This is a genomic window from Pseudomonas sp. R15(2017), from assembly GCF_002112685.1.
GTDB classification, from domain to species: domain Bacteria; phylum Pseudomonadota; class Gammaproteobacteria; order Pseudomonadales; family Pseudomonadaceae; genus Aquipseudomonas; species Aquipseudomonas glycinae.
In genome coordinates, this window is the sequence record NZ_NEII01000013.1 from 112,593 (window position 1) to 169,625 (window position 57,033).

Here is a 57,033-nt window from a genome sequence, read left to right on the forward strand (position 1 = left end):
GCAATCGCCGATTCCAGCGCATCGACGGCAAAGTTGCCCTTGCCGTGCAACTGATCGAGCAAGGCTTCGAATTCGTCGTCGGTGATGTCCGAGCTGTCGCCCGCTGCCGGAGCAGCAGGTGCAGCGGCCGCCGGTGCCACGGCGTCCGCCGCGAACTGGCCCTTGCCGTGCAACTGATCGAGCAACGACTCGAACTCGGCGTCGGTGATTTCATCGCTGGCCGCTTCGGTGGAAGCAGGTGCAGCGGCAGCCGCCGGGGCTTCGGCTTCGGCCTTGACGGCGTTCAGCGAGTCCAGCAACTGTTCAAATTCGTTATCGGTGATGTCACCCGAATCGCCTTCGACGACCAGTTCTTCGATCATCTCGGCAACGGGCGAAGCCGGAACTTCATCCGCCGATTGCGGTTCGGCCAGACGCGCCAGGGCGGCCAGCAGTTCCGGGGTGGCGGCAGTGATCGGGCTGCGATCGCGGACTTCGCTGAACATGCTGTTCACCGCGTCCAGCGCTTCGAGCACCACGTCCATCAGTTCTGCATCTACGCGTCGTTCGCCCTTGCGCAGGATGTCGAACACGTTTTCGGCGATGTGACAGCACTCCACCAGCTCGTTGAGCTGAAGGAAGCCGGCGCCCCCTTTTACAGTGTGGAAACCGCGAAAAATTGCGTTGAGCAGATCTGCGTCATCCGGGCGGCTTTCCAGCTCGACCAGTTGTTCGGACAGTTGCTCAAGAATCTCGCCGGCCTCAACCAGGAAATCCTGAAGGATCTCTTCATCGGCGCCGAAGCTCATTAATGGGGTGCTCCTACAGGTCTAAAAACCCAAAAAACCTATAATTCCAAAACTCTAGAATCCAAGGCTGGATAACAAATCGTCCACATCGTCCTGACCGGACACAACGTCTTCTCGTTTATCGGCATGAATCTGCGGACCTTCACCCTGCGAGAGATGTTTTTGTGGATCTTTTTCAGCAAGCATCGCCGCACGGTCATGTTCGATGCCCGCAAAGCGGTCCACCTGGCTGGCCATGAGCACGAGCTTGAGCAGGTTGCTTTCGACTTCGGTGACCAACTGGGTCACGCGTTTGATCACCTGGCCGGTGAGATCCTGGTAATCCTGGGCGAGCAGAATGTCGTTCAGATTGCTCGACACCGCGCGGTTGTCCGCGCTGCTGCGTGCCAGAAAACCGTCGACCCGGCGCGCCAGCTCACGGAACTCCTCAGCCCCGACCTCACGGCGCATGAAGCGGCTCCAATCGGCGCTCAAGGCCTGGGCTTCGTCAGCCAGGCCATTGACCACGGGGGTCGCGCTTTCCACCAGATCCATGGTGCGGTTGGCGGCAGCTTCGGTCAGTTTGACCACGTAGCCCAGGCGCTCGGTAGCGTCGGTGATTTGCGACACTTCCTCAGCCTGCGGCATGTGCGGATCGATCTGGAAGTTGACGATCGCACTGTGCAGTTCACGCGTGAGCTTGCCCACTTCCTGGTACAGGCCACGGTCACGGGTCTGATTGAGCTCATGGATCAGTTGCACGGCGTCGCCGAACTTGCCTTTTTCAAGGCTTTCGACCAGTTCGACTGCGTGTTTTTTCAGGGTCGACTCGAAATCGCCCAATGAAGATTCGTTATGCTCCATAGCTCCCCCGCGCGTCATCAGCCGATGCGTTCGAAAATCTTCTCGATTTTTTCTTTCAGCGCCTGAGCCGTGAAAGGTTTGACCACGTAGCCGTTAACGCCGGCCTGGGCCGCTTCGATGATCTGCTCGCGCTTGGCTTCAGCAGTCACCATCAGCACCGGCAGGTGCTTGAGCTTTTCATCGGCGCGCACGTGGCGCAGCAGATCGATGCCGGTCATGCCGGGCATGTTCCAGTCGGTCACCAGAAAGTCGATGCTGCCGCTGTTGAGCACCGGAATGGCAGTGACGCCATCGTCGGCTTCAACGGTGTTGGTGAACCCGAGATCACGCAACAGGTTCTTGATGATCCGCCGCATCGTTGAGAAGTCATCAACGATGAGGATTTTCATGTCTTTGTTCAATTCGACCTCCAAGCAGTCTTAAACGCGCCCAGCACCTGGACGCGCCATTTCAATCAATCCGGCAAAACACTCGATGACTGTCTGGAGCACAACAGAGCAAGACCGGTGCCGTTCACCACCGCACCAGCCTCGTTCGCAGTGTCCCCACACTGCCTTCAGCGCGCTCGCCACTCCCCCAAACGCCCCCGCAAGCGGGCCGCGCACTGGCTGTGTAACTGACTGACCCGCGATTCACTGACGCCAAGGACTTCACCGATCTCCTTGAGGTTCAGCTCTTCGTCGTAGTACAGCGCCAACACCAGTCGCTCACGCTCCGGCAAATTGGCAATCGCGTCCGCCAGCGCGGCCTGGAAACGTTCGTCTTCCAGATCGCGCGACGGCTCCAGATGAGCACTGGCGCCATCCTCGTGCAGCCCTTCGTGTTCGCCGTCCTGCAACAGGTCGTCGAAACTGAACAGGCGGCTGCCCAGGGTGTCGTTCAAAATCCCGTAGTAATCGTCGAGACTCAATTGGAGTTCGGCCGCAACCTCATGATCTTTAGCGTCACGGCCGGTTTTAGCTTCAATCGAGCGAATCGCGTCGCTGACCATACGGGTATTGCGGTGAACCGAGCGCGGAGCCCAGTCCCCTTTTCGGACTTCATCGAGCATCGCGCCGCGGATCCGGATGCCCGCGTACGTTTCAAAACTGGCACCCTTGCTGGCGTCGTATTTGGTCGAGACTTCGAGCAAACCGATCATCCCGGCCTGGATCAAGTCTTCGACCTGCACACTGGCCGGCAACCGCGCCAGCAAGTGGTAGGCGATGCGTTTGACCAGTGGCGCGTAACGCTCGATCAACTCGTACTGCGCGTCACGCGCCGACTTTTTGTAAAGGTTCATACCGCTGGCGGTCATAGCACAGGTCCTGCCGTTTGCTGCACGAGGCGCTCGACGAAAAATTCGAGGTGGCCGCGCGGGTTGGCGGGCAGCGGCCAGGTGTCGACCTTCTGTGCGATCGCCTTGAACGCCAGTGCGCACTTGGAACGCGGGAAGGCTTCATAGACCGCACGCTGCTTCTGCACCGCCTTGCGCACGCTTTCGTCGTAGGGCACCGCGCCGACGTATTGTAGGGCGACGTCGAGGAAGCGATCCGTGACCTTGGTCAACTTGGCGAACAGATTGCGACCTTCCTGCGGGCTCTGAGCCATGTTGGCCAGGACGCGGAAGCGGTTCATGCCGTAATCGCGGTTGAGCAGCTTGATCAGCGCGTAGGCGTCGGTGATCGAGGTCGGCTCGTCGCAGACCACCAGCAACACTTCCTGCGCTGCGCGAACAAAACTGACTACCGAGTCACCAATACCCGCAGCGGTGTCGATCACCAGCACGTCGAGATTGTCGCCGATGTCGCTGAACGCCTGAATCAGGCCGGCATGCTGGGCCGGGCTCAGGTGAACCATGCTCTGGGTGCCGGAAGCGGCCGGCACGATGCGGATCCCGCCGGGGCCCTGCAACAGCACGTCGCGCAGCTCGCAGCGGCCTTCGATCACGTCGGCCAGGGTGCGTTTGGGTGTGAGGCCCAGCAGAACGTCGACGTTCGCCAGCCCCAGGTCGGCGTCCAGCAGCATGACCCGACGGCCAAGCTCTGCCAGGGCCAGGGACAAGTTCACTGACACATTAGTCTTGCCGACGCCACCTTTGCCGCCGGTCACCGCGATCACCTGTACGGGATGCATGCTGCCCATGTTATTTCTTTACCTTGTCTTGCATAGACGGAGGCCACATTACTGGCTGCGCGTTCACAACCGGAACAATGCGTGGCAGGCCATCGATGTAGGTACGAAAACTGTTCATTACCTCAGCCAACCTGCTTGGTCGGACTGTGGTAGATATCAGCGAACATGTCAGCCATGGCTTCTTCGCTGGGTTCTTCCTGCATTTGCACGCTGACGGCGCGACTGACCAGTTGATGACGCCGCGGCAGATGCAGATCATCCGGAATCCGTGGGCCATCGGTCAGGTAGGCAACCGGCAGTTCGTGACTGATCGCCAGGCTCAACACTTCGCCCAGACTGGCCGTCTCATCCAGTTTAGTCAGGATGCAGCCGGCAAGCCCGCAACGCTTGTAACTGTGATAAGCGGCGGTTAGAACCTGTTTTTGGCTGGTGGTTGCCAGAACCAGATAATTTTTTGACCGAATGCCACGACCGGCCAGACTTTCCAGCTGCATGCGCAGGGCCGGATCGCTGGCTTGCAGGCCGGCGGTGTCAATCAGCACCACGCGTTTGCGCAGCAGTGGATCCAGCGCCTGCACCAGGGACTGGCCCGGATCGACGTGGGTCACCGACACATTGAGGATGCGGCCCAGCGTCTTGAGTTGCTCCTGAGCACCGATACGGAAACTGTCCATGCTCACCAGCGCGATGTTCTGCGCGCCGTACTTGAGCACGTAGCGGGCGGCCAGTTTGGCCAGGGTGGTGGTCTTGCCCATGCCGGCCGGGCCGACCATCGCAATCACCCCGCCCTCTTCCAGCGGCTCGACTTCCGGCACGGTAATCATCCGCGCCAGGTGCGCCAGCAGCATGCGCCAGGCCTGACGCGGTTCGTCGATCTCGGTGATCATCGACAGCAGATCACGGGACAGCGGGCCGGACAGACCGATGCGTTGCAGACGACGGTACAGATTGGCCTGGGCCGGACGGCTGCCTTGCAGCTGGTTCCAGGCCAGGGTGCCGAGTTGCACTTCCATCAGTTCGCGCAGGCTGTTGAGTTCGAAACGCATCGAGTCCAGTGCACGCGGATCGACGCCAGCGGAAACCGCTGCAGGCGCTGGTGCCGGACGAGCCGGCGCTTCGTAGGTCGGTTCGGTCAGCGGTTCGGCAGCGGTCAGCGGCAGGCCCGCCGTCAACGGCAGCCCGGCGAACAACTGGCGATTGGTGTTGCCGTCGGCTTCGCCACGCAGGCTCAGCTCGGCCTGGGCGGTGACGATGCGCGACTGGGTCTTGCGCAGCTCATCCTCGAGTTCCATGTTCGGAACACGCGGGGCCAGCGCAGACAGTTTGTAATCGAGCGCCGCGGTCAGCTCGACGCCGCCGGCGATGCGGCGGTTGCCAATGATGGCGGCATCAGCACCCAGCTCATCACGAACCAGCTTCATGGCCTGACGCATATCGGCGGCGAAAAAACGCTTAACTTGCATAAACCACTACCTCAGCCGTTGGGCCCTACTGTCGCAACGATGGTCACTTGCTTGTTGTCCGGAATTTCCTGGTAGGCCAGCACATGCAGTCCGGGAACTGCCAGGCGACCAAAGCGCGAGAGCATCGCGCGAACCGGGCCTGCTACCAACAGGATCACCGGCTGACCTTGCATTTCCTGGCGCTGCGCCGCTTCGATCAGCGAACGCTGCAGCTTCTCGGCCATGCTCGGCTCCAGCAGAACGCCCTCTTCCGAGCCTTGTCCTGCCTTCTGCAGACTATTGAGCAATATTTGTTCCAACCTTGGCTCCAGCGTGATAACTGGCAGCTCCGACTCAGTCCCTACAATGCTTTGGACGATGGCGCGGGATACGCCGACCCGCACAGCGGCCACCAAAGCGGCGGTATCTTGACTCTTGGCGGCATTGTTGGCGATGGCTTCGGCAATGCTGCGGATATCGCGCACCGGCACGTGTTCGGCCAGCAACGCCTGCAGCACTTTGAGCAACTGCGACAGCGTGACCACGCCCGGCACCAGCTCTTCGGCCAGTTTCGGCGAGCTCTTGGCCAGCAATTGCATCAATTGCTGCACTTCTTCGTGACCGATCAGCTCGCTGGAGTGCTTGTACAGAATCTGGTTCAAGTGGGTCGCAACCACGGTGCTGGCGTCCACCACGGTGTAACCGAGCGATTGCGCCTGGGCGCGCTGGCTGACTTCGATCCACACCGCCTCCAGGCCGAAAGCCGGATCTTTGGCGGTAATACCGTTGAGCGAGCCATAGACCTGCCCCGGGTTGATCGCCAGTTCGCGATCCGGGTAAATCTCGGCTTCGGCCAGGATCACGCCCATCAGGGTCAGGCGATAGGCGCTTGGCGCCAGATCGAGGTTGTCGCGGATGTGCACGGTCGGCATCAGAAAGCCCAGATCCTGCGAGAGCTTCTTGCGCACGCCCTTGATCCGCGCCAGCAATTGCCCGCCCTGATTGCGGTCCACCAGCGGAATCAGGCGGTAGCCGACTTCCAGGCCGATCATGTCGATCGGGGTCACGTCGTCCCAGCCCAGCTCCTTGGTTTCCATGGCGCGGGCCGGCGACGGCAGCAGCTCCTGTTGACGTTTGACCTCTTCCAGCGCGATGACCTTGGCCACGTTCTGCTTCTTCCAGAACAGGTAAGCGCCACCGGCCGCCAGGGCAGCCATGGTCAGGAACGAGAAGTGCGGCATGCCCGGCACCAGGCCCATGACCGCCATCAGACCGGCGGCGACGGCCAGCGCTTTCGGCGAGGCGAACATCTGCCGATTGATCTGCTTGCCCATGTCTTCCGAGCCGGAAGCACGGGTCACCATGATCGCCGCCGCTGTAGATAACAACAGTGATGGCAATTGCGCCACTAAACCGTCACCGATGGTCAGCAAGGCGTAAACCTTGCCCGCGTCGGCGAAAGTCATGTTGTGCTGGAAGATACCGACAGCCATGCCGCCGATCAGGTTGATGAACAGAATCAGCAGGCCGGCGATGGCGTCACCACGGACGAACTTGCTGGCACCGTCCATCGAGCCGTAGAACTCTGCCTCCTGGGCCACTTCCTGACGACGGGCCTTGGCCTGCGCCTGGTCGATCAGACCGGCGTTGAGGTCGGCGTCGATTGCCATTTGCTTGCCGGGCATCGCGTCGAGGGTGAAACGCGCGCTCACCTCGGAGATCCGGCCAGCACCCTTGGTCACCACGACGAAGTTGATGATCATCAGGATCGCGAAGACCACGATACCGACCACGTAGTTACCGCCGATCACCACCTCACCGAAGGCCTGGATTACCTTACCGGCGGCGGCGTGGCCGTCCTGACCGTGGAGCATCACCACCCGCGTCGACGCCACGTTCAGCGCCAGTCGCAACAGCGTCGCCACCAGCAGGATCGTCGGGAACACCGCAAAATCCAGCGGCCGCAAGGCGTACACGCAGACCAGCAGCACGACGATCGACAGGGCAATGTTGAAGGTGAAGAACACGTCGAGCAGGAACGGCGGTACCGGCAACATCATCATCGCCAGCATGACCAGCAGCAACAGCGGCACACCCAGATTGCCTCGACTGAGGTCGGCAACATTCGAGCGAGCAGTGTTGAATAACTGAGAGCGATCCACCGGTTTTCCCCGTTCCTTTAAAGCAAACTTTTGACGCCCGAAGCGGGCGCAGGGCGGCTACTGCAAGAAGCCTTCCAACTTTTGCCAAGGCGTGAAACAGAGGGGTGATGAATGCACAAAGGGGCGGCACGCACGTCGTACGCCCGCCCCTGTTCAGCGATGTTCACTGAGATGAAACCCCGATAGTCAACTGGCTACCAGAATGTGCGCCGAAGTGATCGGACCGAAAGAGAGGGCTGCATTATCCAGATAGCGCGTGCCCCTGAACACGCCGTGACCACCGACATCGACAACATCCTCCTCCGTATACATCAGCACCGCCATGGTGACAGGCGCGACATCAGTGGACTTCACATGACCTTCCATCAGATTCAAGGCCCATCCGAAAAGTATGATTGGCAGGTCGCTGATTTCAATCGGAAGAGCCCCCGCATCCAGCCGAAAGTACTGCCGCGTTGTGATGCGCAATTGGTTGCCGACTACCGTGAACGAGGGTTTTCCATATCGTTGCTCTACAGGCCCGCCATCACTCGCCCACTGGTCCATGTAATAAATGGGGTCGGTAAATAGAGCGAACAACGACGGGTTATCGCGGATATTACCGGCTGCGCCAAAGAAGTAGTTGTAGGAGTAGTGATACGCAAACCCGGCCAGTTCAGGCCGGATCGCATTGATGGGATTATCCAGATAACTCGGAATGAACTGATTGGCCATGACCAGAAAGTTGAGAAAGTCCAGTTTCAGGTTGAACGTCACCTCATAGAAGATGGCGCGCTCGCCTGCGTCCCTTTCCAGCTTCCCCGAAACGAACTCCATCTCCATGCCCGGCAGTTTTCGGTAAACGCGCCTTGTCATGTTCTACCCCGAATTTCCAGTGAATGAGTTATCAACCACTGCGCTCGCAGAGTGCGAATAGGCAACGGCGTGAATTGCGGGTTTATGAGGCGCCAGGAAACAACACGCGTCTACTGTCAGAACTAACAGGTGGAGGGTCTTTTCAGACCGGCGGCACCAAGCGCCCCTTAAACTGCGGTGTTTAAAAGACACCTTCAGACACGCCTTACAGGCTACGAATCCTTGCGCCGTTGCCTACGGCTACGCCAGAATCCGCCGGCTTGTGCGCTGTGGGGTCGGGTTCTATTGTGGATCGGTCGCTGACGAATCAGCGATCGGGTTTAGCGATCCGGCACTTTACAGACACAACATGCCCAGTCTCGATTGCAGGTTTTTCCTTCCTACAATTGGCGTCATGGTGGCTGTGCGCGGGAGACCTTAGGGTCTACCCGGGGTTCCTGTGGCCCGGATCGCTAACCTGCGTACAGCCGCCACCTTTACTTGTTTAGCGATGAGCCGTGGCGGCTAAATCAACCACGGAGCTTCACCATGATCAAACCAACACCCAATCCACCCGAAACCGACCCCGCCTCGCCCTACGAATCCGCCGATTCCAGAAAGCTTCACGAAGCCGCCGACCGCGCCCTGGATCACTATCTCTGCCCGCCCGGCTCCACGCCACCACCGCGCAAAAACCGCAGAATGTATGCCGTCACCGCGGACTTCAAAAACGAAGAGCTGCTGGCCGATGCCTGCGAAACCCTGGCCTCAGCCAGAACCATCGTCAATGACTTCACCCACCTCATGCCTGCCTCGCAGCGCGGGACATTGGTGGGGATTACGCAACTGATCATGCTCGGCGAACTGGCGGTGAATCGGGTGCTGGACAATCTGGAAATACCGAATTAACACGTAGCCACTGATGCCCCCCTGTGGGAGTGAGCTTGCTCACGAAGGCTGACTTACAGGCAACACATCTTTCCAGACAAAAAGAACCGCCGTTCCGAATCAACCGGGACGGCGGTTTTTTCATACAGTACACGACCACTAGTCGTTAAACCGTCGACACCTGCCAGATCTGACAGGTGCGCAATCTGCAATTAAGCGCTCTGATAACCCTGCCCGTTCCCGCCGCGCAGGAGCCTCATCCATGACCACCTCAACCCCACCGGACAACACCGTTCTCGTCCTTAGCCCGCCAATAGTCAACGGCCAGACCACGCCCGTGGCAGGTGCACATATCGGCGTGCCCCTGGTGGCCTATGATCTGGTCACCGACGGTGAAGGCGCCGTTGTCCTCGTCGACCCACCGTTGGCGGGCAACATGGATCCCGACGACGTCATGGAGCTTTGGCTTGAGAATGAAACGGCCGCACTGGACAGCGAAACCATTGTCGATCCGGACGTGCGCACCACGTTGCGCATTCCCAAGGGTCGCCTGCATCCGGACAAGGTCAACATGTTGTACTACACCGTCAGGCGCGGCAGCGCCAATCGAGGCACATCCACACCACCGCTGGAAATCCTCTACAACCGCATCCGTCCCGGCCTGAAGGATCGCCTGACCGATCCCGGTGGCCACTCTGAACTCAAGCTCCTTCTGCCTGACGCGATCAAGAACGGCGTCGGCCCGGATTTCGTCAGCGCCGAAGTGTGTGTGGCCTATCCATATTGCCGGGCGTATGACCTCATCACCCTCAAGTGCAATGGCGAACTGCTGGAGCCCAAGCCCAAGGTCGATCCGAATCAGGCGCCGCAACCGCCGAATCCCGGTGACGAAATCCCCATTACCATTTGCTTCACCATCACCCGGGCCTATCTGGACAAGGCGAAACGTCAGGACAAAAAACTGCATTTCTCCTACACCATCACCGATCAGCTCGGCAACAGCCCGGACACCGATGCACCGTGGTCGCCGGTGCAGACGGTAGATGAGGACCTGGATGGTACGCGTCTGCCAATGGCGATCCTGTTGGAGCGGATGGAGGATTATCCCGGCGACGACGCCGAGGAAATCGATCTGGTGAAACTGGCGGGCAAGCCATTGCTGCTGGTGGTCCTGACGATAGACCCGCGCTTTGTCGCGGGCTATGAAGTCATCGCGACGTACACAGCGAAAAACACGGGGCAACCCGCTGATGTGGTGGTTACCGTCAGCGGCAAAGTCGAAGCGGATCCGTTCGGGCAGAAAAAACCCTGCATCCTTGAAGTGCCGAACAACAAGATCTTTGCCGGTAGCAACGTCATCGTGACTTACGAACTGCGCAAGCCGAACGGTGATCTGGTGGGCACTTCCAAACTGGCGAATGCCACAGTAACAGGGACAGCCCCGGTCAATCTGAAGCCGCCAACACTGGTGGCACCGGCGACCAACCCCATTGATGTGCTGTCCTACGAAAACGGAGTCACCGTGCGCGTCGAACACCTGTCAGCGTTGCCGGGTGACCAGGCTCGGTTGCTGGAAGTTAACTCGTTACCCGGCACAGAACCCTTTCCATTACTGACACTCAACGAGAACAAACGCGCCAACTTCAAACTTGACCCAGCGTTTCTCGTGGCACGGCGCGGGTCAACCATGAAGTTGCGCTGGGAACTGGTTCGCGGAGGAAAACCCGAAGACGAATCTACTGATTTGGCGCTGACCATCCGACCTGTCGCCGAGAATGATCCGCGCTTGCCGACACCCAATATCGCCGGCAATACGAGTTCAGAGCTGAAGGTTCAAGAACTCACAACAGATGCGCGGATTCACGCAGCGAAGTGGCCGCTGTTCGAGCCTGGGCAGCCGATCTGGGTGAAGTGTTCAGGCTTTGACAAGAACGGCAATCCAGTCAGCAAGGAGGTCAGGTCGGGAGAGCTTAATGATTCAGTGGATGGTTTGTCGGTAGAGGCGCCGGTTGAATGGCTTAAGGGCCTCAAAGACGGGACTGAACTGACGACCAAGGTAGAAGTAAATCTGGATAGGATCGTCGATGCCGACACGGCGGTGGCGTTGCCATTGCGCACTTATACCGTCAAGGCATTGCATCCTTTCACCATAGAACCCACCCTCATGGAGCTTAATGGCCTGAACGTCAACGCGGACTTTCTTGCCCTGACCGGAACCCCTGCACCCGGCACGACACAAACACGGGTTCCAACTTCTGGAGATGGCGGCTACTACTATTTTTCCAACGCTACCGATGTCGCGACAGTTAATGGTGTCGGGCTGGTCAGCGGTCTCAAAAACGGCGATGCGACTATTACCGTGCGAGAAAACAGCACTCAACGTGAAGTTTCGTTCCCCGTCAAAGTACAAAATGTTGTACGCCTTGTCATGACCCCTACACATACCTACAGCATCAGCGCAGCTATCAACTGGATGAATTCAATCGGCGGATCACCTGTTTCAAATGCAGCAATCGATGTGCTGAAAATCAAATACAGACCACTGGTATCCAGCGCAGGCGGCTGGCTATGTCGTAATGATGGATGTGGCGCCGGACAATACCTTGCGGTCGCAACCAATAACCCGAACGCATGGTCCATCGTCTGTTTCACTGGCAATAACTCACAGGCACATGGCTGGTGTCTCCTGCCTGGCTGAGCTTGACGTGCAACAAACGGCACGCGCGCTCGACGCAAAGGAAATAAGAAAGAAGGGGACATATTTATTTACCAGCAAAGTCGCTTCCACAGGGAAATGCATTCCAAAGGTGGGAGCGAGTTTGCTCGCGAAGGCGCCCGAGAAATCAGCACAAAATGTCTTTTAAACTCGTACGTTTAAAAGACACCTTCAGACACGCCTTACAGGCCACGAATCCTTGCGCCATTGCCTACAGCTACGCCAGAATCCGCCGGCTTGTGCGCCTTGGGGTCGGGTTCTATTGTGGTTCGGTCGCTGACGAATCAGCGATCGGGTTTAGCGACTCGAATCATAAATAGGTGCACCAGCGCTCGATGCCTTGTCGCAGGTTCAATGTCTGCAACTCCGCTATGGTGGCTGTATGCGGGAGACCCTCGGGTCTGCCGGGTGCCTATAACCGGTTCGCTAACCTGCGTACAGCCGCCACCTTACTGTTTAGCGACAGTTCTGGGCGGCTCCACTTTATAGGAGCTTCACCATGATCAAACCCACACCCAACCCACCCGTAACTGACCCCGCCTCGCCCTACGAATCCGCCGATTCCAGAAAGCTTCACGAAGCCGCCGACCGCGCCCTCGATCACTATCTCTGCCCGCCCGGCTCCACGCCACCACCGCGCAAAAACCGCAGAATGTACGCCGTCACCGCGGACTTCAAAAACGAAGAGCTGCTGGCCGATGCCTGCGAAACCCTGGCCTCAGCCAGAACCATCGTCAATGACTTCACCCACCTCATGCCCGCCTCGCAGCGCAGGACGCTGGTGGGGATTGCGCAACTGATCATGCTCGGCGAACTGGCGGTGAATCGGGTGCTGGATAATCTGGAAATACCGCCGTCGCAGGTCTCCGTGTAAAGGCTTGATAGATGTGTCGTGGCGACTGACGCCTTCGCGGGCAAGCCCGCTCCCACAGTGATTTGTGGTGTGCTCATATTTTCCGAGCGACGCTAAACCTGTGGGAGCGGCGGTGCGACGATTCGACTTGCCCGCGAAGGCGGCCTCACAAGCACCACAGATCATCGGGTATGAAAAAACCGCCATCAGGTTCAACCGGATGGCGGTTTTTTTTGTTTGATCACAAATCAGGAATCGCGCCGCAGATCCGGCGGGATCGGCAGGTCGTCCTTGAGCGGTTCCGGGAATTTGCCCTTGCCCGCGCGGTGCTGACGGATCTGGTAGACGTAGGCCAGTACCTGGGCGACCGCCAGGTACAGCCCGCCGGGGATTTCTTCTTCCAGCTCTGTGGAGTAGTAGATCGAACGCGCCAGCGCTGGCGATTCCAGGAGCATGACGTTGTTGGCCACGGCGATTTCGCGGATCTTCAGCGCCAGGAAGTCGCTGCCCTTGGCCAGCAGCATCGGCGCCCCGCCCTTCTCGGCGTCGTACTTGAGTGCCACGGCGTAGTGGGTCGGGTTGGTGATAACCACGTCGGCATCCGGAATCGCCGCCATCATCCGCCGCTGCGACATCTCGCGCTGGAGCTGGCGAATGCGCTGCTTGACCTCCGGCCGACCTTCCTGATCCTTGTGCTCGTCGCGCACTTCCTGCTTGGTCATCTTGAGCTTCTTGATGCTTTCCCAGATCTGCACGGGCACGTCGACGGCGGCGATGATGATCAACCCGCAGGCCAGCCACAGCGAACTCCAGCCCACCAGTTGCAAGCTGTGAATGATCGCCCGATCCAGCGGCTCGTGGGCGATGCGCAGCAGGTCGTCGATGTCCGAATTGAGCACCACCAGCGCCACACCCAGCGTGATGAGAAACTTGGCCAGCGCCTTGAGCAGTTCGACCACGGCCTTCATCGAGAACATCCGCTTGAGGCCTGCCGCCGGGTTCATCCGGCTGAACTTGGGCGCCAGCGAACCGGCGGCAAACAACCAGCCGCCCAGCGCAATCGGCCCGAGGAATGCCGCCAGCAACAGAGTAATCATGATCGGCTGGATCGCCAGCAATGCCTGCAATCCGGAGTTCATCAGGAACGTCGCCATCGAGCGCTCGTCCATGATCACTTCCCGCGACAGCGTGAAGTTCTGGCGCATCAGATCCATCAATTCCTGCGCCAGCATCCCGCCAAAAATCAGCAGTGCGGCAGAGCCGGCGAGCATGATCGCCAGCGTGTTGAGCTCCTTGGAACGGGCAATCTCACCCTTTTCCCGGGAGTCCTTTTTGCGCTTCTCCGTGGGGTCTTCTGTTTTGTCCTGACCGCTTTCGCTCTCAGCCATGACTCAGCGCGCCTGTGCCAGTTCGCGTAAAAACTGCAGGGCCTCGGTGGCCAGCGGTTGATACTGATTGAGTATGTCCGCCAACCCGACCCAGACAATAAACAGGCCGAGTACGAGGGTCAGCGGAAAGCCGATGGAGAAAATGTTGAGCTGTGGCGCAGCGCGGGTCATCACGCCAAAGGCGATGTTGACCACCAGCAGCGCGGTGACCGCCGGCAGCACCAGCAACAACGCGGCGCCCAGCACCCAGCCGAGTTTGCCGGCCAGTTCCCAGTAATGCGTGGTCATCAACCCGCCGCCGACCGGCAGCGTGGTGAAGCTCTCGGTGAGCACTTCGAAGACCACCAGGTGCCCGTTCATCGACAGGAACAGCAAGGTCACCAGCATCGTGAAGAACTGCCCGATCACCGCCACCGACACGCCGTTGGTAGGGTCAATCATCGAAGCGAAGCCCATGCCCATCTGGATCGCGACGATCTGCCCGGCCACCACGAAAGCTTGAAAGAACAATTGCAGCGAGAAACCCAGCACCGCGCCAACGAGAATCTGTTCGGCGATCAGCAGCAGACCGCTGAGGTCCAGAGGGCTGACCGCCGGCATCGGCGGCAGGTTGGGCGTAATCACCACGGTGATCGCGAAGGCGAAGTACAGACGGATCCGCCGGGGCACCAGCGTGGTTCCGAAGACCGGCATCACCATCAACATCGAGGCGACGCGAAACAGCGGCAGCATGAACGTCGCCACCCAGGTACTGATCTGGGTATCGGTCAGCTGAAGCAGCGATTGCATGGCTTAGCCGATGACCATCGGAATGTTTTTGTACAACTGCGTGATGTATTCCATGAACGTCTGCACCAGCCACGGGCCGGCGACGATCAGCGTCACCAGCATCACCAGCAGACGCGGCAGGAAGCTCAGGGTCTGTTCGTTGATCTGGGTCGCGGCCTGGAACATCGACACCAGCAGGCCCACCAACAGACTCGGCACCACCAGAATCGCCACCATCATGGTGGTCAGCCACAGGGCCTCGCGAAAGATGTCGACCGCTACTTCTGGCGTCATGGCGATACACCTCCGAAACTGCTGGCCAGTGTCCCGATGATCAGCGCCCAGCCATCCACCAGCACGAACAGCATGATTTTGAACGGCAGGGAAATGATCAGCGGCGAGAGCATCATCATACCCATCGCCATCAGCACGCTCGCCACCACCAGGTCGATGATCAGGAACGGGATGAAGATCATGAAGCCGATCTGGAACGCGGTCTTCAGTTCAGACGTCACGAACGCCGGCACCAGAATCGTCAGCGGCGCAGCATCCGGCGTCGCGATGTCGGTGCGTTTGGACAGGCGCATGAACAGCTCCAGATCGCTGGAGCGGGTCTGGGCGAGCATGAAGTCCTTGATCGGCACCTGAGCCTTTTCCACTGCCTGCTGGGCCGTCAGCTTTTCCGCGAGGTACGGCTGCAAGGCATCGTTGTTCACGCGATCGAACACTGGCGCCATGATGAACAGCGTCAGGAACAGCGCCATGCCGGTGAGAATCTGGTTCGACGGGGTCTGCTGCAGGCCCAGGGCCTGACGCAGGATCGAGAAGACGATGATGATCCGGGTGAAACTGGTCATCAGGATGACGGCGGCCGGAATGAAGCTCAGTGCCGTCATGATCAGCAGGATCTGCAGGCTGACCGAATATTCCTGCGCGCCCTCGGCGTTGGTGCCCAGGGTGATCGCCGGGATCGACAACGGATCGGCGGCGAATGCCAGCGGCGCGGCCAACATCAACGCCAGGGTCAAGACGATGCGCAACGCACCCATTACTTCTTATCCTTCTGATCCTTGCCGAGGATCTTCAACAGATGCTGGGCAAATTCCGGAGTCGCTTTGTCGGCGGTGCTCGGCACCTCGACCGGCTCTTTGAGCACGTGCAGCGCAGTGATGGTTCCGGGGCTGAGGCCGAGCAGGATCTGCTCGTTGCCGACCTGCACCAGCATCAGACGGTCACGCGGCCCGAGCGCGCGGGAACCGATCAACTCAATCACCTGGCCCTTGCCGGCGGGGCCTGCCTGCTGCACCCGGCGCAACAACCAGGCGAGGAAGAAGATCAACCCCAGCACCAGTAACAGACCCAGCACCAATTGCGTCAGCTGTCCTGCCACGCCGCTGTTGACGGCCGGCGCAGCCGCCGCTGCCGTGGTCGCCACCGGCTCGGCCGCCAGCACGCTGAAAGGCAACGCCAGCGACAGGCCGAACAAAGCTCCCAGAACCTTTTTCACTCAGCGCAGCTTCTTGATGCGTTCGCTCGGGCTGATCACGTCGGTCAGACGGATGCCGAACTTTTCGTTGACCACCACCACTTCACCGTGAGCGATCAGGGTGCCGTTGACCAGCACGTCCAGCGGCTCGCCGGCCAGACGATCAAGCTCGATCACCGAACCCTGGTTGAGTTGCAGCAGGTTGCGGATGTTGATGTCGGTGCTGCCCACTTCCATCGAGATCGACACCGGGATGTCGAGAATCACGTCCAGGTTCGGACCGTCGAGGGTCACCGGGTCGTTGTTCTTCGGCACGCTGCCGAACTCTTCCATCGGCAGACGGTTGGAGCTCGAAGCACCTGCATCGGCGGCCAGCAGCGCGTCGATGTCGGCCTGCCCGGCTTCACCGGTTTCTTCCAGGGCGGCAGCCCATTCATCGGCCAATGCCTGATCGTCCTGGGTGTTCATATCGTCGTTCATCATTTGTCCTCGGCGGGCAAAAAACCGGTAAAAAAATCAGGGAGTGAAAGCGCCGCTTCAGCGGCGCTCGATCGGCTCGATAACCTGCAACGCGAGGTTGCCTTTGTGCGAGCCCATCTTGACCTTGAAGGCCGGCACGCCGTTGGCGCGCATGATCATGTCTTCCGGCATCTCGACCGGAATCACATCACCCGGCTGCATGTGCAGGATGTCGCGCAACTTCAACTGGCGGCGAGCCACGGTGGCACCGATCGGCACGTCGACATCCAGCACGTCCTGGCGCAGGGCGTTGACCCAGCGTTCGTCCTGGTCGTCGAGGTCCGACTGGAAACCGGCGTCGAGCATTTCGCGCACCGGCTCGATCATCGAGTACGGCATGGTCACGTGCAGGTCGCCGCCACCGCCGTCGAGTTCGATGTGGAACGTGGAGACCACGATCGCTTCGCTCGGGCCGACGATGTTGGCCATGGCCGGGTTCACTTCCGAGTTGATGTACTCGAAGTTGACTTCCATGATCGCCTGCCAGGCTTCCTTCAAATCGACGAACGCCTGCTCCAGCACCATGCGCACCACGCGCAGTTCGGTCGGGGTGAATTCACGCCCTTCGATCTTGGCGTGACGGCCGTCGCCGCCGAAGAAGTTGTCCACCAGCTTGAACACCAGTTTGGCGTCGAGGATGAACAGCGCGGTGCCGCGCAGGGGTTTGATCTTGACCAGGTTGAGGCTGGTCGGCACGTACAGCGAGTGCACGTATTCGCCGAACTTCATCACCTGTACGCCACCGACGGCAACGTCCGCCGAGCGGCGCAGCATGTTGAACATGCTGATGCGGGTGTAGCGGGCAAAACGCTCGTTGATCATTTCCAGAGTCGGCATGCGTCCACGGACGATGCGATCCTGGCTGGTCAGGTCGTAGCTTTTGACACTGCCGGGTTCGGCAGCGTTATCGGTCTGTACCAGACCATCGTCGACGCCATGCAACAGCGCGTCGATTTCATCCTGGGACAGCAGATCCTGCACGGCCATGTCGTGTTCCTACTGCAGTACGAAATTAGTGAAAAGCAACTGTTCGATCACCACTTTGCCCAGCTCTTTCTGCGCCACTTCCTGGACGCTGGCTGTGGCCTTCTGGCGCAACATCTCTTGACCGACCGGGGTCGCCAGCGTGGCGAAATCCTGACCGGAGAAGAGCATCACCAGGTTGTTGCGGATCACCGGCATGTGCACTTTGAGCGCTTCCAGATCAGCCTGGTTGCGCGCCAGCATGGTGATGCTCACCTGCATGTAGCGCTGACGGCCGTTCTGGTTGTAGTTGGCCACGAAGGCTGGCGCCATCGGCTCGAAAATCGCCGGTTGCTTGCCGACCGGGGCCGCTTCGGCGGTCGCCGCTGGCTTGCTCTGGGCACTGTGCATGAAGAACCAGGTCGCCCCCACGGACGTGCCGATCGCCAGCAACAGACCCAGCACGATCACGATGATCAGTTTGAGTTTGCCTTTGGTTGCGGGGTCTTTTACTGCTGCAGCTTCGCTCTTCGCCATGCCAATAATCCGTCACTAATCGGGTTTTCACAGTCGCACGGCAAGGCAAGAGCAAGTGTTATGCCAGAAGTGTCGGAGGGGAGAACCAGAGAGAATGGTGAGTCGATGCGAGTCCCTGTGGGAGCTGGCTTGCCAGCGATGGCTGCGGCACATTCAAAACTAATGTGTCAGACAAATCGCTATCGCTGCGATGCGGCGTACCGACAAGCCAGCTCCCACAGGTTTTGAGGAAGCGCTTTAAATCAGGCGTAGTAGTCGACGGCGCTGGAGCCGATCACGTGAGTGGCGGTGGCCGCGGCTTCAGCGACAGCCGTCGGGGTCAACTCTTCTTCAGCCGAATCCAGGCGACCACCGGCGGCGCTGGTGCGACCGCTCTGCCCCTGCTGCGCCTGTTCCTGGCCCTGGCCCTGCCAGCCACGGTTCTGGTCGGAAACGTTGACGTCGACCTGCCCCATGCCTTGCTGGTTGAACATGTCGCGCAGGCGGTGCATCTGACCGTCGAGGGCTTCACGCACGCTCGGATGCGCGCTCATGAAGGTCACCTGGGTCTGCTGGTCCGGGACCATGTTCACCCGGATATCCAGACGCCCAAGCTCCGCTGGCTGCAACTGGATGTCAGCCGCCTTCAGGTTGTTGCTCGACAGGTACATGACCCGGTTGACCACTTCTTCGGTCCAGCCGTTCTGGTGCATGGCAATCGGTTGGTTCACCGGCACCGCGTTGGCGGTTTTCGGCGTGGCAGCCTGGGTCAGCGCCGCCAGACGGTTGGCGAAATCATCCACGCGGGTGTCGCTGGTGGCGGTTTTCAGGTCCTTCAGGCCGTCATCGATCAAACCGCTGAACGCCTTTTCACCGCCCTGACTGGTGCTGTCCTTGTCAGCCTGCACATCGAGCATGCTGGCCATGCCGGCAGCGAAGTTCTGCGCCGAGGTCAATTCGCCGTCAGCCTGAGCCTGGGCCGGGGTGGCCTTGGGCTGGGACTGGCTGGAAGCAGAAATGTGACCACTCTGCTCCATGGCCATGCGCACGGCGGGCAGTGAATCGAGCGGATCCGCCTCGGGGTCGAAAGCCGGGTCGGTGGCCGGCGCCGGATCCTTGACCATACCCGGCAATGCCGCCACCGCGGGTTTGTCGGTTTCAGGCTTCGCGGCAGTATCGACGACTGGAGTGGCGACTACCGGCGCCGTGACGACCGGCTCTACCGACGCCACTAACGCCGGGTCCACCGGCGCCGTATCGACAACGGGAGCCGGCGCGGTGTCGGCCGAGTCATCATCAGTAGCGGTCTTGTCGTCCGTTGCCGCCGTCGCCGGTTTGTCGGCGGGCAAGGCTTTGCCGCTATCGGCAACCGCCGGCTCCGGGGCGGCAGACTGATCCTTGCCGAGGTCTTTCTTGCCGCTGTTGTCGGCCACCTTGTCACGGGCAGGTTTTGCCGAATTGTCGACGGTCACCGAGGGCTTGTTCGGGCCTTGATCGGCGAACACCTGAGCGAAGCTGGAGGCCTTGTCCCCGGGCTCTGCGGCCACTGCCGATGATTTGGTCGAGGCAGCTTGCGCCTTGGCCTGGGCGGCGGTCTGAAGAAAAATGTTGGGGCTTGCAGGCATGGCACGGTCTCCGCTGCACTGGGATCGTAGGTACAGTTGGGATAGATGACTGCAAGTGCCGGGCCAGTTTCGTCAGAAATCCGACAAAACCGCCCGACGGCAGGATCAGTGCGTCAGCGAGCGCTGCCGCTCGGCGACATAAACGGGCCGCACATCGGCGAATTCGCTATGAATATCGGCGACCAGTTTGATGATCTCGGAAGGGCTTTTGTCTTTGGCATGCTGTTCCAGCTCCTGGCACAGCACGGCAAGACGGGTCGCGCCCATGTTGCTGCTGCTGCCCTTGAAGCTGTGCGCAACGGAAGACAATGCGTCGGCATCGGCAGTCTGCTGCAACTCCCGCAGGCGGTTTTCGGAATCGGCGAGGAAGGTATCCAGCAGTTCCGGATAGCTGTCTTCCATCACTTCCCGCAGCGCGCTCAGCGCCTCGTGGTCCACATGTGTATCAGCCACTTGTTCACTCCCTGATCAAGAATGCGCGGATTATGCCAGAGCCTCCCAGAAAAACTCCACGCGAGCACTGCGACCATCGTCTGACCAGCTGGCATTTCGGGCCAATTGCCGGATCAGGCTGACTCCGCGTCCCGACAGACGGACACCGTCCAGCGGCCGCTCCATCACGCGCGAGACATCGAATCCCTGGCCGCTGTCTTCGACCCGCACCACCAGACAACCGCCCTCGCCTTCCGGCCGCACCTGCAAATGCACGCGCACATAACCGTCCTGCAAGGCTTCGAGACGGGCATTGCGCTGCTCGTAATATCGGGCGAAACCCGACGCATCGCGCTTGAGGCTCGAATCCAGGCCAAGCACGCCATGCTCCAGCGCGTTGGAATAAAGCTCGGCCAGCACGCTGTACAGTGCGCCACTCTGCGCCCGCAATCCATGCACCTCAAGCAGTAACTGCAACAGGTAAGGCAGCGGATTGAAGCGCTTGAGCGTGGCACCGCGAAATTCGAAGCTCACCGACCAGTCCAGCGGACAGGACTGACCACTGTCCGAATACACCGGCGCCGGCGGGTTGACCTGCTCGGCTTCCAGCAGGCTGACCTCGACCATGCTCACATCGTCCCGGGCCTCTCCGCGAAAGTCCTGCAGCGCCTGCTCGATGTCCTCGAACAGCCGATCCGGCTGGCGATTGGCGGCGAACACCTTGTGCAAGCGCTCGACACCGAACAGCTGGTCGTTGGCATCGCAGGTGTCGATGACCCCGTCGGAGAGCAGAAACACCCGATCGCCCACCGCCATCGAGTGAACCTCGGTGCGGTCATCGAAGGTCTGCGGGCTGAGCACACCCAGCGGCAAGTGGCGCGCCGCCAGTGGCTTGCGCTCCCCGGTGGCGAGGCAATGCAGGTAACCGTCGGGCATGCCGCCGTTCCAGACTTCCACCGAGCGCCGCTGAAAACTCAGGCACAACAGCGTCGCGCAGCAGAACATGTCCACCGGCAGGATGCGCTTGAGCTTGGCGTTCATTTCCCGCAGGGTTTCGGCCAGGCCGTAACCCTTGGCAGTCATGCCGTAGAACACCTCGGCCAACGGCATCGCGCCGACCGCCGCCGGCAAGCCGTGACCGGTGAAGTCACCGAGCAACACATGCATGTCGCCGGCCGGAGTGTATGCAGCCAACAACAGATCGCCATTGAACAGCGCATAGGGCGATTGCAGGTAACGGATATTCGGCGCGCTCAGGCAGCCGGAATGCGCCACCTTGTCGAATACGGCCTTGGCGACCCGCTGCTCGTTGAGCAGATAGTCGTGGTGTTTGGCGATCAGGTCGCGCTGCTGAAGAACCGTGGCCTGTAAACGTCGCAAGCGATCCATCGCCTTGATTTTGGCGGCAAGGATCACCTGGTTGTAGGGCTTCGCCAGAAAGTCGTCGCCGCCGGCCTCAAGACAACGAGCCAGGGCTTCGCTTTCCGTCAGCGAGGTGAGGAAGATGATCGGCACCAGGCTTTCACCCGCCAGCTTCTTGATCTGCCGTGCAGCTTCGAACCCGTCCATCACCGGCATCATGGCGTCCATCAACACCAGATGCGGCTTTTGTCGGATAAATGCCTCGACCGCCTCCGCACCGTGGGTGGCCGTCAGCACTTCATGCCCCTGACGACGGACGATGGTCGACAACAGCAACCGGTCAGCGGCGCTGTCTTCGGCAATCAGGATCGTCAGCGGCTCTTGCGGCTGCATGGCCGTCAACTGATGTCGAACAGTTTGTCGAAGTTGGAGATGGCGAGGATCTTGCGCACATCCGAATTGCTGTTGACCACCCGCACATCCGAGTCGTCACCGCCGGCGTGATCACGCAACAGAAGCAACATGCCCAGGGCCGAACTGTCGAGATAGGTGGCATCCTTGAGATCCACCACAATGGAGTCAGGCTTTTTAGTGAGCCGCTCGTAGGACTCGCGAAATTCCTGATGGCGACCGAAGTCGAATCGGCCCTTGACGGAAATCGTCAACTTTTGCCCATCCGCAGACACTTCTGTAACGACTGACATGTACTGGCTTCCTTGTCATTGACGAACCTGTACAAGGTTTAGCACTTGGAAGGGCCATGGGCAAGGAGCGATGGCGTCGGGATTTGTGCGAGATCTGCCCGTCAAAACGCCTCGTGGCGCGGCAAACGCTGGGACAACTCGTCGAGCAGCTTCTGCTCACGCTTGTCTTCGGCACGCTGGGCTTCGTCGCGGTAGCGTTGTACAAGTTTGCGCAGACCTTCGACCCGGGCGAATGCCTGTTGCCAGGCATCACGGGCCTTGTCCAGATTGTTCTGGTGCCACTGCAGACTTTGGCGCTGCTGATCGACGGCGGTGTCGAGTTGCGCCAGAAAGCCCTGAAAACCCAGCAGCCATTGGCCGGTCACGCCGGTGCTGCCGCGCACGATCCACTGCTGCGAGTAATCCAGACGAAAGGCGTTGAGGTCGGCGAGTTTGCTCTCGGCGACTTTCACCTGCCCCTGAAAATAACCCAGGCGCTGCACGGCGGTTTTTTCGGCCTTCTCGGCCATGTCCACCACCGGCGCCAGACGCGCGGCGCGACTCAGGGCCATGACCGGTTACCCGCCGGCCGCCGGGGCGAAAATCGTTTCGAGGTACGCCTCGCTTTCACCCAGGCTGATTTTGTCGTTGAGACCCTGACGCAGGTATCTGACCAGTTGTGGTTGCAGATTGATTGCAAGGTCAGTCTCGCGGTCACCGCCAGCGACATAAGCGCCGACGCTGATCAGGTCGCGGCTCTGCTGATAGCGCGACCACAGCTGCTTGAAGTATTGCGCGCGCTGCATGTGTTCCGGCGCCACGACTGCCGGCATCACCCGGCTGATCGAGGCTTCGATGTCGATGGCAGGGTAATGACCTTCCTCGGCCAGCCGCCGCGACAGCACGATGTGCCCGTCGAGCACGCCCCGTGCGGAGTCGGCAATCGGATCCTGCTGGTCATCGCCTTCGGACAATACGGTGTAGAACGCGGTGATCGAACCCCCACCCTTCTCCGCGTTACCGGCACGCTCCACCAGTTTCGGCAGTTTGGCGAATACCGACGGCGGATAGCCCTTGGTCGCCGGCGGCTCACCGATGGCCAGGGCGATTTCCCGCTGGGCCTGGGCGAAACGGGTCAGGGAATCCATCAGCAACAGGACGTTCTTGCCCTTGTCGCGGAAATATTCGGCGATCCGCGTGCAGTACATCGCCGCACGCAGACGCATCAGCGGCGCATCGTCCGCCGGCGACGCGACCACCACGGAGCGCTTGAGGCCTTCTTCACCGAGGATGTGCTCGATGAATTCCTTAACCTCACGACCCCGCTCACCGATCAGGCCGACGACGATGATGTCAGCCTCGGTGAAGCGGGTCATCATGCCCAGCAACACCGACTTACCGACACCGGTACCGGCGAACAGACCCAGACGCTGACCACGACCGACCGTCAACAAACCGTTGATACTACGAATGCCGACATCCAGCGGCACGCTGATCGGGTCACGGTTGAGCGGGTTGATGGTCGGGCCGTCCATCGGCACCCAGTCTTCGGCCTTCATGCCGCCCTTGCCGTCCAGCGCACGTCCGGCGCCGTCCAGCACACGACCGAGCATGCTCATGCCCATCGGCAGGCGGCCGGTATCGGCCAGCGGCACGACACGGGCGCCCGGAGCAATGCCCGCCACGCTGCCGACCGGCATCAGAAATACCTTGCTGCCGGAGAAGCCCATGACTTCGGCTTCAACCTGGGACGGGTGATAGGTGTCGTCGTTGATCACCATGCAGCGGGTGCCCATGGCGGCGCGCAGGCCTTCGGCTTCCAGCGTCAGGCCGACCATGCGCAAAAGGCGCCCTTCGAGAATCGGCGCACCGGCGATTTCGGTGGCCTCGGCGTAGGTGCTCAGGCGCTTGGCGAAGCTGGTGCGTTCAAGGCGCATCGGGGGCGTCCGCGAGCGGCTCTTCTGTAATCGGTGCCGGTTTGGGTGTTTCCGGCAGGTCCAGGCTCAGGTCCGGCTCGGCCGGGTGCAGGGCCTGTTCGTGCAACTGGTCGAACAGCTTGGCCATGACCTGGCTGACGCGGGTTTCGATGCTGGCATCGATCCGGCTGTGGTCGGTCTCGACCCGGCAACCGCCCGGCAGCAGGGATTCGTCTTCGACGATGCGCCAGGTTTCCTCATGACGTTCGCGCAAGGCTTTGACCTGTCCGAAATCCTGCGGATTGACGTACAGCCGCACATTGCCCACGCCCAACGGCAACAGCTTGAGCGCGTCGCGCATGACGTGTTCGATCTGCGTCGAGTCGATGGCCAGCTCGCGCTGGATCACCTGTTTGGCGATGTGCTGCACGAGATCGACCAGCGACTTTTCGATCTGGGTGTCTTGCTCGGCGATGGGCTCGAACAGGTGGCCCATCAATTGCTCAAGGCTGTTGACCTTGGCCGTCAGGACCACTTCGGCTTCCTGGCGCACCTTGAGGGTGGCGCTGTGAAAGCCTTCCTTTTCGCCGATGGCGAAGCCCTCGTTGTAGGCCTCCTGACGGATGCTTTCGAGTTCTTCCAGAGTCAGTGGCTGGACTTCCTCCAGCGGCACCTCTTCCATTTCCGGCGGTTCAGGCTCCGGTTCCGGCTCGGGCTCAGGTTTCGGCGGGTCGAAGCTGGGCAACGCCCAAGATTCGAAACCGCGGACGTCCCGGGCACGGATCAGGTCCGTCACATCGTCGTCATGCTTGTCCATGGGCTTAGATCATTTCCTCGCCGCCCTTGCCACCGAGCACGATTTCTCCGGCTTCGGCCATACGGCGGGCGATGGTGAGGATTTCCTTCTGTGCGGTCTCCACGTCGCTGACGCGCACCGGGCCCTTGGCCTCGAGGTCGTCGCGCAGCAGTTCGGCGGCACGCTTGGACATGTTCTTGAAGATCTTCTCCTTGACGCCTTCGTCCGAACCCTTGAGGGCCAGCACCAGCACATCGGAAGACACTTCGCGCAACAGCGCCTGGATACCGCGGTCGTCGACATCGGCCAGGTTGTTGAACACGAACATGAGGTCTTCGATCTGACCGGACAGGTCTTCGTCGACTTCGCGGATCGAGTCCATGAGCTGGCCTTCGATCGAGCTGTCGAGGAAGTTCATGATGTCCGCCGCGCGCTTGATGCCACCCAGGGTGGTGCGCGAGGCGTTCGAGTTGCCGGAGAACTGCTTCTCGAGGATCTGGTTCAATTCTTTCAGCGCGGCCGGCTGCACGGTGTTCAACGACGAGACGCGCAGGATGATGTCCAGACGTACCTTGTGGTCGAAGTTGCCCAGCACTTCACCGGCCTGATCCGGATCGAGGTACGCCACCACGATCGCCTGGATCTGCGGGTGTTCGTAACGGATCACGTCGGCCACGGCGCGCGGCTCCATCCATTTCAGGCTGTCGAGGCCACTGGTGTTGCCGCCCAGCAGAATGCGGTCGATCAGGCCGTTGGCCTTGTCTTCACCCAGGGCCTGGGTGAGCATTTTGCGCACGTAGTCGTCGGAGCCGACGCCCAGGCTGGTCTGGTCGCCGACGATGTCGACAAACTCGCTCATGACCTGCTCGACCTGCTCACGGTGGACGTTGCCCATCTGGGCCATGGCCACGCCGACTCGCTGGACCTCTTTGGGGCCCATGTGGCGCAGCACTTGTGCGGCATCGGTCGAACCCAGGGACAGCAGCAGAATCGCGGCTTTATCGACCCGGGACAGTTTGGCGACGGCGGCTCGGTTATCACTCATCTGCGTTAATCCACTCTTTCACGACCTGGGCCACACGACCCGGGTCTTCTGCCACCAGACTCTTGATTGCGTTCAACTGAGCGTCATAACCCTCGCTCGGGCTCGGCAGCAGAATGCTGGTCGGGCCGCCGAGGCTGACGCGATCGTTGGACAGTTCACCATCCAGACCGCCCATGCCACCGAGTTCCATGTCGCCGCCCAGACCGGCCAGCTCCTTGCTTTTGCCACCACCGGTGATGTTGTTGAGCACCGGACGCAGCACGCCGAACACCAGCACCAGGATGAACAACACGCCCAGCACTTGTTTGACGATGTCCCAGAACCATGGCTGGGAGTAGAACGGAATGTCGGCGATCACTTCGCCGCGCTCGGCGGAGAACGGCATGTTGATCACGCTGACGCTGTCGCCACGGCTGGCGTCGAAGCCGACGGCGTCCTGTACCAGACGAGTGAAGCGCGCCAATTCGTCGGCGCTCCACGGTGCACGGGTGGTTTCGCCGTTGGCCGGGTTGATCTTGACCTGATCGTCCACCACCACCGACACCGACAGGCGATTCAGGCGACCCTGCTGCTGTTTGGTGTGGCTGATGGAACGGTCGAGTTCGAAGTTCTTGGTGGATTGTTGACGCTTGTCCGCCGGGTACGGCGCGAGCATCGGCTGGCCGGTGGCCGGGTCCATGATCTGCTGACCGTTGGCATCAACCAGTGGCTGGCCTGGTTGCACCATGCTCGCCGGGGCGGCGGCGCCACCGGTGGTTTGCGGTGCCGAGGCCGGTGACGGCGGCTGGTTGCTCAATGCACCCGGCACACCTTGCGGGCCATTGCTGGCAGTGCGTTGTTCGTTGACCGACTGTTCGCTGCGCAGCGCCGGTTGATCCGGGTTGAACTGCTCGGCGGTCGATTCGACGGCACTGAAATCAACGTCGGCCGAGACTTCAGCCTTGTAGCGATCGTTGCCCAGTACCGGTTGCAGAATGTTGTGCACGCGCTGGGTGAGCATGCTTTCCATGCGACGGCTGTAGTCGAACTGCTTGCCGGCCATGGTCATTTCGGCGTTTTCCGCCTGATCCGACAGCAGGTTGCCCTTCTGGTCGACGACGGTGATCTGCGATTTGCTCAACTCGGGAACAGAAGTCGCCACCAGGTTGATGATGGCAACGACCTGGCCCGGCTCCAGCGAACGACCGGAGTACAGCTCGACCAGTACCGAAGCGCTTGGCTTGCGTTCGTCACGCACGAATACCGAACTTTTCGGAATCGCCAGGTGAACGCGCGCGCCCTTGACGTTGTTCAGGCTGGAAATGGTGCGGGCCAGCTCGCCTTCAAGGCCGCGACGATAACGGGTCGCTTCCATGAACTGGCTGGTGCCCAGACCCTGTTCCTTGTCGAGGATTTCAAAACCGATGTTGCCGTCGCTGGGAGTGACACCAGCGGCCGCGAGCTTGAGCCGCGCACGGGACAGGTCATCGGCCTTGACCAGCAAGGCGCCGGAATTCGGTTCGACGGTGTAGGGAATGTCGGCGGAGGCCAGGGTGTCCATGACCTGCTTGGCGTCCATGCCGGCAAGGCTGCCGTACAACGGACGGTAATCCGGCTGCTGCGACCACAGCACCACGGCAAAGCCAATCGCCACGCTCGCGGCCAGGCCGACCAACAGGCCCACCTGACGCAGCATGGTCATCTCGGAGAGGTTTTCCAGGAAGGACAGTCCGAACAGCGGCGGTTTGCCGTCTATCGGGGTGGCCTTGGCCGGAACGTTATCGGCGACTGCTTCTGCCATGACTCAATCTCGTCCTTAAACCGGCATCTGCATGATGTCTTGATAAGCCTGAACCAGCTTGTTGCGCACCTGGGTCAGGGCCTGGAACGACACGCTGGCCTTTTGCGAGGCAATCATCACGTCCGTCAGATCGACGCCGCTCTTGCCGATTTCGAACGCGTTGGCCAATTGGCTCGACGCCTGTTGGGTATCGTTCACTTTGTTGATGGCCTGACCGAGCATGTCGGAAAAGTTGCTGCCTGCCACTTCCGGGACAGCGGAAGTCGATTTCGGCTTCGACATGGCGTCCATTTGCATGGCCTTCATGTCCATCATCAACCGATTAAATTCAATACCTTGGCTCATGGTCTACTCTCTTGGGCGGCCCGCAATTTTTTGACACTCACTCGGCGGGTACTCAGGTGTTAGCAACAACGGTGCCAGCTCATGGGCACCGCTTTGAGAAAAGCCGTTTCAAACGTTTGCGCCACCCGTCAGGTTGCGAACAGGTAGCCTTCGACATCCATGCCCGCATCGCGCATTTGCGCCAGTTTGTACCGCAGGGTGCGCGGGCTGATGCCGAGTTTTTCCGCTGCTTCCTTGCGTCGACCGCGCTCGGTACGCAGGGTGTCGATGATCATCTGGAACTCGCGACGACGCAGGTCATCGCCCAGCGCACCGGCCGAATCCGCGTCGATTTCGACCTCTCGAATGATCGACGCGGCGGGCACCACCGCCGGCAATGGCGCAAACAGCGCAGGCCCGGAGAGACAGAAATCCTGCGGCTGGATCAACCCGCCCTGCTGCAGAATCAAGGCGCGCTGAACCGCGTTATCCAGCTCGCGCACGTTGCCCGGCCACGGATAACCGATCAGGCACGCTTGCGCCTCGGGCGAGAATTTCGCCGTCGCATGCTTCATTTTATTGACGTGTTTGGCCAACAGACGCTCGGCCAGTGGCAGGATATCGGCGGTGCGCTCGCGCAACGGACGCCATGCCAGGGGAAAAACCGACAGACGATAATAGAGGTCTTCACGGAATCGCCCCGCTGCCACTTCACCGGCCAGATCACGGTTGGTGGTGGCTACCACGCGAATATCGAGGGTGATCGGCTTGCGTGCGCCGACCCGCTCGACTTCCCGCTCCTGCAACACCCGCAGCAGCTTGGCTTGCAGACCGAGGGGCATTTCGGAAATCTCATCGAGCAGAATGGTGCCGCCGTCCGCCTGTTCGAACTTGCCGGCCTGGGCCGCGATGGCGCCGGTGAACGAGCCCTTTTCGTGACCGAACAGGGTGGCTTCGAGCATGTTGTCGGGGATCGCCGCACAGTTGATCGCAATGAACGGCTGACTGGCGCGATGGGATTGCTGGTGGATGTAGCGCGCCAGCACTTCCTTGCCGGTGCCGGACTCGCCGGAAATCAGCACGGTGGAATCACTGCGTGCAACCCGCGCCGCCAGATCCAGCAATTGAGCACTGGCCGGCTCGACCGCGACCGGGCCTTCGGCGTCGCTGGCGCCAAGGCTGCCCAAGGCGTGACGCGCTACCAGATCCAGCAGAGCCTTGGGCTCGAACGGCTTGACCAGATAATCCGCCGCGCCCTGGCGCATGGCATCGACCGCGCGTTCGACCGCGCCATGGGCGGTCATCAGCAGCACCGGCAATTGCGGTTGCCGTGCGCGCAGCAGGCCGAGCAATTGATGGCCGTCCATGCCCGGCATGTTGACGTCACTGACCACCAGACTGAACGCTTCGCGCTCGACGGCGTTCAGCGCCTCTTCGGCCGAACCCACCGCGTGATAGTCGTGACCGGCCAGCAACAGCGTATCGGCCAGCGCTTCGCGCAACGAGCGGTCATCCTCGACCAGCAGAACCTTGATGCCCATGACCTTCACTCAGCTCCCTGTACAGCAGAAAACAACGGCAGGATGACCTGCGCGCACGTACCGCGCCCGACCCGCGAACGCAGCTGCAATTCTCCCTGATGCGCACGCGCCACGGCCTTGACCACGGTCAGGCCCAGGCCGGTCCCGGTGACTTTGGTGGTGAAAAACGGCTCGCCCAGCCGCGCCAGCACCGCCGCATCAATACCGCTGCCACTGTCACTGACACACAAACGCAGGGTGTTATCGCGGGTATAGCAATGCACTTTCAGACGCACCTCACCGGCACTCGCCTGAATCGCGTTTTCAATCAGATTGAGCAGCGCGCCGACCAGCGTGTCGCGATTGCACAGCAGCTCGCCGGCATGGCTGTCGCACTGCCAGCGGATCGGCAGATCCTGCACATGGGTCAGCGCCGCGGCCTGCAGCGACTGCATCAAGGCATTCGGCGTGACACGGTCGGTCAGCGGCAGCTCACCGCGGGCGAATACCAGCATGTCGCGCACCTGATGCTCCAGCTCGTGCAGACGCTCCTTGAGGCGACCGGCAAAACGCTGCTGGGTCGCGACCGGCAGTTCCTGCTCGGTCAAATGACTGGCGTACAGCAACGCGGCGGACAACGGTGTGCGGATCTGATGCGCCAGCGACGCGACCATCCGCCCCAGGGACGACAGGCGCTCGTGACGGGCCAGCTGATCCTGCAAGTGACGGGTTTCAGTCAGGTCGTTGAGCAGCACCAACTGCCCCGGCTCGGCATCCAGCGAGCGGGTGGCAATCGACAGGCGTCGACCGTTCTTCAAGGAAATTTCGTGACCGTCGTCTTCACGGGGCGCAAAGCAACGGGCAATGACATGGCGCCACAGCTCGCCTTCCAGCGGCAGGCCGAGCAATTCGATGGCGGCAGGATTGGCCTCGCACACAATGCCGTGACCGTCGATGACGATGACGCCACCGGGCAACAGATCGAGGAGGTTTTGCAGACGGTTGGCCAAGCGTTCTTTTTCCGCCAGTTCCTGCATGCGCTGGGCGCTGACCACGGCCAGCTCGCCCTTGAGCTCGGTGACCCGGGCTTCGAGCATGCTGTAGGAGTCGGTCAACTGGCTGGACATCTGATTGAACAGGGCGAATGCCTGCTCAAGCCCCTGGCGGCTCGCCTGCTCTACGGACGGCAGTTGCCCCGAGGACTCGGGAACAGAAGACATCTGGGAGGCTTGGGGCATTGTGCTCTCTCGCTTGGCTGACCGTCAGTGAAACGGAACGTTGCGAGGGATGTAGCAATACCCGTGCCTAAAAAAAACCGCTTATAAATGAAGCATTTGAAAAACAGGCGTCAATCATCCGCCTGTTCATCACCTTCACGACGGCTCATGCCGTACTTGCGCATCTTCTCTACCAGCGTAGTGCGGCGGATGCGCAGGCGTTCGGCGGCGCGGGCCACGATGCCGTTGGCATCGTCCAGCGCCTGCTGGATCAGGCCCTGCTCCAGACCACCGAGATAATCCTTCAGATCCAGACCTTCCGGCGGCAACAGGGCGTTGGCGCTGAAATCCGGCGTATGGCCGTTGATCGCCACGCGCTCTTCCAGATCGCTGCGCAGGCTGTCGACCATTTGCTCGTCTTCGTCGTCGACGTAGCGGAATTTCTTCGGCAGCTCGACCACGCCGATCACCCCGTACGGATGCATGATCGCCATGCGCTCCACCAGGTTGGCCAGCTCGCGAACGTTGCCCGGCCAGCCGTGGCGGCACAGCGACATGATCGCGGCGGAGTTGAAGCGGATCGAACCGCGCTTCTCGTGCTCCATGCGCGAGATCAGCTCGTTCATCAGCAGCGGAATGTCTTCAACGCGCTCACGCAGCGGCGCCATCTCGATCGGGAACACGTTCAGGCGATAGTAGAGGTCTTCGCGGAAGGTGCCGATCTCGATCATGCTTTCGAGATTCTTGTGGGTCGCGGCAATGATCCGCACGTCGACGCTCTGGGTCTTGTTGCTGCCCACGCGCTCGAAGGTGCGCTCCTGCAGCACGCGCAGCAGCTTTACCTGCATCGGCAGCGGCATGTCGCCGATTTCGTCGAGGAACAGCGTACCGCCGTTGGCCAGCTCGAAGCGGCCGGCACGGCTGGTGATCGCGCCGGTGAAGGCGCCCTTCTCGTGACCGAACAGTTCGCTTTCCAGCAACTCGGCCGGGATCGCCCCGCAGTTGACTGGTACGAATGGCGCGTCACGACGCTTGGAATGGTAATGCAGGTTGCGCGCAACCACTTCCTTGCCGGTCCCGGACTCGCCGAGGATCAGCACGCTGGCATCGGTGTCGGCCACTTGCTGCATCATCTGACGCACGTGCTGGATCGCGCGACTGGTGCCGACGAGACTGCGGAAAAGGTTGGGTTCGCGATGACGGCCGCGCTCGCGGGCCTGGTCGTACATCTCGCGATAGACCTGGGCACGGTGCAGGGAGTCGAGCAGCTTGCTGTAGCTCGGCGGCATTTCGAGGGTCGAAAGTACCCGGCGGCGCTGGTCTTCGGGCAGGTCCACCGAAGAATTATCGCCCATCAGCAAAACCGGAAGGAACTCATCCCAGGTTGAGAGTGTCTTTAGCAAGCCCAAAAGCGCACCAGGAGCATTGACCGTCCCGATCAGTACGCAAATGACCTCACGACTAGACGACAAAGAGCCGACTGCCTGCTGCCAGTCATGGCTTCCGCAGGGTAAATTTTCTTCGCCAAGAAAATTTAAGATCACCGCCAGGTCGCGGCGGCGGACGCTATCGTCATCGATCAGCAGAATTTTGGTTTCACGCCACATGCAATAGCAACTTCCCTAGTCAACTCAATGCCCAAAATGAGGGGCAAGCGAGACGCTTGCAGGACACCTTGTGCCTGTAGACGCCTGAAATCTGAAAACAGCCACTAGTTAAGTCAAAAAACCGTGCACAGTCAAATTTATGGCGCACATATCTGGATTAACTGAGGGTTAATTAACCAAACAGATGGTAAACCTTTGCCGCGTTCTGCGCTTGGGTGATCTGCGACATCTCGTCGACTATCGCCTGACGCTCACCCATCGCCACTTCAAGCAGCTGCTTGTAGACATGCAGCAACTCTTCAAGGTTATCGCGCAACGCAACCTCGTCCACCGAAGCTTCACTCAAGACATCTTCCATGCAGGAACGGCAATCCAGATCCAGTTGACCGATCGCCTCCCAATTGCGCTCGGCCAGGGCTCCGACCAAGGCTGCTCGGGTTTCTTCAATTCGCTGCAAAACAAGACTCATGGTGATCTCCTCAGAACTGCGGAGCAGGCGCAGGTGCGATCGCGTCCCAGCCTTCCTTGACGGTGCTCAGCAAGCCGGCTACCTCATCAAGAATGCGCGGATCGCTGCTGATGTTCGCCTCGGCGAGACGCTTCATCATGTAGATGTAAAGACCGTCCAGATCAGCCAGCGTGTCCGCGGAATTTTCCAGATCCAGACCTTCACGCAGTCCGCTGACGATGCCGATGGCCTTGCTGATCGACGTGCACTTGGCTGGAATATCCTTGCGCTCGATCGCACCTTTGGCCTGAGCGATACGGTCCAGGCCGCCTTCCATCAGCATTTGCACCAGGCGATGAGGGCTCGCTTCAGATGTCTGAGCGTGCGCACCTACTTTCTGGTATTGCCGAAGGGCTAACATCGGATTCATGTTCTACCTCATTTGCCACAATGACTCGTATGAACAGTGTATCGCCAGCGAGTCGAAAAACTTTAGACCACAAGACAAAAACCCGGCACACGCTCGAAAGCGTAGCCGGGTTTTTGTCGCTCTTGCATGTTACTTCGCGGATTGCTGTGCGTTGAGCGAGGCGAAGAACGACGTAATACTGCTTGCCGTAGACTTCATCTGACCTACCAGCAAGTCCATGGCGTTGTATTTTGCAGTCAACGTCTTGGTCAGGTTGGCAACACGCAGATCGAGCGCCAGTTGCTGACTGGTCAGGCTCTTGGTGTTGTTGTTCAGGATGCCCATGCGCTGATCAAGCAGGCCCTTGGCGGTAGGGAGACTACCTGCAGGAGGCTTCAGATACGGATCCACAGCCTTGCTCATGCGTGCCAACAGACCGTTGGTGTCATTGGTACCAGTAAACATCTGCTGGACCTGACCGGTCATGCCCGGCGTGGACATGGCCTTGTTGAAAGCAGTCGTATCGAGCGACAGGTTGCCGGTGAGTTTGTCGGTCATCACACCCAGCTGCGACAGATAGGCCATCGGGCTCCCCGCAGCAGCGGCACCCGGAGCTGTCAGCTGCCCACGAATATCGGCAATCAACGAACGTGGCAGAGAGTCACCGGTGAAGGCCGCCTGAACGGTCAGTTTGCCATCCTCATCCGGTGTTGCCTTGGACAAAGTGTCAATGGTGCTCTTCAAGGTATTGTAGGCATCAACGAATGCCTGAACAGACGTCTGCAAGCCCTTGGTGTTGGTATCGACAGTCACCGTGACCGGCGTCCCGGGCGTCGCCGGAACAGTCAGCAGGTTCAATGTCAGACCGCTGATTGCACCGGTCACCGTGTTGCTCTTGCTGGATACCGCCAGACCGTCAATGGTCAACGAGGCATCCTGAGCGAGGCCGCCGACCGATCCGGACGCGCCCGCCGCCGGAGTAGCGCCCATCACCTGGGTGCCATCGATTTCCAGACCGGCAATACCGCTGACCGAGAGGTCGGAACCTGCACCCGTCTTGCTCGAACTGATCACCAACCGCGAAGCACCGCTACTGTCGGTGACGATGTTGGCGGAAATACCGTTGGAGCCCTGAGCCGTGTTAATGGCGTCACGAGTGCTCTGCAAGGTCGCGTTGGCCGGAATCGTGACATTGTAATCAGTGCCATTCTGACTGATTTTCAGGGTACCACTCGGAATGGCACTGGCCGCACCGCCGGCAAAGGATGCACTGGCTACTTTCGAACCGGTGGCCAGTTTACTCACGACAACACTGTAAGTACCGGAAACTGCGGTGTTATCCGAAGTCACACCCAAAACCGCAGGCGTACTCGACGTGGCGGTGTAGCCGGCAAATGCAGGATTGGTCTTGCTGCCAAGGTTCGTCATCGCCGTCTGGAAGGCGGTCAGCGCACTCTTCAGCGTACCTACACCGGAAATCTTCAGCGTGTTGGTTTTCGTCGCATTGTCGATCTGCGTCTGCTTCGGCGACTTGTCGGCGTTGACCAGCGCAGTAACGATTGCACCGATGTCCAGACCGGAACCCAGGCCCGAACCCGGTAAAATTGGACTTGCCATGTGCATCTCCCTTGGGTTGTTGCCAGTCTTTTGACCACGACCTGCGTCTAAAGAACTTCAAACACTATTCATGCCAGCTATCAGACTTTGGCGTCGAACAACACGTGACTTGCGTTGGCGAGGCTGTCTGCCAGCTTGAGGGCTTCTGCGGAAGGGATCTGTCGTACGACCTCGCCCGTCTCGCTTGCGATCACCTTGACGATGACCTTGCCGGAATGCTCGTCGATCGAGAATTCCAGATTGCGCTTGATCGACTGAACGAACTTCTCGATCTCCTGCACCGCCAGCTTCAGCTTGGTTTCATCTGCTTCCTGGCTCTTTTTCGAGGCAGGAACCGCTTCAACGGCCTGAGGCTTGGTCTCCGACGGCTTGTCGGTGACGGTATTGGCTGGCTTGGGAGCCGGATAAGACACGTTAAGCTTGACGCTCATGTCCATGCTCATCACCTCATAACGTAAAAAGCGAGAGAGCACGCAAGCGCACTCCCCCGCTAAAACTCATTCCGAAATTACTGAAGCAGCTTCAGTACAGCGGAAGGCAGTTGGTTGGCTTGAGCCAGAACAGAGGTCGAAGCCTGTTGCAGGGTTTGCTGCTTGGTCAGGTTAGCAGTCTCTGCGGCGAAGTCGGTATCTTGTACGCGACCTTGTGCAGCAGTGGTGTTCTCGGTGATGTTCTGCAAGTTCTGGATGGTGCTGGTCAGACGGTTTTGCGAAGCACCCAGGCTGGCACGAGTTGCACCGATTGCAGCGATAGCGGCGTCGATTGCAGTGATCGCGTTGTCGATGTTCTGCGAAGCAGAACCAGCGCCAGTACCGGTGGTACCGGTCAGAACTACAGTACCGCTGCCTACGGACAGGCTGACGGCGTCGAACTTGGAGCTCAGTACCAGGTCGATGTGGTTAGCCGAACCGGTGTTTGCGCCCACTTGCAGGGTCACAGTACCAGCCGAACCGTCCAGCAGGTTTTTGCCGTTCAGGTTGGTAGCAGCCGAGATACGGGTGATCTCGTCGGACATCTGAGCGAATTCAGCGTTGGTAGCGGTCTGGTCAGCAGTGCCGTTGGTACCGTTACGTGCTTTAACAGCCAGTTCACGCATACGCTGCAGAATGTCGGTCGAAGCTTGCAGAGCGCCTTCAGCGGTCTGGGCAACGGAGATACCGTCGTTGGCGTTCTGGATTGCCTGGGTGTTACCGCGGATCTGGGAAGACATACGGTTGGAGATCTGCAGGCCAGCGGCGTCGTCTTTAGCGCTGTTGATTTTCAGGCCGGAAGACAGGCGCTGCATCGAAGTCGACAGAGCGTCGGAAGCGCGGTTCAGGTTTTTCTGAACGTTCAACGACGTGGTGTTGGTGTTTACTGTTAAAGCCATGACGAATTCCTCGTTGGTTGGGTACTGCGGCTTCCGGCCCTGGCAACCGCCGGGTATGGCCTAGAGAACCTTCGTAATAGTTATCGTCGGGTTTGCAGGTTGCTTGAGGGCTTTTTTGAAAAAATTTGCCATCACCCTGCCACCCCCTAGAAAACAAAGACTTAGCAGCACTTTACCCTCGAAAAAATGACGTCATAAAACCGTCCATGGCGCAAACCTGCGGGCCAGCGCCTTCGCCCCTCGTCAGGCGGACGATTCTTCCAGCAATCGAATCAACTCGTACTCCATGAAATCGGCAAGTCCCAACCAGTCCTGACGCTCCTGGCACTCGAGCATCTGCGTGAGCAACTGCGCCCAGGCGTGCTGCTTCTGTACACCGGCCGACTGCAATGACCGCTGCGCGCCCTCGAATACATCGACCATGGTCAACGCTGCCTCGACGTCACGTCCCAAGCGGAACAGCCCGGCACACTGGTGGCACTCGTCTACCCAGCCTTTCAGCGCAGTCATTGCACAAACTCCTGATTGAACGCTGTACCGGCAATCTGCGCCCCCGCGCGGCTGCTGTTGAAGAACGCCACCTGCGGCTGACTGGCGATGTATCGCTCCAGCACGCACAGGTAACCGCGAAAATTGAGCTGGGTACTGACACGCTGGCCATATCCGTCACGCACCCAGTGCCGCGCCTGATTCACCGACGGCCCGAGGTCACCGTCATTCCAGCCGGCATGGGTTTTGTTCATAGGGAAGGCAAAATCGGCGCCGAACAGGGTGATGCGTGCAGCGCCCATCTTCACAGCCAGGTCCACGGCCGGGTGAATCACGCTGCCACCCACATGCAGCAACGCCCTCGGGTGCTGCTCACGCAATGCCGCATAGACCGGACTGGCCGAGCAAGCGCCATAACGCTTGCCCTTCCAGGCCCTCAGCACCTCCGGGTCACTCATGGGCAGATACACCAGCGGGATGCCGTCGGATTCCTCGAAGGGCAAATGCCGGAAGCTGATGCGCTGATCGATACTCACCACATAGTCGGGCACGATCCCGTGTTCGCGCAGCGGTCGGTACGCGGTGTCGACGCAAATGAACAGCGGACGCTCCGCCCGCTCGCGAATCGCCGCCAGACGTTCGAAGTGCTGCTCAAGGGTCGGCCCGGTACCGATCACATAGATCTCCCGACCGGCACAAGTGCCGAACAACGTCGCCACATCATCGTCAGCCAGCAATACCGGCAAGCAGTCCTGCAGACGCTGTTGAATGAACGGTGACTGCGGATCGAACTCGCGGTTGTTGAAGCTCAGATGCACTTCGCTGACCAGCCGATCTCGAATCTTCGCGTTGAAGTCATCGGCCAGCAGCATCTCGGCAGGCAATGCGAAAAACGGTGTGCAGATGTCGGGCAGGTCGCTGGCGTACAGCAATTCGACTCGCGGATCCCGCAGCCACTCCCGCTGATCGAGCAGTTGCAGCACCAAGGCGAACAGTGCGCCGTTGAGGATGTGCACATATAGCCGCTCAAGCCCGGAGCGTTCCAGCAGCACCGTGGGCAAATCCCCGAGTCCGGTGCCGTAGACATGCAGTTGCGGCTTGTCTGCCGGCAGGCTGGCAGCCTGAATCTGCGCTTCGCGGACACGGTCATGCCGACTGGTGAGCTGAATGCCGCCAACGCTCAGCGTCGAGCCCAGCCCCTGCGTCAGTTCGGCCTCGATTGCCGAACTGTCTTCGTTCAGCAATCGGGCGAACAGCGCCGGCCAGCGTCGTTCGATGACTTCAGCGTTGGCCTGGAAAAACTCACTCATGACGCCTCGCGCTCCCTTCAGGCAAAAAAATAGCGTTCAAGGTTAACCCTTGAACGCTATTTTTGTATCCGCCGTTTTTAACCGATTCAAGGACGATAAATAATCGCCGAACCCCACGACAGACCGACGCCGAAACCACTGATGGCGATGCGGCTCCAGTCGGAATCCATCACGTGTTTTTCCAGCAGCAGCGGCACACTGGACGACACGGTGTTGCCGGTCTCGACCATGTCCTTGATGAACTTCTCCGGCTCGCCTTCGAAGCGCCGCGCCACGGCATCGACAATCGCCGCACTGCCCTGGTGAATGCAAAAGGCATCGATGTCATCGGCCTTCAGACCGGAATCGTCGAGCAGTTCGTGCAGATGCGCAGGCACCTTGAGCAGTGCGAAGTTGAATACTTGGCGGCCGTTCATGAAGAACACGCCATCGGTGACTTTCAGGTGCGGTGCGCCGGAACCGTCGGTGCCAAATTTGGCCTTGCCGAGTGCCCAGACCGGGTCTTCCCCCATCCAGGTCGCGGTAGCGGCATCGCCGAACAGCATGGTGGTGTTGCGGTCTTCCGGATCGACGATCTTCGAATACGGGTCGGCGGTGATCAACAGACCATTCTTCAGGCCGGCGGCTTCCATGAAGCCCTTGATCGCGTAGATGCCGTAAACGTAGCCGGAGCAACCCAAGGAAATATCGAACGCCGCGACATTGGTCGGCAGCCCGAGTTTGTCCTGGACGATGGCAGCGGTGTGCGGCAGGCCTTCTTCGTCACCGTTCTGGGTGACGACGATCAGCGCATCGATGGATTCACGTTTCAGTTCAGGGTTGTTGGCAAACAGCGCATTGGCCGCTTCAACGCACAGATCGGAGGTTTCCTGTTCCGCGTCTTTACGCGGGAGGAAGGCCGAACCGATCTTGCCGAGGATGAATTCTTCATCCTTCTCGAATTTTGCACCTTGTGCGTAATTGTCCACGCCGGCTACAGGAACGTAGCTCGCAATGCTTTTTATGCCAATCATTACGGCTTCCCAATAATAAACAGCCCAATACCACCGCTCGCAAGGATTCGAGGGGCGCCGACAAACAGAAAACGGCCGCCACAACGGGCAGCCACGGGGAGCGCAAAGGGCTACCACTGGGACCGAAAAACGGGCCAGGCGCCATCTCCCCGGTCATTACAATACAGTGAAGATGCGCGTTATGACTCGCAGGTCACGCTATTTTGCCGAATCGGTGGCAGATTGGCTCATTCGACCAATGACCAGTCCAGCGGCGTACCGCGCTTGATCGGCTGGCGCGCACGGCGCCCGAGGACGGCTTCGGTGTGCTTGGGCGGCAGACCGAGACCGGGACGAATGGCACGCACATTGGCCGCCGTGAAGGGCTCACCGGCCGCCATATCGGCCGTGACGTACAGCGACCGGCGGTAAACCAGCGATTTTTGCTCAGCCTCGGTGACGCCGTAATGCACCTGGCCCATGGCCTGCCAGGCGCGCTCGGTTTCGACCACCAGACTGGCCAGTTCCGCCGGTTCCAGCGAGAAACTGGCGTCAACCCCGCCGGCCGATCGGTCGAGGGTGAAGTGTTTTTCTACCACCGTCGCACCGAGCGCCACCGCCGCCACCGACACGCCAACGCCCATCGAATGGTCTGACAGCCCGACCTCACAACCGAACAACTCACGCAGATGCGGGATCGTGCGCACGTTGCTGTTGGTCGGGGTCGCCGGGTAGGTGCTGGTGCACTTGAGCAGCACCAGATCCTTGCATCCCGCCTCACGGGCGGCGCGCACGGTTTCGTCGAGTTCGGCGAGGCTGGCCATGCCGGTGGAAATGATCAACGGTTTGCCAGTCGCTGCGACACGGCGGATCAACGGCAGATCGGTGTTCTCGAAACTGGCGATCTTGTAGGCCGGCACATCGAGGCTTTCGAGAAAGTCCACGGCGCTGTCATCGAACGGTGTCGAAAACGCAAGCATGCCCAGCTCTTTGGCCCGGGCGAAGATCGGCGCATGCCATTCCCACGGGGTGTGGGCCTTCTCATACAGGTCGTAGAGCGAAGTGCCCGCCCACAGACTGTTCGGATCCTTGATGAAGAACTCGCCTTCCGCCAGATCCAGGGTCATGGTATCGGCGGTGTAGGTTTGCAGCTTCAAGGCATGGGCACCGGCCTGTGCCGCCGCTTCGACAATCTGCAGGGCGACGTCCAGCGACTGGTTATGGTTGCCGCTCATTTCAGCGATGATGAACGGCGGCGCATCGGCACCGATCCGGCGGTTGCCGATCTTGAAACTGCTCATTGACGGGATTCCTTCAAAACCTTGGTGAACGCGCAGGCACTCTGGGTGAACCCGGCGTCACGAAAAACATTCATCGAGGGCTGATTGGCCGGTAAGACCTGGGCGGTGATGGCGGTCATCTGCGGCCAGTGTGCAGCCACAAAGGCTTCACCCTGCGCCAGCAGTGCCCGGCCCCAACCCAGGCCAAAACGCCCCTCGAGCAGATACAGCGAAACCTCTGCCTCAAAGCCGCGCAAATCGTAGCGCAGGACGCCGACCGGGCCGTCATCCGCCTCGGCCACCAGCAGCAACCGCTGAGGATTGCGCAGGCTCGCGCCCAGCCAGTTCACATGTTGCGTCCAGTCAATCGCCCCGCTGTCCAGCGACCAGCGGCGTACCACCTCGGCATTGCGTCCGTCGAACAGCAACTGCGCATCCTCCGGTGTCGCCAAGCGCAACTTGAGCACCGCGCCGGCCAGTGCCGCCGCCACACGCAGCGCACCGCGTCCGTCGACCAATTGCCGCGAACGCTCGGCCAGGCTCTGGCGCAGATAAAAGTTGCCCACGACAAAGCCGATCGCATCGCGCAGTTGCTCGACGCTGACCTGCTCCCGCGCGCCCATGAACACATGCGCCCCGGCCGCCGCCATCACCTCACCGTTGGCCTGCTGGTTGTTCGACACCGCAATGCAGATCGTCGGCAGGCCCAAGGCCGCGCGCTCCCAACTGGTGCCGCCGCCGGCGCCGATAAACAGGTCGGCCTCGGTCATGCGTCGATGAAAATCGCTGACGAAACTGTGCAGGCGCCAGTGCGGCCGCGTTTCGGCCAGTGCCTGCATCTCTGCCCAGGCCGGGTTGTCGGCGCCGGCGACAAAATCCACTTCAAGCGCCGAAAAATCCGCCAGCGCCAGCATGGCGTGATGAGTCTGGCGTGCCGCATCGAAGCCGCCAAAATTCACCAGCACCCGGCGCGCCACCGGTTTGATCTCGATGGCCGGGCCACTGAATTCTTCGCGCAGCATGGCGAAGCGCGGGCCGAGCAGTGCTCGGCAACCGGCCGGCAGCAGCGGCTGATAATTTTCGCTGAGCCCGGAGAGGTTCTGATTAAGCAACAGGTCCACGCTGTAGCGGCGGGTCGCCAGATCATCGACGGCGGCGATCCGTGGTGCGAAGCGACGAGCTGCGGTCTGCCAGTGATGATCGAGGCCGTAATGATCGGCGATGACCCAGTCAAATCCGGGCTGCCCTTCCAGCTGCGTCGCCAGTGCATCGATATCCGCTTGCCACGGCAGCATCGACTCGATGGCCTGCTCCGGGTCTTCACCGGCATAGCGATCCGGCAACGCGAAGGTCTCGAAGCCTTCGCTTTGCAACGCATCAAGCCGATGCCCCGGCAAACGACGACAGGCGAACGCAACGTGACTGCCTTGCGTGCGCAATACCCGCGCCAGCGTCAGGCACCGGGCGATGTGGCCGCTGCCGATGGTCGGCGAGGCGTCGGCGCGGATCAGCACTCTCATTGCAGTTCTCCACCAGCCTTGAGGGCGGCGTAAAGGTACTCGGCGCGCTTCCAGTCTTCGTCGGTATCGATGTCCTGCACCAGATGGCGTGGCAGGATCACCGGCAGACTGGCCGGCGAATACAACACCTCGCCACCCAGCCAGGCCTCACTACGGCCCCAATAGAACTGGCCGGCATCCTGAAAGGCAGCCGGCAGATCCTGCGAACGGGTATTGCGAAATTCGGGGTACAACGCCGTCAGTGCGCCCTGCCCGTCCAGGGTCAAGGCGCGCTGCACCGGAAAGCCGAAATCGGTGACCGAAAAAGCAAAGGACTTGTCCGGATGCTGAGCCAGCAATTCAAAGCCCTGACGCAGAAACCGCGCCTGCAGCAGCGGCGCCGTGGCATACACACAGCAGGCGTAATCGAAGGCCGGCAGTTGCTGCAAGGCATGCACGATGACCGCCGCAGTGCCGGTGAAATCATCGGCCAGTTCCGCCGGACGCATGAACGGCACGTGAGCACCGTTGGCTCGCGCCACGTCGGCGATCTCTGCGTCGTCGGTGCTGACCACCACCTGCTCGAACAACCCTGAATCGAGGGCCGTACGAATCGAACGGACAATCATCGGCACACCGTCGAACGGCGCAAGATTCTTGCGCGGGATGCGTTTGCTGCCCCCGCGGGCCGGGATGATTGCGACGTTGTTCAAGGACGTTTTTCCAAAAGGAACCAGGTGATGTCGTCCACCGGAAATTGCGGATCGCGGTGATAACCGAAGCCGTAATCCAGCAGTTGCAGATCAGGATAACGATCAAGCATTTCACCGGCGAAATCACGTTTGAACAGCTTGCCGCTGTTGCCGCGATAGGACACTTCCACCGGCGAGGGATTGTAATACTCGGCGATCAGGATGTAGCGCGAACTCAGCTCGTACAACTGCGCATAAGCGGTCGGCAACAGCTCCGGCGCCAGATGGATCAGCACGCCTTTGCTCAGGGTCAGGTCGTATTGGCGCTCACGGGGAAAGTCGAACAGCGAACCGTGCCAGATGTTCGCAATCTCCAGCGCACGCGCCTGAGCGCAGGCACTGGCATTGATCTCGACCCCGAACAGCTCGCAACGCGGCAGCAACTGACGCAGCGCCTGCAAGTTGTTGCCGGCATTGGTGCCCAGCTCCAGCAGGCTGTCGATCCGCCCGGTCCGGGTCAGCGCCTTGGCGAACAACGCCAGATTGGTCGCCACCAGTGGCTGACCGATATTGCGATCCACGTACTGGTTACCGAATTCGCCCTGCCAGAATTGTTCCTGCTCGCTCAGATCACGCATCACCGTTTTCCGTTCACCGCCGCGGCGGCAATCATTCGGTCAACCGACGCAATTGCTCGACCACGTAGTCCTGCTGCTGATCGCTCAGCAACGGGAACAGCGGCAGGCTGATCGCTTCGGCGTAATAACGCTCGGCCTCGGGGAAGTCACCCTCGGCAAAACCCAGGTCGCGATAGTACGGCTGCAAATGCAGCGGAATGTAGTGCAGGTTCACGCCGATGCCGGCGGCGCGCAAGCCTTCGAATACCTGACGGTGGCTGAGGCTGATGCGTTCGGTCTGCAAACGCACCACGTAAAGATGCCAGGCCGACTCGGCGTCCGGCTGGGGGCTCGGCACGGTAACCGGCAAATAAGCCAGCAAGCGATCGTAACGCGCGGCCAACTCCCTGCGACGGGCGATGAACTCGTCCAGTTTGCCTAGCTGTGACAGGCCCAGCGCGGCTTGCAGATCGGTGATCCGGTAATTGAACCCCAGCTCGACCTGCTGGTAGTACCACGGGCCGTGGCTGGGTTCGGTCATCTGTTGCGGATCGCGGGTCATGCCGTGGCTGCGCAGGCGTTGCAGGCGCTCGGCCAGTTCCGGGCGATTGGTCAGCACCATACCGCCTTCGCCGCTGGTGATGATCTTCACAGGATGAAAGCTGAACACGGTCATCGCGGCAAATTCACCGCAACCCACCGGGCGCCCGGCGTAACTGGCGCCGACCGCGTGGGAGGCGTCTTCGATGACGGTGAAGTTATAGCGCTCGGCCAGTTCGGCAATCCGCCGCATGTCGCAGCTCTGCCCGGAGAACGCCACTGCCACCAGCACTTTGGGCAGCGTACCGTCGCGTTCGGCAGCATCGAGTTTGCTTGCCAGAACTTCGGCATCGAGGTTCCAGGTCAGCGGATCGATGTCCACGAAATCAACGTCGGCACCGCAATAACGGCCGCAGTTGGCCGACGCGAGAAAGGTGTTCGGCGTAGTCCACAAGCGGTCGCCCGCGCCGAGCCCTGCCGCCAGACAGGCAATGTGCAGCGCCGCCGTGGCGTTGCACACCGCCACGGCAAAGTCCGCCTGACAACGCTCGGCCATCGCCTGCTCGAAGCGTTCGATGGTCGGCCCCTGGGTCAACCAGTCGGACTGCAACACCTCGACAACGGCGTCAATGTCCCTCTGGTCGAGGCTTTGCCGACCGTAGGGAATCATACCGAGAGCTTCGCGTGCAGGTCGGCGATCTGACCCACCGAGAGGAAGTGCGGGTTGGTGTCGGAGCGGTATTCGAAATCTTCACCGACCGGCACGCCACGCTCGCCGAGTTTGTCCTCGGCAAAATCCACGTCGACGCTGGTGAAACGAATCGACGGCTGGATGGTGTAGTGGTCGGCAAACTCCAGGGTCATCCGCGCATCGTCCAGCGGCACCATCAGCTCGTGCAGCTTCTCGCCCGGACGAATGCCGACGTTCTTGTGCGGCAGATGCTCGGCCATGCCACGCGCCAGATCGACCACGCGAATCGACGGGATCTTCGGCACGAACACTTCACCGCCGTGCATCCGCGCAAAGCTGTCGAGCACGAACTGCACGCCGTGATCGAGGGTGATCCAGAACCGGGTCATGCGCTCATCGGTGATCGGCAGCTCAGTCGCACCGTCAGCGATCAGCTGGCTGAAAAACGGCACCACTGACCCGCGCGAACCGGCGACATTGCCGTAGCGCACCACGGCAAAACGCGTCTGTTGTTCGCCGGCGATGTTGTTGGCGGCAACAAACAACTTGTCCGACAGCAACTTGGTGGCGCCGTACAGGTTGATTGGGCTCGCAGCCTTGTCGGTGGACAGCGCGACGACTTTCTTCACGCCGTTGTCGATGGCGGCGGCGATAATGTTCTCCGCGCCGTTGACGTTGGTGCGGATGCATTCGGTCGGGTTGTATTCCGCCGCCGGCACCTGCTTCAACGCTGCGGCATGCACCACGTAATCGATGCCGCGCATGGCCTGGCGCAGACGATCGGCGTCGCGCACATCACCGAGGAAGTAACGCATGCACGGCGCATTGAACGTCTGCTGCATTTCGTATTGCTTGAGTTCATCCCGGGAGAACACCACCACGCGCTTGGGCTGGTATTGCTCGAGCAGGCGCGCAATGAATTTGCGCCCGAACGAGCCGGTGCCGCCAGAGATGAAAATCGATTTTCCGTTGAACATGTCTTGAGTTCCGTTCCTTGTCCGCCAGACCTAGGCGATCAACTGCGCCCAATTGAGCGAAGCGCTGTCGTTCAGCACAAAGCCTTTGCCAGTCAGGCTCAGGTTGGCGTTGTACGCCTGATCCTGGGCGAACGCCGCCGCCCATTTTTCCTGCAACGCAGCCAGTGCCTGATCAGCCTGGGCGATATCGCCCTGATGGATGACTTGCACCGATGGCGTCCAGACCGTCAGATAGCCGGCCTGGCCGGCCTTCAGGCACAGGTCGACATCGCTGAAGCCAGCAGCGAACGTGCTGTCGTCCAGACCGCCCAGCGCCTCGAACAGCTCCTTGCGCACCATCAGGCATACGCTCGAAACCGCCGAGTAGTTCTGGTCCACGGACAACCGGTACAGGTAGCCTTCGGCGTCGTGTTTCTCGCCGATGAATGCAGAGCCGACCCCACCGTTCATGCCCAGGATCAGGCCGGCCTGGCTGATCTTGCCGTCGCGGTTGACCAGTTTGGGGCCGACCACACCGATTTCCGGGCGCAGGGCATGGTTGAGCAACGAGTCCAGCCAGTTCGGATTGACCACTTCCGCATCCGCCGCCAACAGCACCAGAAATTCGCCCTGAGCCTGCTGGCTGGCCGCGTTGCACAGCGCAGCCGTGCTGAGTGATTGATCGGCACGCAGCACGCTGACTTTCGGGTGCTGATAAGTCCCGAGCCAGTCATTGACCTCGGCCGATTGCGAAGCCGTGGTTGCTATCAGGATTTCGTACTTGTGATAGCGGGTGCGCAACAGTACGCCTTCCAGGCAGCGTTGCAGAGCAGACAGATCGTCCCCGACCGGGATAACGATCGAAACCAGAGGGCGATCGCTATGGTGATAATCGATCTGGTAGAGCCCCGGCACCGCCGACGTGACCTTGGCCTTGTAACCGCGATTGCCCAGATGACGCAGCAATGCCAGACGCTCATGCGGATTCTCTTCCAGCTCCGGCGCCTGTGTGATCAGCAGCGGCTCATCGAGGTGCGCCAGGCTGTTCAGGCCACCCTGTTCAATAATGCGCAGCAGCAGATCGAACTCCAGCGCCTTGCTGAAATCGGCGCGGTAGCCGTCAACTTCCAGCAATACTTCACGCCGGATCAACCAGTGCCGCGCCATCAGGCCTGGCAGGCTCAGCAACAGGTCGAGATTGAAGCCTGGACGGAACACATCCATCAGCGCACCGTTTTCCCGGCGCTGAATCTCGTCCGTGGAAACAGCGCTGATACCACCGGCGTTCATCAGCTCCAGACTGGCGCGCAACAGGCCGCCGGCAGTGAACTCATCTCCCGCCTCAGCCAGCAGCAACCAGTCGCAAGGCGACTGACGAGCACTCTGGTTGAGCTTGTCGACGAGATTGTCGGGCGTCACGCGGACAAAGTGCAGGGTGTTCTGCGCAGTGGTCGCCGCCGGTGCTTCACCGGTGGTGAACACGACAATTCGGAACGCCTTGCATTGACCTTCGAGCAGGCTGTCGAGGCTGACCTGCAGCTTGTCGATGTCGTCATCCATATCCAGCAGGAAGATGGCGAACTGCGGGCCACCACCGTTCACGGCCAGATGTTCGGCAATCGCCTCGATCTGCCCCGCATCGGCTTGACGCGTCTCCAGCCACTTCAGCAGACGGCCGGACTGCATCTGGTCGAACACCTGATGGTGATCGGCGACAGTCAACGTTTCCAGACGTGCGATCCAGTCACGCATCGTCTGCGCTTGCTCATCCTCACCAGACAGCTGCAGTTGCTCGGCCAGGCGCTTGGCTACGGTGCGGTTGAACGCATTGAGGTCATGGGCCTGCCACAGGCGGTCGAGCACGCTTGCCGGCGTATCGTTGTTGCGCGCCTGGATCAGGTGCGCCTGACGCGTCCACACGCCCTCGAGTTTCTCCAGTTGAATACGCCCTGCCGGCATCGCGTGCAGCATGAACTCGAACTGTTCGAGGCGATCGAAGAAAGCCTGGTTGTAGAACGGCATTTCGACGTACTGCAGGGGGCCGAAGCGGCGGTCCGGGCGCTTGAGTTCATGGTTCCAGGTCGACTGAATAATCAGCTCCGCAGTCAGAGCGCGGCCGCTTTGCAGACTGTCGACCATCGCCTCGAAACTTTGCAGGGCAAACGCCTTGCCCTGCTCTGCATTCAAATCCTTGATACCGGTCGGCAGACCCGCCAGGAATTCGGCAAAGGCTTCGCGTTCGGCCACGGATTTGGCATCGATATAGGTCAGCGAGTGGTAGACCTCGGTGCTGTGCTCGGAGTTGCCATAGTTGATCTCACGCACCACATACGGGATCGGCAGGATCCGTGCCTTGGCACTGGCCAGCAGGAAGTACACGTGGCCGATCTCCTGCCACTGGAAGCTGGTGCCCGGCGGCAATGCCGAATGCCAGGTTTTCATCAGGTCGGTACGGGTCACCGCGTAGAACGGCGGGATGTACTGACTCATGTAGTCGACGACGCGGTCCTGCGCCCGCTCGGACGCATAGTCCTCCTGCACTTTCTTGTCGCGGCGGTAGTAGCTCACGCCACCGCCCAGCGTCAGGTACATCATGCAGTAGCCGTGGCACATGCCGTAATCCGGATTCGCCTGCAGGAAGCCCACCGACTCGGCCAGCGAGTCGTGCAGGATGAAGTCGTCGTCGGCTGCCAGCACCATGTACGGCGTGGTCAGTTGCTCCACGCCATAGGCCAGCTTGGCCTGCATGCCCCAGTAGGCGAACTGCGGCACGTGGTGGTAATCGACTGCGCAGAAGTCGCCTTCCGGCCGCTCGGCCGTGGAGTCCAGCACCATGATTCTGCAGGGCAAGCTGCTGTAATACTTCACCGCCCGACGCAGGAACGCCGGACGATTGTGCGTAATCAGCACCACGGTCAACAGCTCGTTGAGCGGTAGCGTCAATTCAGAACTGAACTTGCCTTGCATAACTTTCTCCACAACCGGCGATCCGCCGAGACAACGCTTGGGTGATGTTGCGAATTAACGAACGCGACGCAGATAGCCGTCCGGCGCCACGGTGATCAGCAGCTTGTTCTGCAGCTGAACGTCGATCTCGAAATCCTTGTTCTCTTCCAGGTATTTCCACACGGCAGTCTTCGGGTTGTCGCCCGGGCCCCATGGACGATCCGGGAAGAAATCGGCCGGCATGTCTTCAACCACGGTGTCCATCACCACGCAGTAGCTGTCGACCGAAACCAGTGGCGCGTAGAGGCGCAGCTCTTCGAGCACGTGGTCGTGGGTGTGGTTGGAATCGAGCACCAGAATGACTTTCTTGCCTTCGGCGGCAGCGCGAACCTGGGCAGCGATGGCCGGATCGATGCTCGAACCTTCGATCATCTTGATGCGCTTGCTCATCGGGTGGCTTTCGATGGCTTCACGGTTGTGCGCACGGATGTCCAGATCGATGCCCAGCACTTCGCCGTGACCTTGCAGTTCCAGCAGGGAGGCGTAGTAGATGATCGAACCGCCGTGGGCGATGCCGCACTCGATGACCAGATCCGGCTTCACCTGCCAGATGATTTCCTGCATGGCCATCATGTCTTGCGGCAGCTGGATGATCGGACGGCCCATCCACGAGAAGTGGTAGCTGTACTTGTGTTTGGCCGATTCATTGAAGAAATCACGGGCCAGGCCGGTGAGTTTCTGGTCGTCACCCTGCTGGGCGATCTGCTCGCGGCATTCGGCTTCAAAAGCTTTGTTGATGCTGTTGTCGGTCATTTTCAAAATCTCAAGGGTCACTGGAACGAAGCGCTGTCGACGGCGTGATAGACGTAACGTCCACCGGTCATCCGCTTGATCTCTTCGAGGTAATTGGAATTCATCACAAACAGATTGGCGCCCTCGGGCAAGGCGTCCATCGCCTCTTGCGGCGAGGATACCCGGGCGCCGCTCAGGGGCAGGTAACGCCCCTGCTTGGCCGGGTTGATATCGACCACGCGATCCACCGCCACGCCGGCGCGTTGCAGGAACAGCGAATAGATCACGCCTTTGGACGAGGCGCCCCAGATCGCCGAACCCTGCCCGGGTGCACCCTGGATGATCTGCACCGCGCGCTCGAGGCTGGCGGTGAAATCGTCCGGCAACGCCAGGCGTGGCACCGGTTGTTCCGGGGTCAGGCGCAACGTGGCAAGGTCTGCAACGATGTACAGGTATTGGCCACCGAACAGGTGACCGGCCTCATGCACCGTGCCGAACATCCGGCGCAGGTCATCGAGGCGGAAGTAATTGACGTGCTCGTAGAACAGGTCGAACCAGGCGCGGTGTTCGAGGATCCAGTCGAAGCACGGCACTTCGATGTAGATCTGCCCGCCGCCCTGATTGGCTTCGGCGATTACCGCCAGAAAGCCCAGCGGATCCTGGATGTGCTCCAGCACATGGCGCAGCACGATGGCGTCCGCCGCAAGGCCCAGGCCTCGGGTGAACGGGGCCTTGATCACGTCGGCGTTCTCGCCTTCGTAGGCGGGGTCGATGCCGGTGATGTGGTAACCCAGGCCCTTGAGCAGCTCCAGGAAATAACCTTTGCCGCAGCCGACTTCGATCAGTTCCTGGCCCTTGAAGTGCCGGGCGATGATGCCTTCGACATCGCTCAGGTGTTTCTGGAACTGGCCGGAATGCGCCTGCTCGTTCTGGTAATCAGCGTCATAGCTGAGCTTGTCGGCGTCGAACGCCGCATTGAAGATCAGACCGCTGCGTTCATCCTGCACCAGCAACATGTCGGCGCTGGCCGAGGCCTTCGCCGATTCGGGATCGGCAAAGGTGCGGTTCTGCAGCACCGGCAGGTCGGTGACCCGATACAACTCGTGCCTCATTGCAGCTCTCCCAATAACTGTTGCAAGCGCTCGGTCACCGCCCAGAACGCCAGCGGTTCGTGGGTCGGATACGGGTAGTGGCCGAGGTTCAGGCCGATGGTCGCGCCGCGCTCACGCACGCGCTGTTCGACCAGCGCCCGCACCGAAACCGGCTGGCCGCTGGCGCAGTTGATCGTGCCGTCGAAATCGCGTTTGTGCAGGATCGCGGCGAGATGAGCGGCAGCGGTTTCAATCGGCAGAAAATCGCGCAGCTGTTCACCGGCCGACATGTTGAACGTCGCATCGCCGGCATCGATGGCCCGGTCCAGCGCCGCCAGCAGACTGTTGGGGTTCTGCCCTTCACCATGCAGATAGAACAGCCGTGCCCATTGCAGGGTGAACGAATGCTCCTGCTGCAGACTTTGCAAAAACAGGTGCAGGGTGTGCTTGGCCAGACCGTAGGGATTGGCCGGCTGCGCGTCGTTCTGTTCGCTCAATGGACCGCTCTGCATGCCGTACTCGAAGCACGTGCCGGTCACCAGCACCTGCTTCACGCCCGCCCCTACCGCGCCTTTGATGAAGCGGTAGTCGGCCATCAGGTTGTGCTCGAAATGAAACAGCGCCCGATAGTTCGGCAACCCCGGCCAGGCCAGGTGCGCGAGTGCATCGACACCCTCGGTCAGCGCCGCGACATCCAGATCCGCCGCGTGAATATCCGCGCTCACGAACTCGACGTCATTGATCCACGGCATGTCCGCGGCTTTCTGCGCGTCGCGTGCAACCGCCCGCACCGTGCAACCACGGGCCAGCAATGCCGCGACCAGATGACGACCGACGAAGCCCGTGGCCCCGGTGACCAGAACCTTCACAGCACGCTCAACTCAGGCACGGCGATCACGAAGCGGCCATCCCACTGACGCACCTGAGCCAGTTGCTGACTGACTTCGTGAAGCAGGTTCCAGGGCAGTACCAGCACGTAATCCGGTTTTTCGATGTCGATCTGAGCCGGCGCGACGATCGGGATGCGGCTGCCCGGCAAAAACTTGCCCTGCTTGTGCGGGTTGGCATCGGCGACCCAGGCCAGCAGGTCCGGTTTGACCCCGGCGTAGTTGAGCAAGGTGTTGCCCTTGGCCGCAGCGCCGTAGCCGACCACACGCTTGCCGTCGGCCTTGGCCTGCAACAGGAAGCGCAGCAGATTGTGCTTGATGCGTTCGGCGGCCGGCGCCAGCGTGGCGTAGTACCCGGGGGTTTTCACACCCGCATCGAGCTCGGCCTGCAACTGCTGTTGCACCGCTGGCTGCACGGCGCGGCGTGCACCGTCATTGCGTTGCACGAACACCCGCAGCGATCCGCCATGGGTGGACAACTGGCTGACGTCAAACACTTCCAGACCATTGCGCTCGCACAGGGTCTGCACGGCGGTCAGGGACAGATAGGAATAGTGTTCGTGATACAGCGTATCGAACTGCGCGCCAGCCATCAGCGTCAGCAGTTGCGGGAATTCGAAAGTGGCGACGCCGGTCGGTTTGAGCAGCGTGGCGAAACCACCGAGGAAATCGTTGATGTCCGGCACGTGGGCCAGCACATTGTTGGCGGCCATCAGGTCGGCGGCCCAGCCTTCGCTTTTCAGCTGGGCGGCGGTGTCGCGACCGAAGAACAGTTCACGGATCTCCAGGCCTTTTTCCCTTGCTGCCTGCGCGGTGCTTCGGGTCGGCTCGACGCCCAGGCACTTGATACCGCGAGCAGCCACGTACTGCAGCAAGTAGCCGTCATTGGCGGCGACCTCAACCACGCGGCTGTCGGCGGTCAGGCCGAAGCGCTCGACCATCTCGGCCACGTAGCGCTCGGCGTGAGCCAGCCAGGTACTGGAGAACGAACTGAAGTAGGCATAATCGGCGTCGAACAGGCTGTCGGCGCTTGTGTAATCCTCGGTCTGCACCAGCCAGCATTGCTCGCAAACAGCGACCTTCAGCGGCACCCATTGCTCGGCCTGCTCGATTCGATCGGCGTGCACGTAGGCGTTGGACGGTGGCGAGGTGCCGAGATCGATCAGCGGCAGGCTCAGCGGTGCAGCGCACCCACGACAGTTCATAGACGCACTCCAGCAAAGTGTTGATCGAGCGCGGGATGGCTGGAATCCCGGGCTGACAAATTATTGACAGGCAACGGCCAGGCGATCGCCAGCCGTGGATCGTTCACCGACAGACCGCCCTCGTGCTCCGGCGCGTAATCGGCGCTGTGCAGATAAAGCAGTTCGGCGTCTTCGGTGAGGGTCTGGAAACCGTGGGCGAAGCCGGCGGGAATCAACAGGCTGCGACCGTCGCCGGCCTTCAGGTGCTCGGCGTGCCAGTGCAGGAAGGTTTCCGAGTCCGGGCGCAGATCCACCGCCACGTCCCACACCTCACCGCGCAGGCAGGTGATCAGTTTGGCTTCCGGCGCATTGGCATTCTGATAATGCAGACCGCGCACGCTGCCCTTTTCGCGGGTGCAGGAATGATTGATCTGGCGGATGTGAAACTCACTGCCGAATGCCTTCAGACTGCCTTCGCAGAACAGCCGGGCGAAGTGCCCGCGCTGATCTTCGAAGCGTTTGTGCTGGACGCTGAACAACCCGGCCAGGGGCAACGGCTTCAAGGAAAACTCGCTCACAGCGCGCCCCGGTACAGGTTCAGTTGGCCGAGAGTCACGGTGCGCATGTCGTCGCCGTTCTGCCACGCCAGGTGCCAGTCGAGGGTCTGGGTCAGGCATTGCTGCAACGTCCAGCGCGGTTGCCAGCCCAGCACCTGACGGGCGCGACTGCTGTCCAGACGCAGCAGGCCGGCTTCGTGCAGGTCACTCTTTTCGATACGCAGGCCTCGGGCCTGAGGCCAGCGGTTGGCAAGCAGTTCGACCACTTCGCCGACGCTGCACATGTCCGCCTCGCCCGGACCGAAGTTCCACGCTCCGGCGTACTCCGGGCCTTGTTCGTAGAGCCCGGCGGCCAGTTGCAGATAGCCGGCCAGCGGCTCCAGCGCGTGCTGCCACGGGCGCACGGCTTGCGGATAACGCAGGGTCACCGGCTCGTCGGCCGACCAGGCTTTCAGTACATCGGGAATCAGGCGTTCTGGGGCGAAGTCGCCGCCGCCCAACACATTGCCGGCCCGCGCAGTGGCCAGGGCCAGACCGTGTTCGGCGTACTTGTCGGCCGGGAAAAACGATGCCGCGTAAGACTGCGCCAGCAACTCGCAGCAGGCCTTGCTGCTGCTGTAAGGATCGTGGCCACCGAGGGCTTCGTCCTCGCGGTACGGCCACAGCCATTCCTTGTTGGCGTAGACCTTGTCGGTGGTCACCAGCACGCAGGCCCGCACGCAACCGACCTGACGAATCGCTTCGAGCAGATTCAAGGTGCCCATGACGTTGCTGGAATAAGTGCCGAGCGGATCGCGATAGCCTTCGCGCACCAGCGGCTGGGCCGCCAGGTGCAGGACGATCTCCGGCTCAGTGTCGGCGATGATCTCGAGCAAGGCGCCCAAATCACGCAGGTCGCCGCGCTGATCGTTGATGCCTTCGCTCACGCGCGCCAGTTCAAACAGGCTCGGCTCGGTCGACGGGTCGAGGGAAAAACCGCTGACTTGCGCGCCGAGGCTTTGCAGCCACAGAGTCAGCCAGCTGCCCTTGAAACCGGTGTGCCCGGTGACCAGAACCCGCTTGCCGAGCCAGAACTCAGGACTCAGGCCCATTGCTTCCATGGGGCCTCCCCGCTCTGCCACAGCGCTTCGAGATGGTTCTTGTCGCGCAGGGTGTCCATCGGATGCCAGAAGCCTTCGTGCTCGAAGGCTTTCAGTTGTTCGTCCTGAGCCAGTCGAGCCAATGGCTCCGCTTCCCAGGTAGTTTCGTCGCCAGCGATATACGACAGCACTTTTGGCGACAGCACGAAGAAGCCGCCATTGATCCAGCCGCCGTCGCCGCGCGGTTTTTCGGTGAAGCCGAGGACCTGATCGCCGTGACGCTCGAGGGCGCCGTAGCGGCCCGGTGGCTGCACGGCGGTGACGGTCGCCAGACGGCCGTGGCCCTTGTGGTAGTCCACCAGTTGCGCAATGTTGATGTCGGAAACACCATCGCCGTAGGTGAAGCAGAACGCCTCTTCATCCTTGAGGTAACGGCCGGCACGCAGCAGTCGGCCGCCGGTCATGGTTTCCTCGCCGGTGTCGATCAGGGTGACGCTCCACGGCTCGCTGTAGTTCTGGTGCACGTCCATGCGGTTGTTGCGCATGTCGAACGTGACGTCGGAGGTGTGCAGGAAGTAGTTGGCGAAGAAATCCTTGATCGCGTAGCCCTTGTAGCCGAGGCAGATCACGAAATCATGAATTCCGTGGGCGGAATACTGTTTCATGATGTGCCAGAGAATTGGCTTGCCGCCGATCTCGATCATCGGCTTGGGCTTGAGGTGCGACTCTTCACTGATGCGCGTGCCGAGGCCACCCGCCAAAATAACTGCCTTCATCGTCTCCCCTCTTCTACGTCACAGGGCTCGGCCTCGCTGTTGCAGGCCTTTGCGGCTGAACCTTTGCCAGTCCGGGCGCAGGTGAATGACCGCGAGCGCTCGTTTTATGGCGATTTGAGGGGGACTTGCAGGAAACGCGCCAGCTCCACCAGCCCTGTGTCGGCGAGGAAATGCAGGCATGAAAAAAGGGATGAGTCCGTGGCCGGACTCATCCCTTTCATCAAGCTGTTTCAATCAATCGGACGGATCAGCCAAACATCGCGAATCCATCGATCGTGGCCGGCAGGTCGTAGATCTGGCCGTCAGCGGTCTGCAGATGCTCGATTTTGTTGTACCCGGCATACCCGGGATACCCGGCAGACTCGGCGTACCAGCCTTGCAGTTTCACGCCGCTGTAAGGAACGCCGACGCTGCCGTCGTTGGCGCCATGCAGATAGGCGTCATCACCGATGCGAGTGACGTTCAGCTGGCTGAGATTGGCGACAGTATTCAGGATCAGCGTGTCATTGAGGTCCCAGCCTTCGTCCTGAATCGTTATCAGCCCGGTGGTGTTCACGACATAGGTGTCATCACCCGTACCGCCGAACGCGAAGCCGCCACTGCCGGACTGGCCCGCAAGGTTGAGAACCAGCACGTCATTACCGCTGTCACCGAACAGCATGTAGTTGCTGCCGGTCCCGGTCAGCACGTCATTGCCTTCATCACCGTAGGCAACGCCGCGGTTGACCGTGACGGTGTCATCGCCCTCGTCTCCATGGGCCAATGTACCCAGGTCATTCACGACACTGACGATGACGTCATCGCCCGAACCGCCAGACAGCAAGTCGGCCTGCGCGACATTTGTGTCGAGACCGGATTTCAGTCCGCCATAGAGATAGTCATTGCCATCGCCACCCACAATCTGGTCACTACCAGACCCGCCTTCGAGGACGTTGTCACCCGAGTCGCCTCGCAGGAAGTCATCGAACCGGCTACCGCGCAGCCCTTCAATATCGACGTAGGTATCGTAGAGCGCGATACCGCTTTGCGGCCCCCAGCCCAGCGAGGCGCTCAACCCTTCGTTGCTGTCGTCGTAGCTGACGATGTCGATACCGGCTCCGCCCTCAAAGCGATCACCGCCCGCGCCACCCGACAGGACGTCATTGCCGGCACCGGAGATGATTCTGTTGGATTCGTCATTACCGTATCCAGTGAAATCCGCAGTGCCGGTGTAGGTCATGTTCTCGATGAACGCAGCCATGTGCATCGACGACAGGCTGGTGTTCAGTTGATCGATGCCACCGGGGAAATTCTGCTCGACGATGGTCACACCCTCGCTGTTGATCGTGTACACATCATCACCCGCGCCGCCCTCCAGGGTCAGGCCGCCGACGTTGGCGGTGAAGTGGTCAGCGAACGGCGTACCGATGACTTTCTCCACGTTCACCAACGTGACATCCGGAGCACCTGCCTGCTGACCAATGCCGATATTGACGCCGTCCCAGGAGAGGCGGTAGCTCACGGTGTCGTAACCATCAGCTCCATCCACGATCATGGCGTTATCGAGCAGATACACCACGTCATCGAAATTCGATCCCTGAATCGCCTCGATGCCGGTGAAGGAGTCGCCATAGGCGATGGTCAATGCGTCGAAGTTCTCGAAGTCCAGGACTCTCACACCTTCGAGGCTGTCGGAATAGCTGACGGTATCGAAGCCTTCGCCACCCACGAAGTGATCAGCGCCGGCGCCGCCCCACAGCCAGTCGTTGCCGGCGCCACCGATGATCTCGTTGTCGCTGGCATTGCCGTAACCCTTGAAGTCGCCCGTGCCGGTAAAGGTCAGCTTCTCGATGAACGGGTCCATCTTGATGGTGTTGAGACTGGTGCGCAGCTCGTCGTAGCCGAGATAGTTTTCCTCGATGATCGTCACACCCTCGCTGCCGACGATATACACATCGTCACCGACACTGCCTTCCAGCGTCACGCCGGCCACATTGCTGGTGAAGGTGTCATTTTGAAAAGTGCCGAAGACCTTCTCCACGCCGATCAGCGTATCGACCTTGCCGTCAGCGGCAGTGACGGTCGTCGAGGTATCGTTGAACTCGACGCTCACCCCCGAGGACAAGGCGTAATAATTCGCCGTATCAAACCCGTCACCGCCATCCAGTACGTCTGATCCCGCAGTGGCGAACAGCAGATCATCCGACTCCAGTCCATAGAGTTCGTCATTGCCATCGGTGCCCCA

Annotated in this window: 55 protein-coding genes (2 of these 55 running past the window's edge); 3 read left to right on the forward strand and 52 right to left on the reverse strand. The window is 60.5% G+C overall.

From position 1 onward, the window contains the following. The 8 genes from CAF77_RS24300 to CAF77_RS24335 all read right to left on the reverse strand — a co-directional run. Window positions 1-788, reverse strand: partial view of a chemotaxis protein CheA gene (locus CAF77_RS24300; protein ID WP_064378629.1) — the beginning only. Its footprint begins 1,480 nt before the window's first position; the window shows 788 of its 2,268 coding nt (coding positions 1-788); it begins with the start codon at window positions 786-788; its stop codon lies off the left edge, out of view. 54 nt (window positions 789-842) lie between these two features. After that, on the reverse strand, window positions 843-1,631 hold the full coding sequence (locus CAF77_RS24305) for a protein phosphatase CheZ (RefSeq protein ID WP_064378628.1): 789 nt from the start codon (window positions 1,629-1,631) through the stop codon (window positions 843-845). A 17-nt stretch (window positions 1,632-1,648) separates the two neighbouring features. Next, a complete protein-coding gene (locus CAF77_RS24310; protein ID WP_064378627.1) occupies window positions 1,649-2,020 on the reverse strand; it encodes a chemotaxis response regulator CheY in 372 nt (123 codons plus the stop codon). Between the two features lie 167 nt (window positions 2,021-2,187). Next, window positions 2,188-2,928 carry an RNA polymerase sigma factor FliA gene (fliA, locus tag CAF77_RS24315; RefSeq protein WP_007951959.1) on the reverse strand — a complete coding sequence of 247 codons (741 nt, stop codon included), beginning with the start codon at window positions 2,926-2,928 and terminating at the stop codon, window positions 2,188-2,190. Then, a complete protein-coding gene (fleN, locus tag CAF77_RS24320) occupies window positions 2,925-3,755 on the reverse strand; it encodes a flagellar synthesis regulator FleN (protein ID WP_003222917.1) in 831 nt (276 codons plus the stop codon). The genes fliA and fleN overlap by 4 nt, the downstream gene beginning before the upstream one ends. A 113-nt stretch (window positions 3,756-3,868) precedes the next feature. Beyond that, entirely contained in the window at window positions 3,869-5,209 is a 1,341-nt protein-coding gene (gene flhF, locus CAF77_RS24325) for a flagellar biosynthesis protein FlhF (protein WP_085655450.1), read from the reverse strand. An 11-nt stretch (window positions 5,210-5,220) separates the two neighbouring features. Next, window positions 5,221-7,350 (reverse strand): flagellar biosynthesis protein FlhA, encoded by a 2,130-nt coding sequence (flhA, locus tag CAF77_RS24330; protein ID WP_064378626.1) that lies wholly within the window; start codon window positions 7,348-7,350, stop codon window positions 5,221-5,223. 186 nt (window positions 7,351-7,536) lie between these two features. After that, entirely contained in the window at window positions 7,537-8,205 is a 669-nt protein-coding gene (locus CAF77_RS24335) for a hypothetical protein (protein WP_085655449.1), read from the reverse strand. Between the two features lie 528 nt (window positions 8,206-8,733). On the opposite strand from CAF77_RS24335, the gene CAF77_RS24340 reads away from it, so the two are divergent. The 3 genes from CAF77_RS24340 to CAF77_RS24350 all read left to right on the forward strand — a co-directional run bounded on the left by CAF77_RS24340 (window position 8,734) and on the right by CAF77_RS24350 (window position 12,662). Next, entirely contained in the window at window positions 8,734-9,093 is a 360-nt protein-coding gene (locus CAF77_RS24340) for a DUF6124 family protein (RefSeq protein ID WP_085655448.1), read from the forward strand. Between the two features lie 241 nt (window positions 9,094-9,334). Further along, window positions 9,335-11,770 carry an Ig-like domain-containing protein gene (locus CAF77_RS24345; protein ID WP_085655447.1) on the forward strand — a complete coding sequence of 812 codons (2,436 nt, stop codon included), beginning with the start codon at window positions 9,335-9,337 and terminating at the stop codon, window positions 11,768-11,770. Between the two features lie 517 nt (window positions 11,771-12,287). Beyond that, complete coding sequence (locus tag CAF77_RS24350) at window positions 12,288-12,662, forward strand: DUF6124 family protein (RefSeq protein ID WP_064378622.1); 375 nt, start codon at window positions 12,288-12,290, stop codon at window positions 12,660-12,662. Between the two features lie 227 nt (window positions 12,663-12,889). Here CAF77_RS24350 and flhB read toward each other — a convergent pair whose 3' ends face one another. The 44 genes from flhB to CAF77_RS24570 all read right to left on the reverse strand — a co-directional run. After that, window positions 12,890-14,029: a flagellar biosynthesis protein FlhB gene (gene flhB / locus CAF77_RS24355; protein WP_064378621.1), complete on the reverse strand. Its 1,140-nt coding sequence runs from the start codon at window positions 14,027-14,029 to the stop codon at window positions 12,890-12,892. Window positions 14,030-14,032: 3 nt separating this feature from the next. Then, a complete protein-coding gene (gene fliR, locus CAF77_RS24360; protein WP_039765607.1) occupies window positions 14,033-14,818 on the reverse strand; it encodes a flagellar biosynthetic protein FliR in 786 nt (261 codons plus the stop codon). Window positions 14,819-14,821: 3 nt separating this feature from the next. Continuing rightward, window positions 14,822-15,091 (reverse strand): flagellar biosynthesis protein FliQ, encoded by a 270-nt coding sequence (gene fliQ, locus CAF77_RS24365; protein ID WP_007951951.1) that lies wholly within the window; start codon window positions 15,089-15,091, stop codon window positions 14,822-14,824. After that, on the reverse strand, window positions 15,088-15,846 hold the full coding sequence (fliP, locus tag CAF77_RS24370) for a flagellar type III secretion system pore protein FliP (protein WP_039765605.1): 759 nt from the start codon (window positions 15,844-15,846) through the stop codon (window positions 15,088-15,090). The genes fliQ and fliP overlap by 4 nt, the downstream gene beginning before the upstream one ends. After that, window positions 15,846-16,304, reverse strand: a complete 459-nt coding sequence (gene fliO, locus CAF77_RS24375; RefSeq protein ID WP_085655446.1) for a flagellar biosynthetic protein FliO — start codon at window positions 16,302-16,304, stop codon at window positions 15,846-15,848. Before fliO ends, fliP begins: the two co-directional genes overlap by 1 nt. Beyond that, window positions 16,305-16,763 (reverse strand): flagellar motor switch protein FliN, encoded by a 459-nt coding sequence (fliN, locus tag CAF77_RS24380; protein ID WP_007951948.1) that lies wholly within the window; start codon window positions 16,761-16,763, stop codon window positions 16,305-16,307. A 57-nt stretch (window positions 16,764-16,820) separates the two neighbouring features. Further along, on the reverse strand, window positions 16,821-17,789 hold the full coding sequence (gene fliM / locus CAF77_RS24385; protein WP_003222890.1) for a flagellar motor switch protein FliM: 969 nt from the start codon (window positions 17,787-17,789) through the stop codon (window positions 16,821-16,823). A gap of 9 nt (window positions 17,790-17,798) precedes the next feature. Further along, window positions 17,799-18,302, reverse strand: coding sequence for a flagellar basal body-associated protein FliL (gene fliL / locus CAF77_RS24390; RefSeq protein WP_011333056.1), 504 nt, complete (start codon window positions 18,300-18,302; stop codon window positions 17,799-17,801). A gap of 242 nt (window positions 18,303-18,544) precedes the next feature. Then, a complete protein-coding gene (locus CAF77_RS24395; RefSeq protein WP_064378620.1) occupies window positions 18,545-19,906 on the reverse strand; it encodes a flagellar hook-length control protein FliK in 1,362 nt (453 codons plus the stop codon). A gap of 105 nt (window positions 19,907-20,011) precedes the next feature. Further along, a complete protein-coding gene (locus tag CAF77_RS24400; RefSeq protein ID WP_007951942.1) occupies window positions 20,012-20,359 on the reverse strand; it encodes an Hpt domain-containing protein in 348 nt (115 codons plus the stop codon). Window positions 20,360-20,389: 30 nt separating this feature from the next. Next, window positions 20,390-22,093: a fused response regulator/phosphatase gene (locus tag CAF77_RS24405; RefSeq protein ID WP_064378619.1), complete on the reverse strand. Its 1,704-nt coding sequence runs from the start codon at window positions 22,091-22,093 to the stop codon at window positions 20,390-20,392. 5 nt (window positions 22,094-22,098) lie between these two features. Further along, window positions 22,099-22,404: an STAS domain-containing protein gene (locus tag CAF77_RS24410; RefSeq protein ID WP_039765597.1), complete on the reverse strand. Its 306-nt coding sequence runs from the start codon at window positions 22,402-22,404 to the stop codon at window positions 22,099-22,101. 101 nt (window positions 22,405-22,505) lie between these two features. Beyond that, window positions 22,506-22,955, reverse strand: a complete 450-nt coding sequence (fliJ, locus tag CAF77_RS24415; protein WP_011333052.1) for a flagellar export protein FliJ — start codon at window positions 22,953-22,955, stop codon at window positions 22,506-22,508. Window positions 22,956-22,961: 6 nt separating this feature from the next. Continuing rightward, the gene (fliI, locus tag CAF77_RS24420) at window positions 22,962-24,320 is read right to left on the reverse strand and encodes a flagellar protein export ATPase FliI (protein WP_011333051.1); all 1,359 of its coding nucleotides are present in this window, start codon (window positions 24,318-24,320) and stop codon (window positions 22,962-22,964) included. Continuing rightward, entirely contained in the window at window positions 24,310-25,116 is an 807-nt protein-coding gene (fliH, locus tag CAF77_RS24425) for a flagellar assembly protein FliH (RefSeq protein ID WP_064378618.1), read from the reverse strand. The genes fliI and fliH overlap by 11 nt, the downstream gene beginning before the upstream one ends. A gap of 4 nt (window positions 25,117-25,120) precedes the next feature. Then, on the reverse strand, window positions 25,121-26,140 hold the full coding sequence (fliG, locus tag CAF77_RS24430; protein WP_007958288.1) for a flagellar motor switch protein FliG: 1,020 nt from the start codon (window positions 26,138-26,140) through the stop codon (window positions 25,121-25,123). Next, a complete protein-coding gene (gene fliF / locus CAF77_RS24435; RefSeq protein ID WP_064378617.1) occupies window positions 26,133-27,920 on the reverse strand; it encodes a flagellar basal-body MS-ring/collar protein FliF in 1,788 nt (595 codons plus the stop codon). Before fliF ends, fliG begins: the two co-directional genes overlap by 8 nt. A gap of 15 nt (window positions 27,921-27,935) precedes the next feature. Further along, window positions 27,936-28,265 carry a flagellar hook-basal body complex protein FliE gene (gene fliE, locus CAF77_RS24440; RefSeq protein WP_011333048.1) on the reverse strand — a complete coding sequence of 110 codons (330 nt, stop codon included), beginning with the start codon at window positions 28,263-28,265 and terminating at the stop codon, window positions 27,936-27,938. A gap of 128 nt (window positions 28,266-28,393) precedes the next feature. After that, on the reverse strand, window positions 28,394-29,785 hold the full coding sequence (locus CAF77_RS24445) for a sigma-54 dependent transcriptional regulator (protein ID WP_064384021.1): 1,392 nt from the start codon (window positions 29,783-29,785) through the stop codon (window positions 28,394-28,396). 5 nt (window positions 29,786-29,790) lie between these two features. Further along, the gene (locus CAF77_RS24450; RefSeq protein WP_011333046.1) at window positions 29,791-31,002 is read right to left on the reverse strand and encodes a PAS domain-containing sensor histidine kinase; all 1,212 of its coding nucleotides are present in this window, start codon (window positions 31,000-31,002) and stop codon (window positions 29,791-29,793) included. A 110-nt stretch (window positions 31,003-31,112) separates the two neighbouring features. Beyond that, the gene (locus CAF77_RS24455; protein ID WP_039765583.1) at window positions 31,113-32,588 is read right to left on the reverse strand and encodes a sigma-54 dependent transcriptional regulator; all 1,476 of its coding nucleotides are present in this window, start codon (window positions 32,586-32,588) and stop codon (window positions 31,113-31,115) included. A 172-nt stretch (window positions 32,589-32,760) separates the two neighbouring features. Next, the gene (locus CAF77_RS24460; protein ID WP_007958300.1) at window positions 32,761-33,057 is read right to left on the reverse strand and encodes a hypothetical protein; all 297 of its coding nucleotides are present in this window, start codon (window positions 33,055-33,057) and stop codon (window positions 32,761-32,763) included. A gap of 10 nt (window positions 33,058-33,067) precedes the next feature. Next, entirely contained in the window at window positions 33,068-33,466 is a 399-nt protein-coding gene (fliS, locus tag CAF77_RS24465) for a flagellar export chaperone FliS (protein WP_007958302.1), read from the reverse strand. 129 nt (window positions 33,467-33,595) lie between these two features. Beyond that, entirely contained in the window at window positions 33,596-35,062 is a 1,467-nt protein-coding gene (gene fliD, locus CAF77_RS24470; RefSeq protein WP_064378616.1) for a flagellar filament capping protein FliD, read from the reverse strand. 80 nt (window positions 35,063-35,142) lie between these two features. After that, complete coding sequence (locus CAF77_RS24475; protein ID WP_064378615.1) at window positions 35,143-35,499, reverse strand: flagellar protein FlaG; 357 nt, start codon at window positions 35,497-35,499, stop codon at window positions 35,143-35,145. Between the two features lie 71 nt (window positions 35,500-35,570). Next, window positions 35,571-36,431 carry a flagellin domain-containing protein gene (locus CAF77_RS24480; RefSeq protein ID WP_007958307.1) on the reverse strand — a complete coding sequence of 287 codons (861 nt, stop codon included), beginning with the start codon at window positions 36,429-36,431 and terminating at the stop codon, window positions 35,571-35,573. A 243-nt stretch (window positions 36,432-36,674) separates the two neighbouring features. Then, window positions 36,675-36,941 carry a hypothetical protein gene (locus CAF77_RS24485; RefSeq protein WP_064378614.1) on the reverse strand — a complete coding sequence of 89 codons (267 nt, stop codon included), beginning with the start codon at window positions 36,939-36,941 and terminating at the stop codon, window positions 36,675-36,677. Then, window positions 36,938-38,230, reverse strand: coding sequence for a motility associated factor glycosyltransferase family protein (locus CAF77_RS24490; RefSeq protein WP_064378613.1), 1,293 nt, complete (start codon window positions 38,228-38,230; stop codon window positions 36,938-36,940). Before CAF77_RS24490 ends, CAF77_RS24485 begins: the two co-directional genes overlap by 4 nt. Window positions 38,231-38,316: 86 nt before the next feature. After that, window positions 38,317-39,243, reverse strand: coding sequence for a ketoacyl-ACP synthase III (locus CAF77_RS24495; RefSeq protein ID WP_007958310.1), 927 nt, complete (start codon window positions 39,241-39,243; stop codon window positions 38,317-38,319). 227 nt (window positions 39,244-39,470) lie between these two features. Continuing rightward, entirely contained in the window at window positions 39,471-40,523 is a 1,053-nt protein-coding gene (gene pseI, locus CAF77_RS24500) for a pseudaminic acid synthase (RefSeq protein WP_085655445.1), read from the reverse strand. After that, a complete protein-coding gene (gene pseG / locus CAF77_RS24505; RefSeq protein WP_085655444.1) occupies window positions 40,520-42,022 on the reverse strand; it encodes a UDP-2,4-diacetamido-2,4,6-trideoxy-beta-L-altropyranose hydrolase in 1,503 nt (500 codons plus the stop codon). Before pseG ends, pseI begins: the two co-directional genes overlap by 4 nt. After that, the gene (pseF, locus tag CAF77_RS24510) at window positions 42,019-42,714 is read right to left on the reverse strand and encodes a pseudaminic acid cytidylyltransferase (protein ID WP_064378610.1); all 696 of its coding nucleotides are present in this window, start codon (window positions 42,712-42,714) and stop codon (window positions 42,019-42,021) included. The genes pseG and pseF overlap by 4 nt, the downstream gene beginning before the upstream one ends. Next, the gene (locus CAF77_RS24515) at window positions 42,711-43,331 is read right to left on the reverse strand and encodes a pseudaminic acid biosynthesis-associated methylase (RefSeq protein ID WP_064378609.1); all 621 of its coding nucleotides are present in this window, start codon (window positions 43,329-43,331) and stop codon (window positions 42,711-42,713) included. Before CAF77_RS24515 ends, pseF begins: the two co-directional genes overlap by 4 nt. A 31-nt stretch (window positions 43,332-43,362) precedes the next feature. Next, a complete protein-coding gene (gene pseC / locus CAF77_RS24520) occupies window positions 43,363-44,520 on the reverse strand; it encodes a UDP-4-amino-4,6-dideoxy-N-acetyl-beta-L-altrosamine transaminase (RefSeq protein ID WP_064378608.1) in 1,158 nt (385 codons plus the stop codon). Further along, the gene (gene pseB, locus CAF77_RS24525) at window positions 44,517-45,518 is read right to left on the reverse strand and encodes a UDP-N-acetylglucosamine 4,6-dehydratase (inverting) (RefSeq protein ID WP_011333032.1); all 1,002 of its coding nucleotides are present in this window, start codon (window positions 45,516-45,518) and stop codon (window positions 44,517-44,519) included. The genes pseC and pseB overlap by 4 nt, the downstream gene beginning before the upstream one ends. 30 nt (window positions 45,519-45,548) lie before the next feature. Beyond that, window positions 45,549-48,464 (reverse strand): TIGR00180 family glycosyltransferase, encoded by a 2,916-nt coding sequence (locus tag CAF77_RS24530; RefSeq protein WP_064378607.1) that lies wholly within the window; start codon window positions 48,462-48,464, stop codon window positions 45,549-45,551. Window positions 48,465-48,518: 54 nt separating this feature from the next. After that, window positions 48,519-49,256, reverse strand: coding sequence for a cephalosporin hydroxylase family protein (locus tag CAF77_RS24535; RefSeq protein WP_064378606.1), 738 nt, complete (start codon window positions 49,254-49,256; stop codon window positions 48,519-48,521). 17 nt (window positions 49,257-49,273) lie between these two features. Then, entirely contained in the window at window positions 49,274-50,347 is a 1,074-nt protein-coding gene (locus tag CAF77_RS24540) for a class I SAM-dependent methyltransferase (RefSeq protein WP_064378605.1), read from the reverse strand. Then, window positions 50,344-51,195, reverse strand: coding sequence for an NAD(P)-dependent oxidoreductase (locus CAF77_RS24545; protein WP_064378604.1), 852 nt, complete (start codon window positions 51,193-51,195; stop codon window positions 50,344-50,346). The genes CAF77_RS24540 and CAF77_RS24545 overlap by 4 nt, the downstream gene beginning before the upstream one ends. Continuing rightward, a complete protein-coding gene (locus CAF77_RS24550; RefSeq protein ID WP_064378603.1) occupies window positions 51,192-52,418 on the reverse strand; it encodes a class I SAM-dependent methyltransferase in 1,227 nt (408 codons plus the stop codon). The genes CAF77_RS24545 and CAF77_RS24550 overlap by 4 nt, the downstream gene beginning before the upstream one ends. After that, a complete protein-coding gene (rfbC, locus tag CAF77_RS24555; protein ID WP_007958330.1) occupies window positions 52,415-52,975 on the reverse strand; it encodes a dTDP-4-dehydrorhamnose 3,5-epimerase in 561 nt (186 codons plus the stop codon). The genes CAF77_RS24550 and rfbC overlap by 4 nt, the downstream gene beginning before the upstream one ends. Next, window positions 52,972-54,054, reverse strand: a complete 1,083-nt coding sequence (gene rfbG / locus CAF77_RS24560; RefSeq protein WP_064378602.1) for a CDP-glucose 4,6-dehydratase — start codon at window positions 54,052-54,054, stop codon at window positions 52,972-52,974. Before rfbG ends, rfbC begins: the two co-directional genes overlap by 4 nt. Then, window positions 54,036-54,809: a glucose-1-phosphate cytidylyltransferase gene (gene rfbF / locus CAF77_RS24565; protein ID WP_007958332.1), complete on the reverse strand. Its 774-nt coding sequence runs from the start codon at window positions 54,807-54,809 to the stop codon at window positions 54,036-54,038. The genes rfbG and rfbF overlap by 19 nt, the downstream gene beginning before the upstream one ends. A 247-nt stretch (window positions 54,810-55,056) precedes the next feature. After that, window positions 55,057-57,033, reverse strand: partial view of a calcium-binding protein gene (locus CAF77_RS24570; RefSeq protein WP_064378601.1) — the 3' portion only. Its footprint extends 39 nt past the window's final position; only the last 1,977 of its 2,016 coding nucleotides appear in the window; its start codon lies beyond the right edge, outside the window; its stop codon occupies window positions 55,057-55,059.

What these genes read in the sequence shown, in the direction of transcription:
- CAF77_RS24305 (WP_064378628.1), bottom strand. Translation starts at nt 1,631, where the DNA reads ATGGAGCATAACGAATCTTCATTGGGCGATTTCGAGTCGACCCTGAAA.
- CAF77_RS24310 (WP_064378627.1), bottom strand. Translation starts at nt 2,020, where the DNA reads ATGAAAATCCTCATCGTTGATGACTTCTCAACGATGCGGCGGATCATC.
- fliA (WP_007951959.1), bottom strand. Translation starts at nt 2,928, where the DNA reads ATGACCGCCAGCGGTATGAACCTTTACAAAAAGTCGGCGCGTGACGCG.
- fleN (WP_003222917.1), bottom strand. Translation starts at nt 3,755, where the DNA reads ATGGGCAGCATGCATCCCGTACAGGTGATCGCGGTGACCGGCGGCAAA.
- flhF (WP_085655450.1), bottom strand. Translation starts at nt 5,209, where the DNA reads ATGCAAGTTAAGCGTTTTTTCGCCGCCGATATGCGTCAGGCCATGAAG.
- CAF77_RS24335 (WP_085655449.1), bottom strand. Translation starts at nt 8,205, where the DNA reads ATGACAAGGCGCGTTTACCGAAAACTGCCGGGCATGGAGATGGAGTTC.
- CAF77_RS24340 (WP_085655448.1), top strand. Translation starts at nt 8,734, where the DNA reads ATGATCAAACCAACACCCAATCCACCCGAAACCGACCCCGCCTCGCCC.
- CAF77_RS24345 (WP_085655447.1), top strand. Translation starts at nt 9,335, where the DNA reads ATGACCACCTCAACCCCACCGGACAACACCGTTCTCGTCCTTAGCCCG.
- CAF77_RS24350 (WP_064378622.1), top strand. Translation starts at nt 12,288, where the DNA reads ATGATCAAACCCACACCCAACCCACCCGTAACTGACCCCGCCTCGCCC.
- flhB (WP_064378621.1), bottom strand. Translation starts at nt 14,029, where the DNA reads ATGGCTGAGAGCGAAAGCGGTCAGGACAAAACAGAAGACCCCACGGAG.
- fliR (WP_039765607.1), bottom strand. Translation starts at nt 14,818, where the DNA reads ATGCAATCGCTGCTTCAGCTGACCGATACCCAGATCAGTACCTGGGTG.
- fliQ (WP_007951951.1), bottom strand. Translation starts at nt 15,091, where the DNA reads ATGACGCCAGAAGTAGCGGTCGACATCTTTCGCGAGGCCCTGTGGCTG.
- fliP (WP_039765605.1), bottom strand. Translation starts at nt 15,846, where the DNA reads ATGGGTGCGTTGCGCATCGTCTTGACCCTGGCGTTGATGTTGGCCGCG.
- fliN (WP_007951948.1), bottom strand. Translation starts at nt 16,763, where the DNA reads ATGAACGACGATATGAACACCCAGGACGATCAGGCATTGGCCGATGAA.
- fliM (WP_003222890.1), bottom strand. Translation starts at nt 17,789, where the DNA reads ATGGCCGTGCAGGATCTGCTGTCCCAGGATGAAATCGACGCGCTGTTG.
- fliL (WP_011333056.1), bottom strand. Translation starts at nt 18,302, where the DNA reads ATGGCGAAGAGCGAAGCTGCAGCAGTAAAAGACCCCGCAACCAAAGGC.
- CAF77_RS24395 (WP_064378620.1), bottom strand. Translation starts at nt 19,906, where the DNA reads ATGCCTGCAAGCCCCAACATTTTTCTTCAGACCGCCGCCCAGGCCAAG.
- CAF77_RS24405 (WP_064378619.1), bottom strand. Translation starts at nt 22,093, where the DNA reads ATGCAGCCGCAAGAGCCGCTGACGATCCTGATTGCCGAAGACAGCGCC.
- CAF77_RS24410 (WP_039765597.1), bottom strand. Translation starts at nt 22,404, where the DNA reads ATGTCAGTCGTTACAGAAGTGTCTGCGGATGGGCAAAAGTTGACGATT.
- fliJ (WP_011333052.1), bottom strand. Translation starts at nt 22,955, where the DNA reads ATGGCCCTGAGTCGCGCCGCGCGTCTGGCGCCGGTGGTGGACATGGCC.
- fliI (WP_011333051.1), bottom strand. Translation starts at nt 24,320, where the DNA reads ATGCGCCTTGAACGCACCAGCTTCGCCAAGCGCCTGAGCACCTACGCC.
- fliH (WP_064378618.1), bottom strand. Translation starts at nt 25,116, where the DNA reads ATGGACAAGCATGACGACGATGTGACGGACCTGATCCGTGCCCGGGAC.
- fliG (WP_007958288.1), bottom strand. Translation starts at nt 26,140, where the DNA reads ATGAGTGATAACCGAGCCGCCGTCGCCAAACTGTCCCGGGTCGATAAA.
- fliF (WP_064378617.1), bottom strand. Translation starts at nt 27,920, where the DNA reads ATGGCAGAAGCAGTCGCCGATAACGTTCCGGCCAAGGCCACCCCGATA.
- fliE (WP_011333048.1), bottom strand. Translation starts at nt 28,265, where the DNA reads ATGAGCCAAGGTATTGAATTTAATCGGTTGATGATGGACATGAAGGCC.
- CAF77_RS24445 (WP_064384021.1), bottom strand. Translation starts at nt 29,785, where the DNA reads ATGGGCATCAAGGTTCTGCTGGTCGAGGATGACCGCTCGTTGCGCGAA.
- CAF77_RS24450 (WP_011333046.1), bottom strand. Translation starts at nt 31,002, where the DNA reads ATGCCCCAAGCCTCCCAGATGTCTTCTGTTCCCGAGTCCTCGGGGCAA.
- CAF77_RS24455 (WP_039765583.1), bottom strand. Translation starts at nt 32,588, where the DNA reads ATGTGGCGTGAAACCAAAATTCTGCTGATCGATGACGATAGCGTCCGC.
- CAF77_RS24460 (WP_007958300.1), bottom strand. Translation starts at nt 33,057, where the DNA reads ATGAGTCTTGTTTTGCAGCGAATTGAAGAAACCCGAGCAGCCTTGGTC.
- fliS (WP_007958302.1), bottom strand. Translation starts at nt 33,466, where the DNA reads ATGAATCCGATGTTAGCCCTTCGGCAATACCAGAAAGTAGGTGCGCAC.
- fliD (WP_064378616.1), bottom strand. Translation starts at nt 35,062, where the DNA reads ATGGCAAGTCCAATTTTACCGGGTTCGGGCCTGGGTTCCGGTCTGGAC.
- CAF77_RS24475 (WP_064378615.1), bottom strand. Translation starts at nt 35,499, where the DNA reads ATGGACATGAGCGTCAAGCTTAACGTGTCTTATCCGGCTCCCAAGCCA.
- CAF77_RS24480 (WP_007958307.1), bottom strand. Translation starts at nt 36,431, where the DNA reads ATGGCTTTAACAGTAAACACCAACACCACGTCGTTGAACGTTCAGAAA.
- CAF77_RS24485 (WP_064378614.1), bottom strand. Translation starts at nt 36,941, where the DNA reads ATGACTGCGCTGAAAGGCTGGGTAGACGAGTGCCACCAGTGTGCCGGG.
- CAF77_RS24490 (WP_064378613.1), bottom strand. Translation starts at nt 38,230, where the DNA reads ATGAGTGAGTTTTTCCAGGCCAACGCTGAAGTCATCGAACGACGCTGG.
- CAF77_RS24495 (WP_007958310.1), bottom strand. Translation starts at nt 39,243, where the DNA reads ATGATTGGCATAAAAAGCATTGCGAGCTACGTTCCTGTAGCCGGCGTG.
- pseI (WP_085655445.1), bottom strand. Translation starts at nt 40,523, where the DNA reads ATGAGCAGTTTCAAGATCGGCAACCGCCGGATCGGTGCCGATGCGCCG.
- pseG (WP_085655444.1), bottom strand. Translation starts at nt 42,022, where the DNA reads ATGAGAGTGCTGATCCGCGCCGACGCCTCGCCGACCATCGGCAGCGGC.
- CAF77_RS24515 (WP_064378609.1), bottom strand. Translation starts at nt 43,331, where the DNA reads ATGCGTGATCTGAGCGAGCAGGAACAATTCTGGCAGGGCGAATTCGGT.
- pseC (WP_064378608.1), bottom strand. Translation starts at nt 44,520, where the DNA reads ATGATTCCCTACGGTCGGCAAAGCCTCGACCAGAGGGACATTGACGCC.
- pseB (WP_011333032.1), bottom strand. Translation starts at nt 45,518, where the DNA reads ATGTTCAACGGAAAATCGATTTTCATCTCTGGCGGCACCGGCTCGTTC.
- CAF77_RS24530 (WP_064378607.1), bottom strand. Translation starts at nt 48,464, where the DNA reads ATGCAAGGCAAGTTCAGTTCTGAATTGACGCTACCGCTCAACGAGCTG.
- CAF77_RS24535 (WP_064378606.1), bottom strand. Translation starts at nt 49,256, where the DNA reads ATGACCGACAACAGCATCAACAAAGCTTTTGAAGCCGAATGCCGCGAG.
- CAF77_RS24540 (WP_064378605.1), bottom strand. Translation starts at nt 50,347, where the DNA reads ATGAGGCACGAGTTGTATCGGGTCACCGACCTGCCGGTGCTGCAGAAC.
- CAF77_RS24550 (WP_064378603.1), bottom strand. Translation starts at nt 52,418, where the DNA reads ATGAACTGTCGTGGGTGCGCTGCACCGCTGAGCCTGCCGCTGATCGAT.
- rfbG (WP_064378602.1), bottom strand. Translation starts at nt 54,054, where the DNA reads ATGGAAGCAATGGGCCTGAGTCCTGAGTTCTGGCTCGGCAAGCGGGTT.
- rfbF (WP_007958332.1), bottom strand. Translation starts at nt 54,809, where the DNA reads ATGAAGGCAGTTATTTTGGCGGGTGGCCTCGGCACGCGCATCAGTGAA.